Raw genomic sequence first — 56732 nt, forward strand, 5'->3', positions numbered from 1 at the left:
CGTCCAGCCGGACCAGCCGGACCAGCGGGACCAGCCGGACCAGCCGGACCAGCCGGACCAGCCGGACCAGCCGGACCAGCCGGACCAGCCGGACCAGCCGGACCAGCCGGACCAGCTGGACCAGCTGGACCAGCTGGACAGGCCGGACCCCGTACCCGTCAGATCCAGGGGTTGAGGCGGAACGGCAGGGTGCTGGTGGTGCGCAGCGGAGCGACAGCGCCCCGGCGCAGCAGGCGGCCGCCGAAGCGGAACCAGTCGACGGCGCCGTCGCGGCCTCGGACGAAGCTGACGCGCTGGGTGCTGGGGGTGCCGTCCGGGAGGTGCACGACCGCGTAATCCCTGCGGTAGAAGCCGAGCCGCATCTCCTCGGAGCCGTCGATGCGGACGCTGAGCTGGCCGGCGTCGGCGACGATCTCCAGCACGAGGGAGACGAGCTCGCCGTCGAAGCCGATCTGCTGGAGGGTGTACTGACCCTCGTACGCGGAGAGGTCAGCGACGGGGCGGACGACGGCCGGCAGGTTGTGCACGCCGGCGAAGCGGCTCAGCGCCCAGTCCCCGACGAAGAGGTCGTCGAGCAGCACCGGACCGGTGTCCGAGTTGGTCAGCACGGTGAGCGCGAAGTCGCGCTCCGGCACCATCAGGAAACCGGAGTGCTGGCCGTCCCAGTCGCCGCCGTGCTGCACCACGGTCGGTCCCTCGGCGGTCGGGCGCAGCATCCAGGTGACGCCGACGCCGTCGAGTTCCACGAAGAGCGTCCCGCCGGGTCCGGGGTTCGACCGCATGGCGTGCAGCGAGCGGCGGCTGAGCAGCCGGCCGCCGTCACCGAGGTGGAACCGCGCCCAGCGCAGCTGATCACGGGCGCTGGAGATCAGGCCGCCGGCCGGGTGGAGACTGCGGGGCAGGGCCCATCGCTCCGGTTGCGCGACGATGTTCCCGGCCTCGTCGAAGACGTGGGGTACGGCCATCCGCGCACCCGGGATCCGGGTGATGTCGAATCCACTGCGCCGCAGCCCGAGCGGGTCCAGCAGCAGCTCCTGGACGGCCTGTTCGTAGGTCGACCCGGTGGCGACCTCGATCAGCCGGCCACCCACGGAGAGCGCCGCGTTGTTGTAGGAGAACAGCGCGCCGGGCGGGGTGAGCTGCGGCACCCGGTGCATCTCGTCGACGTACCGGGCGAGGGCCGCGTCGTCGCTGCCGGTGTCGAGGAAGTAGTCGCCGAGCCAGCCGGCGCTGTGATTGAGCATGTGGCGGACGGTCACCCGCGCCGACGCGGCCGGGTCGCTGGTGCGGAAGCCCGGCAGGTAGTCGCGCACCCGGCGGTCCAGGCCGAGCCGGCCGCGTTCGACGAGGCGCATCGCGGCGGTGCCGGTGAAGGTCTTGGTGGTGGAGGCGACCCGGAAGACGGTGGTGTCGCCGTCGACCGGGGACGGGTCGGTCAGGCTCGTCACGCCGAAGCCGCGGACGTACTCCCGGCCCCGGTAACGGAGGCCGAATGCTACGCCGGGGACGGCGTAGAGCTCCATCGCTTCGCGGATCTTGTCTTCGAGCTCGCGGACCGCGGACGGAACCCGGGGAGCCGCGGTGGCCGGCGCGGACGTCAGAGCCGGCGCGGCCAGGGTGGCGGCGGTGGCGGTCAGCAGCGTACGGCGGGTCATCTGCTCGGTCATCGAACCTTCTCCCTGTCGTCGTCGTGCACGCCCGAGTCACTGTATGCACGGCGGTCAATGCGCACGCTTTATAGCGATATTTCCGAATTAGCGGGAAACGTCATATCGCAGTGACAGTGCTCACTTAACCCGTTCTGCCCCCGGGCCGAACAGAACGGTAGGAGGTGGTGCATCGGATGTTTCCGGAACAGATCGGCGCCTGGGTGCTGCACGAACTGCCCCGCCTGAACCGAGCGATCCTGCAAGACCACGCCCCGACCGAGCTGCTGCTCGACGACCTGCACGAACACGTGCTGAACCATCTGCCCGACGTCGCCCAGCTGACCCCGCACCAGGCACAGCAGCTCCTGGTGAACCTGGGTTTCGTCGGCGCCTCGGTGGCCCGCCACTGGCAGGAGCACATCGCGGGCGGGATCCGGCACCCCGAGGACGCCTTCGAGGGCGTGGTGGCCGGCGCCGAGCGAATCCCGTTCCGCGCGTACTTCGCGGCCCTGGCCGAGCACACCGGGACCGGGCACTACGAGCGGGACAGCTTCGCCTCGCTGGTGCGCTGGAACGTCGGAACGATCAAGGTGCGTCTGGGCGACGAGACGCTCGCCGCCCTGCCCGGCGTCTTCGACGACGGCCGGATCCGCAGCTACACCGGCTCGCCCGGCGAGGAGCGGTTCTTCCTCCTGGTCAAGCAGGGTGAAGCGGTCGAGCTGGCGGTGAACGAGCTGCTCTGCCCGCTGACCGCGGACCGGGCCAGCCTGATCTGCGAGGACGCCCGCCATCGGGTACGCCTCGCAACGGTCCTGCTGGACACCCTGCGCCGCCTCATGGTCGACTTCGCGGCGCTCCCGCCCGAGCAGACCATGCCGGCCGAGCATTTCATGGACGTGTTCCGCCAGTTCGCCGCGCACTGGACGCTGGGCGACATCCCGCCCAGCGGCGCGCTGGACCCGGAGGCGCTGAAGCGGGACTTTCTGCTCGGCATCGCGGTGGACGACTACGACCAGCAGGCCCGGCGGCTCTTCCCGGCGCTGCTCGCCGGCGAGCGTGCCGAGCTCGCCGAGCTGATGGACGGTCCGACGCTGCCGCAGCGGCTGCTCGCCGCGCTGGGAACCGACGCGCGGCACCTGCGACTGGCCGACGACGGCGATCTGCGCCGCCTGGTCGCGCACCACCCGGCGCTCGTCGACTGGTACCGGCTGCTGGTGATGCACGCCCGTGCCGCCGGCGCGCACCTGATGCTGAGCAAGAAGTTCCTGTTCAAGCCGCAGCGGGTGCGTGACCGGGCCGGGCTCGGCGACAAGGAGCTGGTGTCGAACCGGGCCGGCACGACCGGGATGACGGAAACGTTCCTGGAACGCCTCACCCGGGCCCGGCAGGATCACATCCTCGCCGCCTTGCGTCCCGTGATAACCGCCGAAAAAGCGGAAATCGGACCAATTTCGGAGGTACGGTCCGCTCGGGGAGCGGTCCGGCGCGTCGTGGTCGAACTGACCGGTTGAGCGGGGGCATGGTGAGGCCAAGTGTGAGGGCGCCGCTGGCGGAGATCGGCCGTGACCAGCTCATGGCGCTGATCGACCACACCTCCGCGGTGATCTACATGCGCGACGCCGACGGCCGGTATCTGCTGGTCAACCGGGAGTACGAGCGCCTGTTCGGCCTGCACCGTGAGGACATCATGGGGCTCACCGACCATGATCTCTTTCCCCGGGACATCGCGGACAAGTTCCGGCAGAACGACCTCGAGGCGCTGGCCGGCGGCGTGCCGGTGCAGATGGAGGAGGAGGCGCCGGGGGAGGACGGCCCGCGCACCTACATCACCGCGAAGTTCCCGCTGATCGACGCGGACGGGCGGGCGTACGCGGTGGCCGGCATCTCCACCGACATCACCAAACGAAGCCGGGCCGAGGCGGCGCTGCGGGACAGCGAGGAACGGTTCCGGCTGCTCGCCGAGCACGCTCAGGACATCATCTTCCGGTACCGGCTGGAACCCGAGCCGGGCATGGAGTACCTGAGCCGGGCCGTGGAGTCGATCACGGGGCGGCCGGCCGAGGAGTTCTACGCGCGGCCCGACCTGATCCTGGACTGTGTGCTGCCCGAGGACCGGCCGCTCTTCGAGCAGTCCTGGCAGGCGCCGCGGACCCGTACCATCACGTTCCGGCTCTGCCGGGCGGACGGCGGGATGGTCTTCATCGAGCAGCGGGCCAGCACCGTCACCGACGACGCCGGCCGGGTCATCGCGGTCGAGGGCATCATGCGGGACGTCACCGAGCGGATCGCCGCCGAGCGGGAACGCACCGAGCTGGAACAGCAGCTGCGCCAGGCGGAACGGCTCGACTCGCTGGGCCAGCTGGCCGGCGGGATCGCGCACGACTTCAACAACATCCTGGCGGTGATCTCCGGGTACGCCGACATGCTCACCGAGGAGCTGGGCGAGGACCATCCCGGGCACGCCGACGCGGCCGGGATCAAGCAGGCCGCGAACCGGGGCAGCGCGCTCACCCGGCAGCTGCTCATCTTCAGCCGTTCCGAGCCGTCCCGGCCGGAGACCCTGGACCTGAACACGGTCGCCGAGGACCTGCAGCGGATGCTGGGCCGCACCCTCGGTGAGGACATCGAGTTCACCACCGAGCTGGCGCCCGGCCTGCCCCCGATCGTGATGGACCGCAGCAAGCTGGAGCAGGTGCTGATGAACGCGGTGCTGAACTCGCGCGCCGCGATGCCGGACGGCGGCCGGCTCACCATCGCCACGTCGCTGGAGCGGGCCGGCGACGGCGCGGCACAGGTCTGCCTCGAGGTCGTCGACACCGGCTGCGGGATGACGCCGGAGGTGCTGGCCCGGGCGTTCGAGCCGTTCTTCACGACCCGGGGGCGGGGCAGTGGCACCGGGCTGGGGCTGGCCACGGCGTACGGGGTGGTGACCGACGCGGGCGGCACGATCAGCCTGGAGTCGCAGCTGGGCCGGGGCACCACGTTACGGGTCCGGCTGCCGGCCGGCGTCGCGGTGACGCCCGGGACCGGTCCGGCGGAGCCGCCCGCCCCGGTCCGCCCGGGTCACGGCCGGCGGGTGTTCGTGGTCGAGGACGAGGAGGCGGTCCGTGACATCGTCTGCCGCCTGCTGCGCAAGGCCGGGTACGAGGTCGCGGCCGCCGCGAACCCGGCGGAGGCGCTGCGGATGTGCCGCGAGGACGACCTGCGCTTCGACATGCTGCTCAGCGACGTGATCATGCCGGGGATGTCGGGCACGCAGCTCGCCGCCGAGTTGCGGGCGGAGCGGCCGGACCTGCCGGTGCTGTTCATGTCCGGGTACACCAGCGGGCCGGCGCCGGGCGGTCAGGCCATGCCACCGGACGCCCCGCTGATCCACAAGCCGTTCGACTCGAAGACCCTGCTGAACGAGGTGCACCAGCTGCTGGCCGAGCGAATCCATTGACATGAATTTAGTTGCCGTCCTACCGTGCGCTGCTGGGAAAGCCCTTTCCCGCAGATGACGCCGGAGGTCGAGGATGCGTAGAAGGATGTTCCTGGCGATTCCCGCCGCAGCGGCGATTCCGGCTCCCCGCCGGCTGCGGCTGACCGTGGCGGCGGACGGCACCGGCGACCACACCAGCGTGCAGGCCGCGATCGACGCGGTTCCGGCCGGTCAGCCCGCGATCATCGGGGTGCGGCCCGGGACGTACCGGAGTCAGGTGATCATCCCGGCTGGCAAGCCGCTGATCGAGCTGCGCGGGCTCGGCCGGTCACCCGCCGACGTGGTGATCGCCGACGACCGGGCCAACGGCACCCCGAAACCGGACGGCGGCACCTGGGGGACCTCGGGCAGCGCCTCGGTCACCGTGGACGGCGCCGGCCTGCGGGTCACCGGCCTGACGTTCGCGAACCTCTTCGACGAGGCCGCCCACCCGGAGATCACCAACCGGCAGGCGGTCGCGGTGCTGACCCGCGCGGACCGGCTGGTCTTCGACCGGGTCCGGTTCCTCGGCAACCAGGACACCCTCTACGTGAACAGCTCGGCGGCCGGGGTGATCGCGCGGGCGTACTTCAGGGACTGCTACGTCGAGGGCGACGTCGACTTCATCTTCGGCCGGGCCACCGCCGTCTTCGACCGCTGCCACATCCACTCGCTGAACCGCGACAGCACGCCGGCCGGCTACGTGACAGCACCCAGCACCGACCGGACGAACCCGTACGGCCTGCTCTTCCACCGGTCCCGCTTCACCTCGGACGCCCCGCCCGGAACCGTCTTCCTGGGCCGGCCGTGGCATCCCAGCCAGGACCCGGAGGCGATCGGGCAGACGATCATCCGGGAGTCCTGGATCGGCGCGCACATCCCCGCCGCGCCGTGGACCGACTTCGGCACGTGGCCGTGGGAGGAGGCCCGGTTCGCCGAGTACCGCAACGCCGGGCCGGGCGCGGCGATCACCCCCGACCGGCCGCAGCTGACCCGCGAGCAAGCGGCCGGCTACACGGTGGCGGCCGCGCTGCGCGGCAGCGACGGCTGGAACCCGTGCGGGTGAGCTGCCGTCTCAGCCGGCTCGCCGGCTCCGGTCGGGCCCGATCGTCAGGTGCGGGATGAGCTCCTGATCACCGATCCGAAGAGGCGCTGCGCCTGCTCGGCCCGCAGCGCCACGAACAGCCCGGTCGCGGTGACCAGGGGCTCGTCCGGCGCCTCGGCGGTCGCGATGGCGCCGGTGGCGGTCACCCGCCGGCCGTCGACCTGCGAGACCTCGGCGGTCAGGCGCAGCGGGGTCAGCAGCGGGACGGGCTTCCGGTACGACGTGTCGAGCCGCACCGTCATCCCCGGGTTCCCCGACGTCGTCACCGCGTGACCGAGCATCTGATCGAGGAGCATCGCGCTGACGCCGCCGTGCGCGTACGTCGGCGGGCCCTCGTAGGCCAGGCCGAGCGTGCAGGTGCCGGTCGCGACCCCGCCGGCCGCCTCGATGTGCACCGGCGGGGCGATCGCGCTGCCGGCGCCGATCACCGGGTTGTACATCCGCACGCCGCCGAGCAGGTCGTCGGCGGCGGCGGGCTGGCTGCGCTCGCGGACCCGCTCGCCGAGCGGCGCGGCGGCCTGCCGGACCAGCTCGGCGGCCCGGATCAGCTCCTCGTCCGGCGCCTCGGTGGCGGTCGCGTGCTCGATCAGCTGGCGTAGCGCGTCGCCGAGATCGGCGATCGCTGCCCGCCGGGCCAGCAGCCGGTCGACGGATTGAAGCTGGTCGGTCACATCGTCTCCTCGGGCACCGGGCGGCGGTTGCCGAACAGAATCAGGTTCTACCAGCGATGGGGCCGCCCGCACGCTCGTACCTAGTGAATCTTCTCACACTGCTATAACCTGTTCTAGTTATTGCGGACCGGTGAGGGGGTGCCCGTGGAATTCGACGTGGTCGTTGTCGGCGCCGGCGCGGCAGGCATGACGGCCGCGCTCACCACCGCCCGCAGTGGACTCAGCACCGTCGTGCTGGAGAAGGCCGCGGTCTTCGGCGGCTCGGCGGCCCGGTCCGGCGCCGGCATCTGGGTCCCGGCCAACGACGTGCTGCTGAGGGCGGGAGTGCCGGACTCGGTCGCGAAGGCGGACACGTACCTGGCGGCCGTGGTCGGCCCGGAGGTGCCGGCGGCCAAGCGGCGCGCGTTCCTCGCCGCCGGCCCGCCGGCGATCGCGTTCGTCCAGCAGTGGTCGCCGCTGCGGTTCCGCTGGATGGAGGGCTACTCCGACTACTATCCGGAGCTGCCCGGCGGGATGCCGGCCGGCCGCTCGATCGAGCCGGACGCCCTGGACGCGAACATCCTCGGCGACGAGCTGTCCCGGCTGAACCCGGCCTACCTGGCGACACCGCCCGGCACTGTCGTCTACGACATCGACTACCGCTGGCTCGCCCTGGTCGCCCGGCACCCGCGCGGCCTCGCCGTGGCCACCGAGATCGTCTGGCGGTACCTGGAGCTCTCCGCGCGGGGCAAGCAGCCGATCACCATGGGTCAGGCGCTCGCCGGTGGCCTGCGCGCCGGGCTGCTCGCCGCCGACGTGCCGGTGCTGCTCGAGACCCCGCTCGTCGACCTGCACGTGGAGAACGGACGGGTGGCCGGCGTGATCGCGCTCCGCGACAACCAGGAGGTGCTGATCCGGGCCCGGCGCGGCGTGATGATCGGCAGCGGCGGGTTCGAGCACAACGAGCGGATGCGCAAGCAGTTCCAGCAGGAGCCGATCGGGGTGGACTGGACGGTCGGCGCGGCGTCCAACACCGGCGACGGCATCGAGGCGGGCGAGCGGGCCGGCGCCGGGCTGGCCCTGATGGACGACGCCTGGTGGGGTCCGATGATTCCGCTGCCCGAGGGGCCGTACTTCTGCCTCTCCGAGCGGACGCTGCCGGGCACCATCTTCGTCGACGGCACCGGCAAGCGATTCGTCAACGAGGCCGCGCCGTACAGCGACGTGGTCCACGTGATGTACGACGGCGATCACTTCCCGGCCTGGATGATCACCGACCAGGAGTACCGGAACCGGTATCTCTTCAAGGAGACCGCGCCGCTGCTTCCGTACCCGCAGGCGTGGTACGACAGCGGCGCCCTGGTCAAGGACTGGACGCTCGCCGGGCTGGCCGCCAAGATCGGCGTGCCGGCGGCCGCGCTGCGCGCCACTGTCGACCGGTTCAACGCGCAGGCCCGCGCCGGCCGCGACACCGACTACCACCGGGGCGACAGCGCCTACGACGCGTACTTCGCGGACCCCACCAACTCGCCCAGCCCGTGCCTGGCCCCGATCTGGCTGCCGCCGTTCTACGCGTTCACGATCGTCCCCGGCGACCTGGGCACCAAGGGCGGCCTGACCACCGACGCCCGGTCCCGGGTGGTGCGGCCGGACGGCTCGGTGATCCCCGGCCTCTACGCCGCCGGCAACGCCAGCGCGGCGGTGATGGGACGCAGCTACGCCGGCGCCGGCTCGACTCTCGGCCCCGCGATGACCTTCGGATACGTGGCCGGAAAAGACCTGGCGAGCGGTTCCTAACCAAGGAGGAAGAGAATGCCCAAGGTCAGTGTGTCGACCGTGACGAAGGCCAGCCCCGAGCAGATCTGGCAGGTGCTGACGGATCCGGGCCGGACACCCGAGTGGAACGCGATGCATCAGGGGTTCACCGGCGACGTGCCGGCCACCCTCACCGAGGGCGTGCGGTACAAGCAGAAGGTGAAGCTGATGGGCATGCCCGCGGACATGGCGTGGAAGGTGGTCACCGCGGACGGGACGACGCTGGAGCAGGCCGGCGACGGCCCGATGGGCGTCAAGGCGAAGAACCGTTTCCGGCTGGAGCGGGCCGAGGGCGGCACCCAGATCACCTACGACATGGAGTTCCTCGGGCCGGCGCTGACCGGCCCGATGGCGGCCATGCTGGAGAAACAGGCCGGGCCCGCCGCGAAGCAGGCCCTGGACAAACTGACCGGCCTAGTGGAGTAACAGGCGGGTAGCCAGCTCGAGGTGGTTGACCACGTCGTTCGCCGACGCGCGGCGGGTCACCCAGGCCACCAGGTTGGACAGCCAGACGTCACCGATCACCCGGGCCTTGGCGCGATCGTCAGCGGTCGGCTCGCCGTCGTGCATGGCCCGGGTGAACATCTCCTCCATGAGCCGGGCCACCGCGTTGACCTCGGCGCTGGCCGACGGGTCGGCGAACATGAAGGCCCGGGTCATCGCCTCGGCGAGCATCGGGTCGCGCTGCAGGGCGCCGGTCACCCGGTTGAGCACGTAGAGCGTGCGGTCGTACGCCGTGTCACCGGGGATCGGCTTGCGGCTCAGCTTGTCCTGGATCGCCTCGAGCTCCAGCGCCAGCGCGGAGACGAGCAAGTGGATCTTGGAGGGGAAGTAGCGATAGAGGGTGCCGAGCGCGACCTCGGCCCGCTCCGCCACCGTGCGCATCTGGACGGCGTCGTAGCCGCCTTTGGACGCCAGCGCCAGCGTGGCCTCCAGGATCCGCCGCCGTCGATCACGCTGAGCAGCCGATCCCTGCTCGGCATCAGTGGTACTCGTTCTCGCTGTCGCCATCTCTCCCCCTTGCCGGTGAATCAAGCCTAGCAACGGCGCGTTGCGGACCCGTGTCACCCATCGGTGGCGCGTTCAAACTGAAACGTGTTCTAATCCGGCTATGGATTTCCGCCTGGACGAGACGCAGCAGGCGATCAGCCGGCTCGCCGCCGAGGTGGTGGCCGGCGCGGACCGCCCGGAGCGGCTCTGGAAAGGCCTGGGCCAGGCCGGTCTGCTCACGCTCGGCGCGCCGGAGCGAGAGGGCGGCGCCGGGCTGGGCGTCCTGGAGACCGCCCTGGTCCTCGTCGAGATCGGCCGGGGGGCGGCGGCCCTTCCCGCCCTCCGGATCGACCGGACCGCCCTGATCATCGAGGACCCCAAAGATCAACTGCCCGACTGGGTACGGTGGGACGCCGCGTCCCGCCCCGACCCGCACCCCCTGGCCGTCGCCGCGGCCTGCGCACTGGGCGACGGCGCCCTGGCCGGAGCGCTCGACCTGACCGCGCGGCACATCCGCACCCGCGAGCAGTTCGGCCGCCCGCTCGCCACGTTCCAGGCCGTCGCCCAGCAGATCGCCGACGTCTACATCGCGAGCCGCACCCTGCACCTGGCCGTCCTCTCCGCGTGCTGGCGGCTGGACGCTAGCCGGCCGGGCGCGGCCGCCGGACCCGGCTGGTCCGGCAGCGCCACCGCCGGCGGACGGGCCTGGTCCGGCAGCGCCGGCGACGACCTCGCCGTCGCGGCCCAGTGGCTCACCGCCGAGGCGCCACCCGCGGTCCGCACCTGCCATCACCTGCACGGCGGGCTCGGCCTGATGATCGATTACCCGCTGCACCGGCACACCACGTTGATCCGCGACCTGGTCCGGTTCCTCGGCGGCGCGGAGCACGCCTTGTCCACATTGGGGGAGCGCTGTGTTCCTCGACCTGACTGACGAGCAGCGCGCGCTGCGGGACGAGCTCCGCGCGTACCTCGGCAAGCTCTTGACAGTGGATCAGCGCGCAGCGCTGGCCCGGGAACGGCACGGGCGCGCCCATCGCGACCTGGTGTCCCGCCTGGGCCGCGACGGGTGGCTCGGGCTGGGCTTCCCGGTCGAGTTCGGCGGGCGCGGGCTGGGGCCGGTCGCGCAGCAGATCCTGGTGAACGAGGCGGCCCGCGCGGACGTGCCGCTGCCCGCTGTCACGCTGCAGACCGTGGCGCCCACGCTGCTGGCGCACGGCAGCGCGGAGCAGCGACGACGTTTCCTGCCGCCGATCCTGGCCGGGGAGCTGCACTTCGCGATCGGCTACACCGAGCCGGACGCCGGCACCGACCTCGCGTCGCTGCGCACCCGTGCCGTCCGGGACGGCGGGTTCTACCGGGTCACCGGCGCGAAGACGTTCACCACCGGCGCGCACGACGCGGACTTCCTGTGGCTGGCCTGCCGGACCGACCCGGACGCGCCGAAGCACCGCGGGCTCTCCATCCTGATCGTCGACACGGCGGACCCCGGATATTCCTGGACGCCGCTGATCACCTGCGACGGCGCGCACCACGTCAACGCGGTGCACCTCGACGACGTTCGGGTGCCGGTGGCGATGCGGGTCGGCGCGGAGAACGAGGGCTGGCGGCTGATCACCGCCCAGCTCAACCACGAGCGGGTCATGCTCGGTCCGGCCGGGCGTCTGGGCGCGCTCTTCGACCGGGTACGGGACTGGGCGTACTCGACCGGCGCCGTGACAGACCCGGAGGTCCGCCGCGCGCTCGGCAGGTGTTTCGCCGCGCTCCGCGTCAACGAGCTGCTCAACGCGCAGATCGCCGGCGGCGAGCCGAACCCGGCCGACGCGTCCGCCACCAAGGTCTTCGCGTCCGAGAGGCTGCTGCGGCTCGGCGCCGAGATGGCCGAGCTGGTGGCCCGGTTCGGCGGCGACCCGGACCTGCTGGAGTGGCTGGACCTGCAGAATCAGCGGAACCTCGTGCTGACCTTCGGCGGCGGGGTGAACGAGGTGCAGCGGGAGATCATCGCCAGCGCGGGCCTCGGCCTGCCCCGAGTGCCCAGGTGAGCGGGATGGACACGGTGAAATCGATGGACGAGCTGGTTTCCCGGCTGCTGGCGGCGGGCGAGACCGCACCCCGTCGTGGCCGTGACCCGGTCAACCTGCCGATGATCCGCAACTGGCTGGAGGCGCTGGGTGACGCGTCACCGCGTTACGAGCGTGATCTGGTCGCGCCGCCCGCGATGATCCAGGTCTGGACGATGCGAGGGCTGTCGGCCGGGGAGCCCGATCCGTTGCAGACGATGTCGGTGGCGCTCGACGAGGCCGGCTTCCCGAACGTGGTGGCGACCGATTCCGAGCAGGTCTATCACCGTCCGCTGCGGGTCGGCGAGGAGGTCTCGGTGCGGAGCCGGCTGGAGTCGGTGGCCGGGCCCAAGCGGACCGCCCTGGGCGAGGGCTGGTTCGTGACCACGTCGAGCAGATGGTTCAGCGGGGCGGAGCCGGTCGCGTCGATGCGGTTCCGGATCCTGAAATATCGAGAGACGCCGGTTTCCCCGGCTCCGGGTGCTGACCCCCTTCGACCCGTGATCACCGCGGACAACGCCGTCTTCTGGGATGGCGTCGACGCCGGTGAGCTGCGCGTCCAGCGCTGTGGTGAGTGCGGCGCCCTGCGGCATCCGCCCGGCCCGGCCTGTCCGCGCTGCGGCGGGTTCAAGCAGGAACACACGGTGGCCGCAGGCTTCGGTACCGTGCACAGCTTCGTGGTCCACCACCATCCGCCGGTGCCGGGCCGCCGGGCGCCGTTCACGGTCGGCCTGATCGACCTGCCGGAAGGCGTCCGGATGGTCGGCGAGGTGCGCGGACCCCGACCGGTGGCGATCGGCGACAGGGTGCGGGTCTTCTTCGACGACGGCCTGCCGGTCTGGCGGCCCGACCTGCCGGCGCTGGACCCGTGGGAGCTGGCGGTCACCCCGACGCTGATCATCAGCGCGGCGCTGGCCACCCGCGACTTCCAGGACGTCCACCACGACCGGGACGCCGCGGTCCGCCGGGGCGGGAAGGACATCTTCCTCAACATCCTGACCACCACCGGGCTGGTCCAGCGCTATGTCACCGACCGTCTGCCGGACGCCGACGTGCGGGGCATCTCGATCCGGCTCGGCACACCGTGCTTCGCCGGGGACACGCTGACCTTCACCGGCACGCTCACCGAACCGGGCCGGATCGCGGTGACCGGGCGGACCGCGGCCGGCGCGCACGTCACCGGAACGGTCACGGTGGCGTCGTGATCCCCTCCTCCTGCGCGATCGCCGGCATCGGTGCCACCGAGTTTTCCAAGGACTCCGGCCGCAGCGAACTGCGCCTCGCGGTCGAGGCGGTGCGCGCCGCGCTCGACGACGCCGGCCTGCGGCCCGGCGACGTCTCCGGCCTGGTCACCTTCGGCATGGACAACAACCCCGAGATCGCCGTCGCGCGCGAGCTGGGGATCGGCGAGCTGCGCTTCCTGAGCCGGATCGGGTACGGGGGAGGCGCCGCCTGTGCCGTCGTCCAGCAGGCCGTCCTCGCGGTCGACGCCGGGCTCGCCGACGTGGTGGTCTGCTACCGCGCCCTCAACGAGCGGTCCGGCCGCCGGTTCGGGCGGCCCGTCACCGCACCGGACCCCGACGCGGGCTGGCACTACCCGATGGGCCTCGCCACCCCGGCCGCGATGGTCGCCATGGTGGCCCGGCGCTACCTGCACGAGTACGGCGCCACGACCGACGACTTCGGCCGGGTCGCCGTGGCGATGCGGCGGCACGCGGCCACCAACCCGTACGCGTGGTTCTCCGGCCGGCCGATCACCCTCGACGAGCACCGCGCCTCCCGGTGGATCGCCGAGCCGCTGCGGCTGCTCGACTGCTGCCAGGAGAGCGACGGCGCGGTGGCACTGGTCGTGACGTCGCTGGCGCGCGCACGTGACCTGTCCGCCCGGCCCGCGGTGATCGCCGCGGCGGCGCAGGGGAGCGGCCCCGACCAGTTCGTGATGACCAGTTACTACCGCTCGAACGTGGCGGCTCTACCGGAGATGGGCGTGGTGGGGCGGCAGCTCTGGGAGCAGAGCGGGTTCGCCCCGGGGGACGTGCGGGCCGCTGTGCTCTATGACCACTTCACCCCGTACGTGATGATGCAGTTGGAAGAATTGGGTTTTTGCGGTCGTGGCGAGGCGCGGCACTTCCTCGCGGACGGCGGGATCGAGCTGGACGGCCGGCTGCCGGTGAACCCGCACGGCGGGCAGCTGGGCGAGGCCTACATCCACGGCATGAACGGCATCACCGAGGCGGTCCGCCAGATCCGCGGCACGGCGGCGAACCAGATCCCCGGCGACGGCCCGGTCCTGGTCACCGCCGGAACCGGCGTCCCCACCAGCGGCCTGATCCTCACCACCCGGTAGCCGTCGATTCAGTCGTTTTGGCCGAGTGTCACGGGCGGTGGCCGGTAACCGTGGGAGCGCTGTGGGTCTGCGTCATTCTGCAGGGCCTGGGGCATCCGCAGGTTTCCATGAAGCGCGGGGTTTACCGCGGATGCCGGCACGCGGGGTGACAACGGTTAGCGCTGACGACCAGCTGGACCAGCTGGACCAGCTGGCCGTCAGTGCACTCGGCCGCGGCAATGTTCCCGAGGTGCGTCATCACTGCTGCAGGGCCACCAGGGCCGGACCGCCCGTCAACACGAACCGTTGTCACCCAGCGTGCCGACAACCGCGGTCAACGCGGCGCTGCACGGAAGTCCGCGGACGCCCCAGGCCCCACAGAATGACGAGAACCCCCAGCGCTCCACGGTCAGCGGCGACCGACTGTGACGCGCGGCCGCATCGGCGCACTACCGGGCGGCGGGCATCCGCCAGCAGGGTCAGTGCTGTCTCGGAGGGTCGGCGAGAACGCTGACATCCAGCCGGGCACGACGAGTTGGTCGCCAGTGCTGACCTTGCTGGCTGATCGACGAGCCGTCGACTCGTCGGATGTGAGATGGGTGCCGCCGGTTGTCGATGGTGGAGCGGTGCGGGCGGGCTGGCGCTCAGTGCTCTCGAGACAGGTATCCGGCAGCACTGGTGACCAGCTCGTCGTGCCCGGCTGGCGCTCAGTGTTCTCGCCGGCAGGCCGGGGCAGCGCTGAGCGCCAGCCGGGCCACGCCTTTCCATGATCCACGCCAGCCGAGGACAGCACTCACGACCAGCTGGTCCGGCAGGTGGTCAGTGCTCCCGGACGCGGCAACGTTCCCCCGGGGGCGGGGTCATCGCCGCTGCGGGGGCCAGCCGACGACCAGAGTCGGGCCGCCGCATCAGCGCCAACCGTTGTCACCCAGCGTGCCGGCATCCGCGGTCAACGTCGCGCTTTACGGAAACCCGCGGACGCCCCAGGCCCCGCAGGATGACGCAGACCCCATAGCGCTCCACCGAAACCGGCAACCGACCGTGACACACGGCCGGATCGACGCACTACCGGGCGGCGTCGCCAAGCGCCGCCGAGCGTGATGCATCTTGCGCAGTGGGTAGAAATCGCTCGTCAGGGGATCAAGGCTCGGCTAGGTTCGCGGCCATGCGACAACTCGACGAGAAGGAGATCAGGGACTCCTTCATCAACTGCAGCAAGGGCGAGGCCGGCCGGATCAAGTTGCCTGCCGGGTTCGCCGACGGGGCCGTGCCCTGGGCCGACATCGACTTCCTCGGCTGGACCGATCCGGGCGCGCCGCAGCGTGCGCTGCTGGTGGTGCCGGGCGGAGCAGGCACCGGCCGGGACGGTGCGGCCGGGATCGTGCTCCGGCGACCGGAAGCGATCAAAGTGTCGGCGATGCGGTCCAGCATGTGCCGGATCTGCCTGACCGACCACGCGTCGTCCGGGGTGGGGCTGTTCGTGGCGCCGCTCGCCGGTCCGGCCGGGCGGCGGGGCAACACCGTCGGCGAGTACATCTGCTCGGATCTGGCCTGCTCGCTCTACCTGCGCGGCAAGCGGCAGCCGAAGATGCGGCTGGTCTGCCGGGAGGAGACGCTCACCCTGCCGGAGCGGATCGACCGGGCGATGACCAACCTGGCCGCGTTCACCGACCGGATCGCGGCGGGCTGAGAAGTCGCGGCCGGCTGAGAAGCCGCGGCCGGCTGAGAAGTCGCCCGCCGGCTGAGAAAGTCGCCTACGGCTGAGGACAGGAGACCGGAAATGGACACGCCCCGCACAAGACTCGGCCCCGCTCACGCGGGGCCGTCGACGTACCTTCAGGAAGTCTCCACCCCGATCTGGACCCGGCGATGCGCCGGCCGTTCTATCTCGTCGAGCACGGCGACCGCGAAGTCCGGGTACGAGATCCGGCTCCCCGCGTCGGCCGGCGCGATCCGATAACGCCCGCTCCGCCCACCAGCATGATCGAAATCGCCCGCCGGACTGACGATCAACCAGTCCGCGCCGGAGCCGCGCAGCACCTCCGCCCCGGCCGCGTGCCCCAGATAGAACTCGCGGTACTCCTGCGGATATCCGGGCGTGTCCATCAGCAGCGTGCCGTCCGCCGTCGCCAGCACCGACGCGAGGCCCACCACGACGAGTCGGCGGGCGCCGATCCCGAGCAGCGCCTCGGCCGCCGCCGTGTAGAACTTCCGGGGTTCGGCCGACGGGTCGAAGACGGCGCTGATCACGGCGTCGTGTCCGGCCGCGACCGCACCGGGATCCGTCACATCCCCGGCTACCGCGGGGACCGGTCCGGCGTACCCTCGTGGGTCTCGCACCACCGGGGTCACCCGGTGACCGCGCCGCAGCGCCTCGTCGGTCAATGCTCGCCCGGCTCGCCCGCCGGCCCCGAAGATCGCGATCTCGCTCATGGCCGGACCGTATCCGGGGGCCCGGTTTCCGATCGGATACCGATTACCGTGACAGTCATGGATCCCGACATGTTCGATCCGGTCTGCCCGTCGGCCCTGTCCCCGATCCGGGTCGGCGACAAGTGGTCCGGCATGGTGATCCGCTGCCTGGAGCAGGGCCCGCGCCGCTTCTCCGAGCTGCGCGTCCCGCTCCGCGGCGTCACCGCGAAGGCGCTGACCAAGTCGCTGCGCCTGCTGGAACGTGACGGCCTGGTCGAGCGGGTCACCGCGCCGGCGCCGGCCTATCAGCTGACCGCGCTGGGCCGCAGCATCCTCGGCCCGCTGAACGCCGCGTGCGCGTGGGCCGAGGACCATTGGGACGAGCTGCTGGACGCCCGGGAGTCAGCCCGCTGATCCGGCGGCCAGCTCACGGGCGATGCCGATGAGCTGGTCCTCCTGTCCACCGACCAGGCGCCGCTCGCCGGCCCGCACCAGGATCTCCGCGCCGGAGACCCGGTAGCGGTCCGCCAGCGCGTACGCGTGGAGCAGGAAACTCGAGTAGACCCCGGCATACCCCATGATCAGGGCCATCCGGTCGAGTCTGCACTCGTCCGGCATCGCCGGGCGGACCACGTCCTCGGCGGCGTCGACGATCCTGAAGAAGTCGACTCCGGTGTGGATGCCGAGCTTGTCGCAGACACCGACCAGCGCCTCCACCGGGGTGTTCCCGGCGCCCGCCCCGAAACGGCGGGTGCTCCCGTCGATCTGCCGGGCGCCGGCCCGCACGGCCAGGATCGAGTTCGCCACACCGAGGCCGAGGTTCTCGTGGCCGTGGAAGCCGACCTGCGCGTCGCCGCCGAGCTCCGCGACCAGCGCCGACACCCGGTCGCTGACCTGGTCCAGGACGAGCGCGCCGGCCGAGTCCACCACGTAGACGCACTGGCAGCCGGCGTCCGCCATGATCCGCGCCTGCCGGGCCAGGGCCGCGGGCTCCGTCGAGTGGGCCATCATCAGGAAGCCGACGGTCTCCAGGCCCAGGTCACGGGCGAGACCGAAGTGCTGGACGGCGATGTCGGCCTCGGTGCAGTGCGTGGCGATCCGGCAGACGCTCGCGCCGTTGCCGGCGGCCGCCCGGATGTCGTCGATCACGCCGACGCCGGGCAGCATCAGGAAAGCGATCCTCGCGCGTGTCGCGGCGCCGACCGCCACCCTGATCAGCTCCTGTTCCGGGGTGTGGCTGAGGCCGTAGGTGAAGGACGAGCCGCCCAGTCCGTCGCCGTGGGCCACCTCGATCACCGGGATCCCGGCGGCGTCCAGGGCGGTCACGATGTCGCGCACCTCGACCGCCGTGAACTGGTGCCGTTTGGCGTGTGAGCCGTCGCGCAGCGTCGAATCGGTGATCCTGATCCCGGCCGTCATCTCGCCATCTCCTCGGCGACGCGCGTGGCGGCGGCGGTCATGATGTCCAGGTTCCCGGCGTATGCCGGCAGGTAGTCGCCGCTGCCCTCGATCTCCAGAAAGACGCCGACGCGGAGAACGTCGCCGGCCATGTCGAACTGCGGCTCGTCCAGCAGCCGATATCCCGGCACGGATCGGGCCACGTCGGCGACCATGTCCGCGACCGAGGTGACGATCGCGTCCCGGTCCGCGTCCGGTGCGACGGCGCAGAACACGGTGTCCCGCATCATCAGCGGCGGCTCGGCCGGATTCAGCACGATGATGGCCTTTCCGCGGGCCGCGCCGCCGATCGTCGCCAGCCCGCGACCGGTGGTCCGGGTGAATTCGTCGATGTTCGCCCGGGTGCCGGGACCCGCCGATCTCGACGCCACCGAGGCGACGATCTCGGCGTAGGAAACCGGTGTCACCCGGGACACCGCGGCGACGATCGGAATCGTTGCCTGCCCGCCGCAGGTGGTCAGATTGAGATTCGCGGCGTCCCGGTGCGCGCCGAGATTCACCGACGGGACGACGGCCGGGCCGACGGCGGCCGGTGTCAGATCGATCGCCCGGATTCCGGCTGCCGCATAGAGCGGGGCATTCGCCGTGTGCACGGACGCCGACGTCGCCTCGAACACCACGTCCGGCAGCGGATCGCGGGCGAGCAGCCATTCCGCGCCACCGGTTCCGGTCTCCAATCCGTTGTCGGCCGCTCGTTTCAGGCCGGGACTCGACGGATCGACGCCGGCCATCCACTGTGGCGCCACGACCGGGGATCGCAGCAGTTTGTACATCAGGTCGGTGCCGATGTTCCCGGATCCGACGATCGCGGCGGTCAGCATCAGTTCTCCTCGCGGAATGCCAGCCGGACCGAACCGAGCCCGGTGAAACCGGCGACGAAACGGTCACCGGGCCGCACGTCGACGGCCCGCGCACAGGCGCCCGGCAGAATCAGGTGGCCGGCCCGCAGGCGTACCCCGAAACGCGCCACCGTCCGCGCCAGCCAGGCCACTGCCGTCACCGGATTCCCGAGAACGGCATCGGAGCGCCCGGCCGCGACGACGTCCCCGTTGCGGGTGAGCTGGGCGTCGATCGCCCGCGGATCAAGAGCTTTCGGCGGTACGCGTTCCGCGCCCACCACGAATCCGGCGGACGAGGCGTTGTCCGCGATCGTGTCGGCGAGCCCGATCCGCCAATCCTCGATCCGGCTGTCGATGAGTTCGATCGAGGGCGCGAACGCCTCGGTCGCCTCCAGCACGTCCTCTTCCGTGCAATTCTGCCCGGGCAGATCCGCGCCGAGCAGAAAGGCGACCTCGATCTCGGCACGCGGATAGCAGTACCGGCGGGCGTCGGCCGGTTCGTCCTCCCGCAGCCGCATGCCGGCCAGCAGATGGCCGTAATCCGGCTCGTCGACGCCCATCATCTCCTGCATCGCCGCCGACGAGAGACCGACCTTGTGCCCGACGATCGGTTCCGCGCGCCGACTGATGTTGAAGAGCTGGATCCGGTACGCATCGTCAGCCGTCAGATCCGGCCGTTCCCGGGTGATCGGTGGAATCGGCGCGCGATCCCGTTCCGCCGCCCACAATCGGCCGGCGATTCGCGCGCAGTCATCGTCGCTGAGCATCGGCACCTCCGCGTGCGTGAGCGGCCGAGTGACGCCCGGCCCGCCGTCCCGAGAAGACACAGTCGGCGAGCGACAGCCCGCTCACATAGGCGCCCGAGCAGATGCCCGCCGCGTTCCGCCCCGCCGCATAGACAGCGCCGTTCCTCGCATTTCCGGCGAGCTCGCCGGTCTCCTCGTTCACCGCGAGCCCGCCGAGCGTCAGCATCGGCGCCGGCAGCCCGCGCGCGCCGATCGAGACGTCGATCAGGGACCAGGGCCCCCGCCCGCCGCGACCGGCAGCGCTCACGGTCGCCGCCAGCCCGGCCGGGTCCACGCCGGCCTTGCGGGCCACGGCCGCCACGGTCGGCGCGCTCACCCGGCCCATCCCCGGCCCGGCCGGCCCCAGCATCCACCAGGCCTGCCACCGCTGGAACCACAGCGTCTCGCGCCGCACCTGCCGCCGCGCCGCGGCCAGCACCGCCGCGTCCACCAGCAGCCACGCCCGCCCGCCGGGACCGCGCAGCACCGCGTCCCCGATGGCCGCGCCGTACCGCCACTCGTCGCAGACCCGCCGCCCGTCGCGGTCCACCAGCAGACCGCCGGTGAGGGCCGAGGGCGGGGTGAGGAACCGCCACACGGTGACCCGGTCCAGGTGCGCGGTGACCCCGCCAGCCTCGACGCCGAGCAGGATCCCCGAACCGTCGTCGCCGGGTGTGCCGAGCCGCAGGCCGCCGCGATAGGCCGGGGCGTGCTCGCGCATCATCTCCCGGTTGAAGACGAAACCGCCGGCGGCGAGCACCACGGCGCGGGCCGGGATCGTCTCTGCCGTGGCGTGACGATCCTCGATGCGGGTGACCTGCCGGTGCAGGGCACGGCCGAGTCCCGGCAGGTAGAGGCCGGGTTTCACGGACAGGCGGTGCAGCAGCCGGTGTGCGAGCCGCGGCCAGCCGGTCAGCGTGCGGCACTCGACGACGCCGCCGTCCAGGCGGATCGCGCGGGTCTGGGTGCGAACCTCGGCGCCCGCTGCGCGAGCCGCCTCGGCCAGGGCCCGGTGCAGCGCATGCCCGGAGGTGCCTCGCGCGCGGGTGCGATGACCACGGGGTACGGGTGGATCCTCGCTCCCGGAGACGTAGAGGTGATGGCGGTTCGTCGGATACGACGTCTTGACCGGGCAGACCGACGAGCCGAACGGGACACCGTGGCCGGTCAGCCAGTCGAGCATCTCCGCACTCTGCTCGCAGAATCGCCGCAGGGTCGCCGGCGAGACGGCGTCGCGGGTCTCGGTGCGCAGATACTCGTACATCAGCCGGGGGTTGTCCTTGATCTTGGCGGCCCGCTGGAAGCGGGTCCCGCCGCCGGCGTAGACCACCCCGCCGGAGATCGCTGTCGCGCCGCCGCCGCCGAACCTGTCGATCACCAGGACCCGGGCGCCGGCCTCGGCGGCCTCGATCGCGGCGCATGCCCCGGCCGCGCCGAAGCCCACCACCACGACGTCCCACACGGTCCGCTCCTGAAACAGGTATCAGTCTGGTCTGCTCCGCTACATGGCGCTCGGGAGCTCGATAACTATAACCTGTTCTAGTGGAAGAATTCGATGTCGTCGTGGTCGGCAGCGGCGCCGCCGGGATGACCGCGGCGCTCACCGCGGCCCGGCACGGACTGTCCGCGACAGTGGTGGAGAAGGCGCCGGTCTTCGGCGGCTCGACAGCCCGGTCCGGTGGCGGCCTGTGGCTGCCCGGCAACGCGGTGCTGGGCGGTCACGCGGTGCTGGGCGGTCACGACGACGCCGGGCCGTACCTCGCGTACGTGGCCGGTCCCGAGGTGCCGGTGGCGCGACAGAAGGCGTTCCTCACGCGCGGGCCGGAGATGCTGGCGTTCGTCCGTTCCTGCACACCACTGGAGTTCGCCTGGGTGCCCGGTTACCCCGACTACCATCCGGAGGCCCCGGGTGGCCTCGCGCGGGGTCGTACCATCGAACCGCGTCCGCTGGACGCCCGCGAAGCCGGACCCGATCTCGCCGATCTCGCACCGCCCTACCTCGCGGCCCCGAACGGCATGGCCATCACCGCCGTCGATTTCCGCTGGCTCTCGCTGGGGCTGCGGCATCCGCGCTCGATCTCCACCGCCGGGCGGCTCGCCGTGGTCACCGCCGCCGACCGGCTTCGGAGACGCCGCTGGCTCACCATGGGCCAGGCGCTCGCCGCCGGCCTGCGGGCCGGCCTGCGCGAGAGCGGCGTCGGGGTGCGGCTGGGCACGCCGATGACAGCGCTGCTGACCGACAACGATCGGGTGGTGGGGGTGCGCTGCGGCGACCTCGAACTGCGGGCCCGGCGCGGCGTGGTCCTGGCCAGCGGGGGATTCGAGCAGAACGAGCGGATGCGCCGGCAGTTCCAGGGACTCGGCACCGCGTGGACGGTCGGCGCGACCGGCAACACCGGCGACGGCATCGAAGCGGGACAGCGGCTCGGCGCCGCGCTCGACCTGATGGACGAGGCGTGGTGGGGGCCGTCGCTGCCGCTGACCCGGGGACCGTACTTCTGCCTCGCCGAACGCAACCTGCCCGGCAGCCTGATCGTCGACGGCGGCGGCAGCCGTTTCGTCAACGAGTCCGCGCCGTACGTCGACGCCGTCCACGCGATGCTCGGCCCGCCGTCCCACCTGCCGTCCTGGCTGATCACCGACCAGCGCTACCGCGACCGGTACGTCTTCGCTGGCCGTGCCCCGCGCACCCCGCTGCCCCGCCGCTGGTTCGACGCCGGCGTCGCCCACCGCGCCGGCTCGCTGGAGGCTCTGGCCGGCGGCATCGGTGTGCCGCCGGAGGCGCTGCGGTCCACCGTGGAGCGCTTCAACGGCTTCGCGGCGCGGGGCCGGGACGCGGATTTCGGCCGGGGCGAGTCGGCCTACGACAGGTACTACGGCGATCCCCGCCAGCGCCCCAACCCGTGCCTGGGCGCGCTGCGCAAACCGCCGTTCTACGCGTTCTCCCTGGTGCCGGGCGATCTGGGTACGAAGGGAGGCCTGCGCACCGACGAGCGGGCCCGGGTGCTGCGGGGCGACGGCGAGCCGATCCCGGGCCTGTACGCGGCCGGCAACACGTCGGCGACGGTGATGGGGCGGGGTTATGCGGGCGCCGGTGCGACATTGGGTCCGGCGATGACGTTCGGGTATGTGGCAGCCCGCGACATGACCGACGACCCGCCGGCTGGTCCGGCTGGTCCGGCTGGTCCGGCTGGTCCGGCTGGTCCGGCTGGTCCGGCTGGTCCGGCTGGTCCGGCTGGCGCGTAGCGTTCACAGATCGGGCACCCGGCGACACTGGCAGCCAGCCGGACCAGCGGGCTGCCATCCGCCAAAGCGTGTCGACTTCGGGCTCGCTGCGCGCCCCAACTCCACACGCCGGCCGGTCTCCCCTTGGGCGTGTTGAGTTTGGGTGCGCTGTGCACCTCAATTCCGCACGTGGAGTGGGTTTCTCTCGGGTGTGTTGAGTTTGGGTGCGCTGTGCACCTCAATTCCACACGTGGAGTGGGTTTCTCTTGGGCGTGTTGAGTTTGGGTGCGGTGGGTGCCTGAACTCCACACGGGACGGATTGGGGTTTGAGGGTGAGTGGGCAGCGGTAGCGAAAGGCGCCGGACGGCCGTGCGCCGGCAGATGGCCGCGCTGACTCCCGGGAACGGCATGAGTGCTTTTGGGGACGGCGTCCCTCGTACCCTCAGAAATAGGTTATGGAAATGGAGTTGGTCCGCGGAATGGCCTGGCACGCCAGGATGTAGCCCTCGGCGAAATCCTCCTCATCGAGGATCTCGTTGTTGAGCAGGTCCACTTCGCCGCTTGTCATGCGGACCGCGCAGGCGCCGCACTGGCCCTGCCGGCAGGAGTACGGCGGGTTGAGCCCGGCGTCGATGATGACGTCGAGGAGGCGTTTCCCGGCGGGCCATGGAATGACGTGGGTCCGGCCGTCGATGGAAACCTCGGCGACGGCGTCAATCGTCGAAACAGGCCCGTTCGTCGAAACAGGCTCGGCCGTCGGAGCAGGCTCGGCCGTAGGAGCAGGCTCGGCCGTCGGAACGGCATCGGTCGTGGGAACGGCATCGTTCGTCGGCGCGGGATCGGTTTCGAAACGCTCGATCCGGATCCGGGAGTCGGGGACGCCGGCCGCTTGCAGCGCTTTCTCGGCGACCGCGACGAACGGTTCGGGGCCGCAGACGAACGCCTCACGATCCCGGTATTCCGCGATGAGCGCCGCCAATCCGTCGGCGGTGGGAAGGCCGCGCTCGTCATCGAGCCAGTGGGTGACGGGGACCAGGCCGTCCAGCTCATTCCTGAAGATGATCGAGTCGGCGTCCCGATTCGCGTAGAACAGGACGGCGTCGCCGCGCAGAGCCGCGATGATGCCCATGATCGGGGTGATGCCGGAGCCGCCGGCGAGCAGCAGCAGGTCGTCGTCGAGGGAGGCCGGGGTGAAAGTGCCGGCCGGTCCGGCGCAGTCCAGCTGGTCACCGGGGCGGACGTGGTCGCAGATCCAGTTCGACACCGCCCCGCCCCGAACCCGTTTAACCACAATTTTTGGCATTTTTCCGGAAAAGGGCGAGGTGGCCAGCGAGTAACAGCGCGCGCCGACCGGTGTGCGCACCGTCAGATACTGCCCGGGCAGGTAACGGAACGACGCGTCGCATTCCAGCGAAAGGGAAACAGCATCCGCGGTCTCCTGGACGACATCGCGCACCACGAGCCGAGAGAAAAGCATCAACTCACCTCCAGCCGCCCGTCCCGCACCGCCCGCTCGATGCTGTCGCGCAGGTCGGGGCAGGTCGGCACGAGCGCGGTCGGCCGCTCACCGGCGATCCCGGCCAGAAATGCGCAGCCGCTTCCGGGCCATTGCACGCTGGTCTGCGACGCGCTCCGTTTTCCGGCCCGGACAACCGCGCCGCACCGATCGCAGCCGATCTCGGAGAGCCCGCCCCCCAGATAGGAGTCCCGCTCGGAGAGGGCGCTCATGAGGCCTGTGCGGCCCGGGCCTGATTGGCGGCCACCTCGGTTTCCCACGTCTCGACGGCCCGGGTGGTGTCCACCTCGAATTCGTAACGCGCCGTCATGTCGTCGGTGATGTCCTCGACGTCGACGTAGAACTGCTCGTACCACCGGCGCAACTGATAGACCGGCCCGTCCTCCGCGCAGAGCAGGGGATTGTCGATCCGCGTCTTGTTCTGCCAGATCTCGACGTCCTGCAGGAAACCGACCCCGATGCTCTTGGAAAATTTGGCGGCGGCTTTCGCGGCCTGCTCGGTGGTGAGGCCGGGCAGGCTTTTCATGATGACGCCCCACTGCAGCACGAACGACGTCGGCGTGACCGGGTAGTGGCAGTTGATCAGCACCGATTCCACCTCGATGCCCTGCCAGTTGTTGTAGAGGTAGTCGATCATGTAGGACGGCCCGTAGTAGGCGGCCTCGGACCGCAGCGTCGACTCTCCCGTCTGGCTGGCCGCGGTCGGCACGTCGGGCCGCGGCCGGGTGTTCAGGAACTGCGCCGCCACGTGGCCCTCCAGGACGTTCTTGAAGAACGTCGGGAAGGCGAAGTGGATGTAGAAGAAGTGCGCCATGTCGACCACGTTGTCGATGACCTCGCGGCAGTTCGCGCCGTCGATCCGCACCGAGTCCCACGTCCACGAGCTCCACTCGTCGGAGAACGCGCCCTCGATGCGCGGGATGGCCACCTCGGGCGGCGGCGGATTGCCCTGCGGATCGTTCCAGACGAAGAGCTGACGGTTCTGCTCGCAGGTGGTCCACGACCGGGTCCGGGCGCGCAGCGGCACCCGGTGCGCGTAGGGGACCGCGTCGCAGCGCCCGTCGCCGCGCCACCGCCAGTCATGGAACGGGCAGGCGATCGTGTCGCCCTTGATCGTCCCCATCGTGAGGTCGCCGCCCATGTGCCGGCAGTAACCGTCGAGCACGTTCAGCTTGCCGCCGGAATCGGCGAAGACCACGAGCTTCGTGCCGAAGGCGTGGACCGCGTGCGGCCGCCCGTCACGGAAGGTGTCGGCCAGGCCCAGGCAGTGCCAGCCCCGCGCGAACCTGGCCGGCGGGCTTCCCACATCGATCAGCCGAGGTTGCATCGCGTCGACCTCCGAGTGACGAGAAAGGTAGAACGTGTTCTACTATAGGCACCGCGCGGAAAGAGAACCAAACACCTGGAGGGATCTCATGGACGCGGTCCTCGACAGAGTGCGTGAACTGTTACCGGTTCTGCGGGAGCGAGCGCAGGAGACCGAGGACCGTCGCGCCCTCGATCCCGAGATCGTGAAATCGCTCGCCGAGACCGGCCTGTTCCGCCTCCTGCAACCGTCCCGCTTCGATGGCATCGAGGCGCACCCGCTCACCTTCCTCACCGCGATCCGGGAGATCGCCTCCGCGTGCGGTTCGACCGGCTGGGTCGCCTCGGTGATCGGCGTGCACAACTGGCAGCTCGGGCTCTTCCCGGACCGCGCGCAGCAGGACGTCTGGGCGCAGGACCCGAGCGTCCGGATGTCGTCCTCCTACGCGCCCACCGGCCGGATCACGGCGGTCGAGGGCGGCTTCCGGGTGAGCGGCCGCTGGAGCTTCTCGTCCGGTTGTGATCACGCGACCTGGGTGCTGCTCGGCGGCATCGTCCCGCCCGGCGACGACGGCACGCCCGCCGACTTCCGCACGTTCCTGCTGCCGATCAGCGACTACACGATCGAGGACGTCTGGCACACGGTCGGCCTGCGCGGCACCGGCAGCAACGACATCGTGGTCGACGGCGCGTTCGTCCCGGAGCATCGATCACTGAGCTTCAACGACACCTCGCGCTGCCGCTGTCCCGGCCAGGAGCAGAACCCCGGCCCGCTCTACAAGATCCCTTACGCGTCGCTCTTCTCCTACGCGATCACCACACCGTTGATCGGGATGGCGACCGGTGCGTACCAGGCGCACGTCGACTACACCCGCGAGCGCGTCCGTGCCTCCTATGTCGGCGTCCGCGCCGCCGAGGATCCGCACTCCCAGGTCCGGGTCGCGGAGGCGTCGAGCGACATCGACTCCGCCTGGCTGGCCCTGCAAAACAACATGCGCGAGCTGATGGATCTGGTCACCGCCGGGACGCGACTTCCGATGCCGTTGCGCTTGCGCATCCGGCGCGATCAGGTACGCGGCACCGAGCTCGCCATCCGCGCGGTCGACCGCCTCTTCGAGAACTCCGGCGGCCGGGCGCTCGCGGTCGGCACCCCGATCCAGCGGTTCTGGCGCGACGCGCACGCCGGCCGGGTGCACGCGATCAACGACCCGGAGCGGGCGCTGTCCATGTTCGGTCGCGGCGAGTTCGGCCTGCCGCTCAACGACGCGATGGTGTGAGATGACGCTGGCCTTTCACCGAGCGGGGTCGGGACCCCCGGTGGTCCTTCTGCACGGCGGCGGTCCCGGCGCGTCCGCCAAGAGCAATTTCTCCGGTACGGTCGAGGCCCTCGCCCCGCACTTCGACGTGCTCGCTGTCGACCAGCCGGGTTACGGCGGCTCGGTCGACGAGCCGATCACCGGGCAATACTTCACAGTCGCCGCGCAGGGACTGGCGGACCTGCTGGACAAGCTGGGCATCGAGCGGGTCGACCTGGTCGGCAACTCGCTCGGCGGCGGCACCGCCGTCCGCTTCGCCCTGAACTTCCCCGGCCGTGCCCGGCGCCTGCTGCTGATGGGGCCCGGCGGCCTGAGCCTCAACGTCTTCGCCGCCGATCCCACCGAGGGCGTGAAACGGCTGGGCGCTTTCGGCCGCGATCCCAGCCGCGAGCGGATCGCCGCGTTCCTGCGCACGCTCGTCTACGACCCCTCGCTGATCACGCCGGAGCTGGTCGAGGAGCGCTACCGGGCGGCGGCCGCGCCGGCCGCGCTCAGCGCCATGCGGTCGATGGGCGCCTCGTTCGCGGACCCCGCCACCTTCGAGGAGGGGCTGCTCTGGCGGGAGGCGCACCGGCTGCGGCACGAGGTGCTGCTGGTCTGGGGCCGGGAGGACCGGGTCAACCCGCTCGACGGCGCGCTCGTCGCGCTGAAGCTGCTGCGCAACGCCCGGCTGCACGTCTTCGGCGGCTGCGGTCACTGGGCGCATCTGGAGAAGTCCGACGAGTTCCACCGGCTGGCCATCGACTTCCTCACCAGGGAGGCTTCGTGAGTCTCATCAGATCTCTCGGTTATCTGCGGGTCGAGGCCACCGACGTGCCCGCGTGGCAGGAGTTCGGCACCAGGGTGCTCGGCATGGCGCTGGGGCGGGGTCCCGCCGAAGAGTCCGTCTACCTGCGGATGGACGACCTGCCGGCGCGCATCGTGGTGACGCCGGGCGCCCGGGACCGGCTGGTGTCGTCCGGCTGGGAGGTGGCCGATCCGGCGGCTCTGGATCGGCTGGGCGCGATCCTGGAAGACGCCGGGATCCCGGTACGGAAGGATCTCGATCTTGGTGATCGCCGGGTGGACCGCATGCTCAGCGTCGACGACCCGGCCGGGAACCGGCTGGAGTTCTTCTGCGGCGCCGCCCTGGACACCCGCCCGTACTCCGGGCCGGCCCGGTTCGTCACCGGCGACCAGGGGATGGGCCACGTCGTGCTGCCGGCCACCGACGACGCGGCCGCGCTGCGGTTCTACACCGAGGTGCTCGGGTTCCGGCTGCGCGACTCGATGCGGCTGCACCCCGAGATGATCGGCCTGCCGCCCGGCGGCGAGCCGCTCTGGATGCGCTTCCTCGGCTGCGGCCCGCGCCACCACAGCGTCGCCCTCGCGCCGATCCCGGCGCCGAGCGGCATGATCCACCTGATGGTCGAGACGGAGTCCATCGACGACGTCGGGCGGGCGATCGACCGCTGCGGAAAGCACAAGGCCCCGATGATCTCCAGTCTGGGCCGGCACGCCAACGACCGGATGGTCTCGTTCTACGTGCGCACGCCCAGCGGATTCGACATCGAGTACGGGACCGGAGGCTTGACGGTCGACGACCGTACCTGGGTGGCCCGGCAGACCACCGCGCACAGCGTCTGGGGTCACCGCTTCTTCGGCGGCGGCGGGCATTGACTGTCGACTCGCGCCGCTTCCGCCGCGTCTTCGGCCACTTCTGCACCGGCGTCACCGTCGTCACGACGGCCGACGACGACGGCGCGGCGGGGTTCGCCTGCCAGTCGTTCGCGCCGCTCTCCCTGGACCCGCCCCTGGTCCTGTTCTGCGTCCGTTCCTCCTCGGCGACGGGCCGGCGCATCCAGAAGGCGGGCTTCTTCGCCGTCAACGTCCTGGCCCACGACCAGCGCGAGGTGTCCCGCCTGTTCGGCGTCTCCGCCGCCGACCGCTTCGCCGCTCTCTCCTGGGCGCCGGCCCCGTCCGGCGCGCCGCTGCTGACCGGCGCGCTGACCTGGGCGGACTGCCGGATCGACGCGGTGCACCCGGGCGGCGACCACGACATCGTGGTGGGCGAGGTGACAGCCCTGGGCGCCTGCCGGGACGCCGCTCCGCTGCTCTTCCACCAGGGCCGCTACACGGCGACGGTGGCGGTCTCCCCGCACGAGCCGCCGGAGGTGGTCGACACCCTGCTCGCCTGGCCCCGCCACAACGACTGGATCTGACCGATCCGGGATTCGGGTAAGCTTCCGGGTGACCGAATTGCCCTCCGGAAAGGGTAGGTTTCATGAGCGCCGAATTGGCCGATACATGGCACCGACCTCCCCCCGAGGGCTATTTCGCTGATGATCTCGATCGGATCCCCGATCTTCCGCCGCACACCGAACTCATCGACGGAAGCCTTGTCGTCGTGAGTCCGCAGAAACGCTTTCACATGATGGCTCTGCGCCTCCTGGAGAACGCGTTGATCCGGCTCGCGCCGGGGGATCGGTTCGTGGTCAGCCGGGAGATGTCCGTGGTGCTGGGCGAACGCCAGCGGCCGGAGCCGGACCTGCTGCTCGTGCACGCGGACGCGGAGATCGGCCTGGATGCCACGTGGTACCCGGCGGACGCGGTGGTTCTGGCCGTCGAGGTGGTTTCGCCCGATTCGGAAGAGCGTGATCGTAAGCGGAAGCCGTCGCTCTACGCTGAGGCGGGCATCAGGTATTTCTGGCGTGTGGAAGATGCTGAAGGGCGAATGGTCATCTATGCGTACGAGCTCGATCCGGCCACGAGTAAATATGTCCCGGTGGGAATCTTCCACGATCGGATGAATCTGGCCCATCCGTTCGAGATCGATATCGACCTCACCGTGATCGATCAGAAAGGTCCGCTCCGCGGCTGACCTCACGGCAGGAGAGCGCCGGCCAGCCGGTCGAGGTGTTCCTGCGGCGAGCCGAAGAGCTGGGCCGAGGACCAGGCCCGGCGCAGGTACAGGTGGGCGTCGTGCTCCCAGGTGATCGCGATCCCGCCGTGCACCTGCACCATCTCGGCGGTGACCGCGCGGACGGTCTCCGAGCACCAGACCTTGGCGACGGCGGCGAGCCGGCCGGCGTCCGGTGAGCCGGTCACCAGGGCTTCGGCAGCGGTCCAGCAGGCGGAGCGGGCGGCCTCCACGCGGACGTGTGCCTCGGCCATCCGGTGCTGCAGGGCCTGGAACGCCCCGATCGGCCGTCCGAACTGGACCCGGTTCTTCGCATGGTCGACGGTCAGCTCCAGGGCGCGGGCGGCGGTTCCCACCTGTTCGGCGCTCAGCGCGACGCACGCGAGGTCGTGCAGGGGGCGCGCCGGGCCGATCTCCGACATTTCGGAAATGTCTATTGGGCTGATCTCGCTCAGCTTCCTCGTCAGGTCCAGCGATGCCGCGGGCCGCATCGACACCGCCGCCGGATCCACCGAGTACAGCCGATCCTCGGAGACCACCAGCAGCAGATCAGCGATCGAGGCGTCGATCACCACTCCGTCCCAGGTCACGGCCACGACCAGGGCACCGGCGCAGATCGGGGGCAGCAACCGGGCACACGCGTGCTCGTTGCCGGTCGCCAACAGTGCTTGCGTTCCCAGCAGCGTCCCGAGCATCGGCGCCGGTGCCAGCGCCCGTCCCAGCTCCTCCAGCACGACGATCGACTCGTGCGGTGTCGCGCCGGCCCCGCCGTACTCCGGCGGCACCGCCAGCCCGGCCACGCCGATCTCCGTGCAGAGCCGCCGCCAGAGTCCGGCGTCGTACCCGTCCCGCGCCGAGTACCCGGAGACCAGCCCGCGGACCGCCGAGCGCAACGCCTCACGTTCCTCGTTCATCGCACCCCTTCGCCAGTTCCGTCATCACCCGGGCGCGATGCTGCGAGGCGGTGCCCCAGCTCAGGGTCAGCACCCGCGTCATGGCCAGCCACCGCCGCAGCCCGTGCTCCCACGTGTAGCCCACCGCCCCGTGCACCTGCAGCGCCGCCCGGGCCGCCCGATGCGCCGCCTCCGCACAGGCCACCTTCGCCGCCGACACATCCCGGGCCGGGTTGAGCCCGGCCGCGTCCGAGGCCGGGTTGAGCTCGGCCGCGTCCAAGACGTCGCGGGGATGGTCGAGCGCCGCCGCGCCCGCGTACAGCAGTGGCCGTGCGAACTCCAGCGCCACCGCCACGTCAGCGAGCCGGTGCTGGACCGCCTGGAACCGCCCGATCGGCCCGCCGAACTGCTGGCGCGCCCGCGCGTACTCCACCGATGCCTCCAGCATCGCCCGCCCCAGCCCGAGCAGCTGAGCCGCGCAGACGAGCGCCCCGAGATTCAGCGCGCGCTCCACCACGGGTGCCAGTGCCGGGCCTTCGGCCACGACTGGTGCCGACGCCGGGCCTTCGGCCACGACGGATGCCGACGCCGAGTCCTCGGCCACGACGCTGCCGGGGGAGATCCGGCCACCGGACACCCGCACCACATCCGGTCCCGCCCACACCAGGACTCCGGCCGTCTCGGCATGCGCGGCAAGCGGCAGCCAGGGCGGGGCCGTGAGAGTGGCGACGAGACGGCCGGAGGCGAGTCCGGGCAGCCAGGTCGCGGCGATCCGCTCGTCCCCGCAGCCGGCGAGCAGCGCCGGAACCGCCGCGAGCGACTCCGCGACCGGCCCCGGAACAGCGTGGTGTCCGAGCTCCTCCGCCGCTACGACGAGGGCCGACGCCGGCGCCCCGGCCCCACCGAACCGCTCCGGCACCGCCAGCCCGGTGACGCCGAGCGCCCCGAGCCGCCCCCACGCGGAAAGCACTCCGGAATCCGGCCCGGAAACCGCCCCGGAAAGCTCCCCGGCACGCGGCCGGTACACCGCCCCGGAATCCGGCCCGGAGAACGCCCCCGCAGCATGAAGCGCCCCGTGCAGCGACGCCGCGAAATCGGCCTCTTCCGCCGACGGCGCGAGTCTCATCCCGTACCCATGTCCCGGGGAAGGCCGAGCCCTCGCTGCGCGAGAATGCCGCGCTGGATCTCGTTGGTCCCGGCATAGATCGAGCCCGCCAGGGCGAAGAGATAGCCGGCCGTCCAGTCCGCGTCCGCCTCGGCCCGCGCCCCGAGCACCTCGAGCGCTGTCTCATGCAGCGCGATGTCCGTCTCCGACCAGAAGATCTTGGTAGCGCTGGGTGGGATGGCGCGATCGAGCGACAGGTAGGCGGCCATCCGATACGCCCGCGCCGCGATCCACGAGTCGGCCACCCGGTCCCGCAGCGCGGTGTCCGAGCCCTCCGCGAGCCAGAGCCGCACGAGCCGGGAAGCGGTCGCGGTGAACCGCCCGGGACCACGCAGCGTGAGCCCACGCTCGTGACCCGCCGTGCTCATCGCCACCCGCCACCCGTCCCCGGGCGCGCCGATCACATCGTGGTCCGGCACGAAGACGTCGTCCAGGAAGATCTCGGCGAACCCGGCATGGCCGTCCAGCTGCCGGATCGGCCGCACCGTGACACCGGCCGCCCGCAGGTCGAACATCAGGTAGGTGAGACCGCGATGGGGCTCGGCGGAACTGCGGAACAGCCCGAACGCCCGGTCCGCGACGGCCGCCCGGGAGCTCCACGTCTTCTGCCCGGACAGCGACCAGCCGCCGGCGACCCGGACCGCGCGCGACCGGATCGCCGCGAGATCGCTGCCCGCCTCCGGCTCGGACCACGCCTGCGCCCACACCGTCGCACCGCGTGCCATCGGCGGCAGAACCCGGGCGCACTGCTCGGACGTGCCGTGCGCGAGCAGCGTGGGCGCGAGGAGGAACAGCCCGTTCTGACCGATCCGGATCGGAGCGGAAGCCCCGTGGTACTCCTCGTCGAAAAGCACCGCGTGCAGGGGCGGAGCCGCCCGCCCGCCGTATTCCGACGGCCAGGAGACCGCGGCGAGCCCGGCGTCGGAAAGCCGCCGCTCCCATTCCCGGTGTGCCGCGGCGCCCGCCGGGGTGTCCACGCCCGGCAACGGCTCGGCCGGCACGTTCCGGGCCAGCCAGTCCCGTGCCTCGTCGCGGAAAGCGGCGGCCGCGGGAGCCAGTTCCAGATTCACCGGGCGGCCTTCTTCATGGCCGCCGCGTCCATGCCGGCGAGGGGATCGTCGCTGGTCTCCGCGTTGTGCGCGTGGGCGAGGTGGTGCAGTCCGAAGACCGAGTCCATGCCGCTGCGCATCCCCATCTGGTCCTCGCAGAGATTGATCGCCCGTTTCGCGAGCGCCAGCCCGAACGGCGGCATCTGCGCGATCCGCCCGGCCAGCGCGAACGTCTCCGTCTCCAGCTCCTCGCGGGGCACCACCCGGTTGACCATGCCGACCTCGTAGGCGCGCCGTGCCCCGAAACGATCACCCGTGAAGAGCACCTCGCGGGCCATCCGGGCGCCGAGCGTCCAGGGATGCGCGAAGTACTCCACCCCGGGGATGCCCATCCGCAGCACCGGGTCGGCGAAGAACGCGTCCTCGGCCGCCACGATCAGGTCGCAGACCCAGGCCAGCATCAGCCCGCCGGCCACGCAGGCGCCCTGCACCATCGCGATCGACGGTTTCGGCATCTCCCGCCAGCGCCGGCACATGCCCAGGTAGACCTCCATCTCCCGGGCGAATCGGCGGTCCGCGCCGGCCTTGTCGGTGTGGTCCCACCAGGGCACCGCGCGGCGCGGGAACTCGGTGTCGGCGTCGCGCTCCGGAGTGCCGATGTCGTGGCCGGCGGAGAAGTGGTCGCCCGCCCCGGCCAGCACGATCACCGCCACGTCGCTGTCGTTCACGGCCCGGGTGAACGCGTCGTCGAGCGCGTAGGTCATCGCCGAGTTCTGCGCGTTCCGATACCGAGGGCGATTCATCGTCACCAATGCGACGGGCCCGCGCGTCTCGTAGCGAACCGTCACGGCGCCTCCCGCAGCTGGAATTTGAGAACCTTGCCGGAAGCGTTGTGCGGCAGCTCCGCCCGCAGTTCCACACGCCGCGGCACCTTGTACCCGGCGAGCCGGCTCCGGCAGAAAGTGATCACTTCGGCCGGATCCAGATCAAACCCCGGCCTGGGTACGACGAAAGCCCGTCCCACCTCACCGAGCCGCTCGTCCGGCACCCCGACGACAGCCGCCTCGGCGACCGAGGGCATCTCGGCGAGGACCCGTTCGACCTCGGCCGGGTACACGTTGAACCCGCCACTGATGAACATGTCCTTGACCCGGTCGGTGATCGTCAGATAGCCCCGATCGTCGAGCCGCCCGACGTCCCCGGTGTGCAGCCAGCCATCGGCGTCGATCGCCTCCGCTGTGGCCGCCGGGTCGTCGAGGTAGCCGAGCATCACGTTCGGCCCGCGCAGCAGGATCTCGCCGTCCTTGTCGCCGATCCGTACCTCCATCCCGGCCGCGGCCCGCCCCGACGTGGTGGACACCGTCCGGTCGTCGTCACCCGGCCGGCACATCGTCGCCACCACCGCCTCGGTCAGCCCGTACGCCGTGAGCACCGTGCCGGCGCCCAGCTCGGTGCGGATCCGCGCGATGAGCGCCGGCGGCACGGGGGCGGCGCCGGTGACCACGAGCCGCAGGCTCGACAGGTCGTGGGCCGCGCGTGACGGATGGTCGAGCAGGCCGATGTAGAGGGTGGGCGCGCCGGGCAGCACGGTGATCCGTTCCCGGGCGATCAGCTCGCACGCGCGGGACACGTCGAAGACCGCCTGCGGCACGATCGTCGCGCCGGTGAGCAGGCAGGCGAGGATCCCGGCCTTCCAGCCGAAGCTGTGGAAGAACGGGTTGATCACCAGATAGTTGTCGTCGCTGGTGAGCCCGGCGATCTCCGCCCACGCGGCGGCCGCCCCGAGGGCTTGGCGGTGTGCGCTCATGGCGCCCTTGCTGCGGCCCGTCGTGCCGGAGGTGAAGAGGATGTCACTGAGGTCGTCCGGGCGTACCCCCGCTGCTCGTGCCTCGGCGGCCGCAAGCGGGACGCCGGGCGCGCGCCGCAGGAAGCTCGCCCAGTCCGGCAGGGGAACCACCAGCGGAGGCAGCGCGGCGCCCGTCGCCCGCAGGTCGGCGAGCCGGTCGGCGCCCAGGAACGGGCCGGAGACGACCAGGGCCCGGGCCTCGCTGCGATGCAGCACGTCGGCGGCCTCGACCGCCGGGTAGCGCGTGTTGACCGGCACCAGCGTCGCCCCCGCGTAACTCGCGCCGAGGGCGGCGAGAACCCAGTGCGCGGTGTTCGGCGCCCAGATCGCCACCCGGTCACCGGCCTCGATCCCCGAGGCGGCGAACGCGCGGGCCGCGGTGCGGGCCTCGTCGCGCAGCTCCGCGAAGGTCCACCGGCCGGCGTCCGCGTCGGCGAGCGCCGGAGCCGTCCCGAAATCGCGCGCCGCCCGGTCCATCGCCGCCGGGATGGTGTCGTCCATCCGGCCTCCCGTGCGTGCCATCCGCTCACCGAGTTTCCTTACCAAGCAAGTGCTTGGTCGCCTAGGGTGTGAAGCCTACGCGCGCTCCGGGAGGTGACGCCAGTGGCCGGCGACGAGGCGTTCCGCCACGAGATCAGGGATTGGCTCGCCGCCAACCTCGCCGGCGAGCTGCGCGGCGCGGGCGGTCCCGGCCGGGAGAACGAGGCGTTCCCGGAGCGCCTCGCGTTCGCCCGGCGGCTCGCCGCGGCCGGCTGGACCACGCTCGCCTGGCCGGTGGAGCACGGCGGGCGCGGCGCGTCCCTCGCCCAGCAGGTGATCTTCCACGAGGAGTACGCGCGGAGCGGCGCGCCGAGCCGGGTCGACCACATCGGCACCACGATGGTCGGGCCGACCCTGATGGAGCTCGGCACACCCGGGCAGCAGCGCCGGTTCCTGCCCGCGCTGGCCGCGGTCGAGGAGCTGTGGTGCCAGGGTTACTCCGAGCCCGGCGCCGGTTCCGACCTCGCCGGTGTCACCACGCGGGCCCGGCTCGACGGCGACGAGTGGGTGCTCACCGGGCAGAAGGTGTGGACCTCGCTGGCCCACGTGGCCGACTGGTGTTTCGTGCTGGCCCGGACGGCTCCGCCGGACGACGGCGCCCCCCGGCATCGCGGTCTGTCCTATCTCCTCGTGCCGATGCGCCAGCCCGGCGTGACGGTCCGCCCGATCCGGCAGCTCACCGGCGACAGCGAGTTCAACGAGGTGTTCTTCGACGACGCCCGCACACCAGGTGACCTGGTCGTGGGCAAGCCCGGCGAGGGGTGGAGGGTGGCCATGGCGACCCTCGCCCACGAGCGTGGGGCGGCCACGGTCGGCCAGCAGATCGGCTTCCAGCGCGACCTGGACGACCTGGTCGCACTGGCGCGTGGCAACGGCGCTGCGGCCGACCCCTTCCTGCGCTCCCGGCTGGCCCGGGCGTCGGTCGACCTCACCGTGCTGCGGGCGCACACGCTGCGCACGCTCGCCCTGGCCACGCCGCCGCCCGCGAACCCGTCGGTGGTGAAGCTGCTGTGGACCCGCTGGCGGCAGGGCCTCGGCGAGCTGGCGATGGACGTGCTGGCCCGCGGCGCGTCCGAGGCGGACACCGAGCGTTGGCAGCGGTTGTTCCTGTTCAGCCGGGCCGACACGATCTACGGCGGGTCCGACGAGATCCAGCGGGGGATCGTGGCCGAGCGGGTGCTCGGCCTGCCGCGCGGAGACCGCCGATGATGCCTCCAACCGGGCGCGGCCTCCCGAGTCCTCCCGCCGGGCGCGGCATTCCGGGGCCGCCCGCCGGGCGCGGCCTCCTCGAGGACAAGGTCGTGGTCGTCACGGCGGCCGCCGGCGCCGGCATCGGTTCGGCCGTCGCCGAGCGCTGCCTCGACGAGGGCGCGCGGGTGGTGCTGAGCGACAGCCATGCCCGCCGCCTCGGTGCGGCCTTCGAGCGATTCGACGGGAGCCGTCCGGGACGGGTGTGGCAGGTGCCCTGCGACGTCACCGACGAGGCCGCGGTGCGGGAGCTGATCGAGGCGGCGGCGGGCCGGTTCGGGCGGATCGACGTGCTGGTCAACAACGCCGGGCTGGGCGGCAACCGGCCGGTCGCCGAGATGACCGACGAGGAGTGGGCGCGGGTTCTCGACGTGACGCTCACCGGCACGTTCCGCTGCACCCGGGCTGCCCTGCGCCGGATGATCGAGCAGGGGAGCGGCGGTGTGGTCGTCAACAACGCGTCGGTGCTCGGCTGGCGGGCGCAGGCCGGCCAGGCGCACTACGCGGCGGCCAAGGCCGGGGTCATGGCGTTCACCCGGTGCGTGGCGCTGGAGGCGGCCGCGCACGGGATCCGGGTCAACGCGGTGGCGCCGAGCCTCGCCGAGCACCCGTTCCTGGAGCGCGTGATGAGCCGACGTGAGCTGGACGAACTGGCCGGGCGGGAGGCGTTCGGGCGGGCCGCGCTGCCCTGGGAGGTGGCGACGGTGGTGGCCTTTCTGGCCAGTGACTACGCGTCGTACCTCACCGGCGAGGTCATCTCGGTGAGCAGCCAGCATCCGTAGGGTTCCGCTTTAAGTTACGGAGCAGTAGATTGTAACGCGTTCTACTTTCAGGGAGGACGCGATGACGCGGCGACTCACCGGTGTGACACTGTTCGGGCTCGGGGTTCTCTGCCTGCTCCTGGCCGGCGGCCTCGCCTGGATCATCGTCCCCTCGCAGAAGAAGGTCCCGCTCGACCTGATCCCACCGGACGTGGTGGTGGCCGATGACAGCGCCACCTTCGCCCAGGCGAAAGACGGTCAGGTCACCGTGGAGCAGGCCGGTCTGCGGTCGCGGACCGGGATCACGCCGGACTTCCAGGCGGCCGCCGATCTCACCGGCGACCTCGCCGACGAGACCCTGATCTGGAATGCGTTCCACGCGACCGACCGGGCCGACACGGGCGAGGCGATCAACCGGTCGGAGAGCCGGATCGCGCTCGACCGGGCGTCCGGCGCGGCGGTCGACTGGGAGGGCCAGTGCCACAGCGAGAACCCGGGTGTCGCCTGCCTGGCCGGCAACGTCGACTTCGAGGGTCAGCTCTACCTCTTCCCGTTCGGCACGGAGAAGAAGACGTATCAGTACTGGGACTCGGCGCTGCACCGGGCGCTGCCGATGGAGTACCGGGCGGAGGAGGACTTCAACGGCCTGCCGACGTACCGGTTCGAGCAGCAGATCCCGCAGCAGCCGGTGGAGATGGACCCGCAGTCGCTCGCCGGCCTGGTCGCCTTCCTCGCGCCCGGCGCCACCACCGGGACGGTCGACTACCGCGCCGCCCGCACGCTCTGGGTGGAGCCGCAGACCGGCGCGATCGTCGGCTATCGCGAGCTGCAGCACCGCGAACTGGTGCCGGACACCGGCACGCCGATCGTCATCTTCGACGCGGATCTGCAGTACGACCAGGAGACGCTCGCCGTTCTGCACGAGCAGGCGGCCGATGGCCGTACCCAATTGAGGCTCCTGGGTTTCTGGGTTCCGATCATCCTGGTGCTGATCGGGGTGGGGCTGCTGATCGGCGGTTTCCTCCTGGCGCGCGGCGCGCCGGGGACCGGCAAGCGGACCCCGGCGCACGTGGCGCCGCCGGAACCGGCCCCGGCTCAGCGGACCCCGTAGAAGTCCGGCGGCGCCAGCGGGTCGATCTGGGACGCGACCTCGCCGGCACTCGGGTTGACCGCGGCGACGACCGCGGCCACGCCGGCCACCCCCAGCACGACGGCCGCCACCGCGGCCACCAACAGATTCACCAACATCCGACTCTCCTCACAGCCGCTCGAGAATGCTCGCTGTCGACATCGCGCCGCCCGCGCACATCGTGATCAGTGCGGTGCGGCCCCCCGAACGCTCCAGTTCGTGCAGGGCGGTGGTGATCAGCCGGGCGCCGGTGCTGCCGACCGGATGGCCCAGCGCGATCGCGCCGCCGTTGACGTTGACCCGGTCCTCGTCCGCGCGGTGCACCGCGAGCCAGGAGAGCACCACGCTGGCGAACGCCTCGTTCACCTCGAACAGGTCGACGTCGTCGATCTTCATCCCGGCCCGGGACAGCACCCGCTCGGTGGCGGCGACCGGCCCGTCCAGGTGGTAGTACGGCTCCGCGCCGACGAGGCACTGCGCGACGATCCGCGCCCGCGGCCGGAGACCCAGCTCACGGGCGCGGTCGGCGTCCATGAGCAGGACGGCCGCCGCGCCGTCCGAGATCTGCGAGCTCGTGCCGGCCGTGTGCCGGCCGTCCGGCAGCACCGGCGTGAGGCCGCTCAGGCCCGCCATCGTGGTCTCCCGGAGGCCCTGGTCACGCTCGACGCCGGCCACCGGGATCACCTCGCGGTCGAACCGGCCGGCGGCCCAGGCGCGGGCCGCGTTCGCCTGTGAGCGCACGCCGAACCGGTCCAGGTCGGCCCGGGTGAGCCCGCGGCGGTCGGCGATCCGCTCGGCCGCCACGTACTGGTTGGGGAGGTCGATGTCCCAGCTCGCCGGGCGCGGCAGGCCGGCGTCGCCGAGGTTGGCGCGCAGCGGCACCCGGCTCATCGACTCCACGCCGCAGGCGATGCCGGCCGTGATCGCGTCGGCGGCGATCAGGCCGGCGACGAGGTGGGCAGCCTGCTGGGCGGAGCCGCACTGGGCGTCGATCGTGGTGCAGCCGGTGTCGTGCGGCAGGCCGGCGTGCAGCCACGCGGTCCGGGTGATGTTGTTCGACTGCTCGCCGCCCTGGGTGACGCAGCCGCCGATGATTTGTTCGATTTTCTCCGGACATCTGTCGTGGAGGGATTTCTGCACCGCCCCCAGCAGCTCGGCCGCGTGCACCCCGGCCAGCCAGCCGCCCCGGCGGCCGATCGGGGTGCGAACGGCATCGACAATCACCGGTACGCCCACACTGACCTCCGTATAGAACGTGTTCTCGTGTGGAACCTACCATCCAGTACGGCGATCGTGTTTGAATCGGGTAGAACCTGTTGCTGTCCCTTTGGTTGGACGGAGTAGCCGTGGCTGAGCCGCGTACCCGCATCGACTTCACCGACCCGGACATCTACGTCCACGGCATCCCGCAGGAGGAGTTCGCCGAGGCCCGCGCGCACGCACCGGTCTGCTGGGTGCCGCAGGAGCGGGGGACCGCCGGGTTCGACGACGACGGCTACTGGGCGGTGACCCGGCACGCCGACGTGATGACCGTGTCCCGGGACAGCGACACGTATTCCAGCTGGGAGAAGACCGCGATCGTCCGGTTCGGCGCGGACATGACCCAGGACCGCCTGGAGATGCAGCGCTACATCCTGCTCAACATGGACCCGCCGCAGCACACCCAGCACCGCGCGATCGTGTCCCGGGGTTTCACGCCGCGGGCCGTCACCAGCCTGCGCGCCGCCCTGCAGGAGCGCGCCGCCCAGATCGTCAGCTCCGCCTCGGACGCCGGTGACTTCGTCAACGAGATCGCCTGCGAGCTGCCGCTGCAGGCGATCGCCGAGCTGCTCGGGGTGCCGCAGGAGGACCGGCACGACGTCTTCAACTGGTCCAACGCGATGATCGGGCAGGACGACCCGGAGTTCAGCGACGGCTCCGACCCGATCGAGCCGGCCATGTCCCTGCTCGGCTACGCGATGACGATGGCCGAGGATCGCAAGGCCTGCCCCCGCGACGACATCGTGACGACGCTCGTCAACGCGGAGATCGGCGGCGAGCACCTCTCCAGCGACGAGTTCGGCTTCTTCGTGCTGATGCTCGCGGTGGCCGGCAACGAGACCACCCGCAACGCCATCTCCCACGGCATGCTGGCGTTCATGGAGCATCCGGAGCAGTGGGAGCTCTACCGCTCGACCCGCCCGCGCACCGCCGTCGACGAGGTGGTCCGCTGGGGCAGCCCGATCAACGCCTTCCAGCGCACCGCCAAACACGACACGGTGCTGAACGGCCAGCCGATCCGGGCGGGCCAGCGGGTGGCGATGTTCTACGGCTCGGCGAACTACGACGAGGACGTCTTCACCGACCCGCACACCTTCGACATCACCCGCAGCCCCAACCCGCACCTCGGGTTCGGCGGCAGCGGCGCACACTTCTGCCTCGGCGCCAACCTGGCCCGCCTGGAGATCGATCTCATCTTCAACGCGATCGCCGACCAGATGCCGGGCATCACGCCGGCCGGCTCACCGGCCCGGCTGCGGTCCGGCTGGATCAACGGCATCAAGCACCTGCCGGTCCGGTACCGCTGAGGACCGGTGTCCCTCGCGTCCGCCCCGATTCGGCCCATGAAGAAGGCCCGCCCTTCGAACAGGGCGGGCCTTCTCAGGTGTGGATCAGCGCTTCCAGGTACGCGCGGCAGTCGTCCTGGTGTTGCCGACCTTGTCGACGGCACGCACCTTCACCGTCAGCTTCTTGCCGTACTTCTTGACCTTGATCTTGAAGGAGTAACCGGCCTTGTAGTCCTTCGCGACCACCTTGCCGTTGATGATCAGCTCGACCCGGGCGATGCCGCTGGCGTCGCCGGCCGAGGCCTTGAGGGTCACCGTGCCCTTGACCTTCTTGCCGTTCTTCGGCGCACTGGTGATCTTCGCGGCCGGCGCCGTGTTGTCGGCGATGACGCGGCGGTTGTAGACGCCGTAATTGCCGGCCTTGTCGTACACCCGCCACTGCAGGTTGACGTTGCCGGTGAACTTGCCGCTGCTGTACCGCAGCGCGTACGGCGCCGTGTTGTCCCGGCCGACGTACTTGCCGTTGGCGTAGAGCAGCGCGTGCGACAGGCCCGAACCGCTGTCGGCCACCCCGGTCGCGGTGACCGTGACAGCGCCGCGGAACCGCTTGTTCTGCGCCGGGCTCGTCCCGGTGACCCGCGGCGCGGACGTGTCGACGCTCGTCACGGCCCGTCCGGCGCGGATCTCGCCGTACTGAGTGATCTTGTACAGCGTGCTCTGCCGGGCGGTACGGGTCAGGCTGTAGGTCAGCGCCGCGTTGCTGGCCTTCGGGTGCTTCGACTTCTGCAGTGCGACGACCCCGCTGACCAGCGGCGCGGACGCCGAGGTGCCACAGAAGTAGTCGTAGTCGTCGGCGGTGCCGGCGGTGCTCAATCCGTCCAGGTCGGCTGCCCACGTGCAGAACGGCGCCGCGACGTCCACCCAGCTCGCGCCGTAGTTGGACCCGACGATCTTGCCGTCTTCGTCCTCGTACACCGCCCACTCGCCGTCCGGTGCCGTGCCGCCGATGCTGAGCACGCCGGGGTAGGCGGCCGGGTACTGCGGCGTGGAGATCGCGTTGTTGCCCGCCGACGAGACGACCAGGGCGCCCTTGCGCTGCGCGTACGCCACGGCGTCCCGCAGGACGGTGACGTCGCCGGGGCCGCCGAGTGAGAGGTTGATGATCTTCGCGCCGCGGTCGGCCGCGTACATCACACCGGAGGCCACCGTGCTCTGGTAGCCCCCGCCATCGGCGCCGAGCACCTTGACCGGCAGGATCTTGCAGGACCAGCAGACGCCGGCCGTGCCCTGCCCGTTGTTGCCCTTCCCGGCGATCAGCGAGGCGACAGCGGTGCCGTGGCCGTCGTCGTCGATCGGCTTGTCGTCGCCGTTGACGAAGTCCCAGCCGGAGAGCAGCCGGCCGGAGATGTCGCCGAAGGGCGTGACGCCGCTGTCGATCACCGCGACCGTGATGCCGGAGCCGGTCGTGCTGCTCCACGCGTCCGGCACGCCGATCTGCCGCAGCTCGGGCTGCTTGGAGTAGAGCGGGTCGTTCGGCGTGACAGCGTCCGCCGTGACGATCGCGTCCTCCTCGACGTACTTGACGCCGGGTGTGGCCCGCAGCTTCGCGGCAGCCGCGGCGGCCTCCGCCCGGGGCACGCTGACGGTGCGCACCCCCAGCTTGGCGAGGGAGGAGTTGCCGCGGGCGCGGAACCCGCTGACCTTGTTCGCGGTGACGCCGTCGCCGGTCAGGCCGACGACGAGGTCCACCGTGGAGCTCGCGGGTGCGGTGCTGTGCCGGGCAGCCCCCGCAGCCGCCGGGAGCGGAATCGTACCGGCTGCCGCGGCCTTCTTGCGTGCCGCGATGCCGTCGTCAGCGGCGTGTGCCGCCGGCGCGCCGATCGCCGTGGCGACGAGCGCGGCCGGCAGCACGAGCCCAGCCGTGACGCGTCGGGTCAATGTGCCCAATCTGAAACCCCCGAGTCTTAGATCATGGATCGCCACGATGCTAGGTAAAGGGGGTGGGAAACGGACCTGGCCCAACGGTCAATTCAGTGATCGTTCTTTACAGCGTGACCCGGTTTCCACCGAGCGTCACGATCAGGGTGCCGTCGGTGGCGTAGGACCAGCCCAGCGCCCCCGCGTACGCCGCGCACCGCGACCCGTTCGTCCCGGACCAGAACTGGTTCGAGCTGTCCGAGTTCCCGATGATCCGGTCGTTCGTCCCGCTGCCGCTGCGGCAGGACGTGTTGTTGCGGAACACCGAACTGCCGGCGTCGAAGTTGAAGTTGCGCTCGGCGTTGTCGATGCTCAGGTTGTTCGAGATCGTCATCGAGCCCGGGTTGCTGTTGTAGGTGAACCCGTGCTTGCCGTTCTCGAACGCGATGCTCCGCCGCACCACGTGGTTGACCCCGATGTCCTCACCGCCGAGCTTGTACCCGTTCCGGTCGCCGTTGCCGGCCTGCCCGCCGTTGCTCAGCGTGCCGTTGTCGTAGGCGAGCGAGTCCTCGATGGTGACCACGCCGATCGGGCCGGTGTCCGTCTTCGTGTAGAGGTCCCAGCCGTCGTCGATGTTGTTGTGCGCCACCGCGTACCGGAAGACGTTGCCCGATCCGACCGTCAGCTTCGCGGCGAAACCGTCCGCGTCCTCACCGTCGGAGTCGGCGTTGTCGTGCGACTCCGCGCTGAGGACCAGGTTGTTCGCCGGCCACTGGCTGTTCGGGGTGGTCGACAGCATCCGGGACAGTTGCAGGCCGGTGTCCCGGTTGAACCGCGTGATCGTGCGCTCGAAGATGTTGTTGCTGCCGCCGACGAAGATGCCGTTGTCACCGGCCCGCTCGACCACGATCCGCTGGACGCGCCAGTAGTTGCCGTTCACGGCGAGCCCGCGGTTCGCCGGGTCCTCGCTCTGCGCAGCGAAATTCAGGACCGGCACTTCCCCGGGGTACGCGGTGAGCGTCTTGAGCGCGCCAGAGGTGCCGTTGTTCCCGGCCGGGATGGTGACCGTCTGCGCGTAGGCGTAGGTCCCGCCCCGCAGGTAGATCGTGCCGCCGGCCGCGATCCGGCCGATCGCCGAGGTCAGCGTGGTGGGGCTGGCGATCGTCCCGGCCGCGCCGTCGGTGCCGTTCGGAGCGACGTAGAGGGCGTCGGACGCCGGCTGCGACGACGAGGCGGACGGGGACGGCGACGTGGACGGTGACGACGAGGCCGACGGGGACGGCGAGGCCGAGGCCGAGGATGTCGGGGACGACGACGGCGGGGTGACCGCGGCGTCGTCCACCACGATGTCGTCGAAGCGTCCGGCGGCATGCTCGGTGAGCAGGCCGATCCGTCCCGCCGCGATCGTGCTGTCCGAAACGGATCCCACACTCGTACCGTTGACGGTCCCGCTGATCGTGCTGCCGCTCACGGAGAGCCGCAGCGTGTAGTACGTGCTCGTCGAGATGCTCTGCGCGAGCGAGCCGAGCACGCTGACCGCGCTGCCGTTCATCGTCTCGAGGCGCACCTGGTTCGACCCGGTCAGCGCGAGCCGGTACATCTTCGTCGACCCGCTGGCCCGCGCGGTCAGCGCCACCACGCCGGCGGCGGACGCGAACGCGGTGGCCTTGACCCGGGCCTGCACCGAGTAGTTCGTCCAGCCGGTTGATCCGCCGAACTGCCGGGCCCGCTCGCTACCGGTGTCGCTCTGTTGCAGGACCTGCGAGCCGTCCGCGACGATCGACCAGGTGCCGCCCGATTTTGACCAGCCGGAGGTGCTGCCGGACTCGAAGTCGGCGCTGAACACGGTCGCCGCCTCGGCGGTGGCCACTGACGCCACCAGACCGGCGGTCACCGCGGCGGCGAGGCCGCCGGCCAGGAACAGCCGCCGAAAAGGATGGGATGGTGTCATTCTTTCTCCTGACCGAGAATGGACACCGCCGAACAATGGCGTCAAAGGATATCCGCAGGTGGGGATTGGCCCGGCGGTGAGAGGGGAACGACAGAAATCTCTCACCGCCGATATAAGGCAGTCAATGAATTCGATTTGCAGGTTTGTTGCAGAAATGCGTTAGGCGTGCGCGGCCAGGAACTGGTCGAGGCAGCGTTCCGCGTTCGCCGTGATGGTCAGCGCCGGGTTCGCGAGCGCCGCCGAGCCGGGGAGCAGGGCGCCGTCCACGCAGTACAGGTTCGGGTACCCGGCCACCCTGCCGCCGAAGTCGGTGGCCCGGCCCATGACCAGGCCGCCCAGCGGGTGATAGGTGTTCCGCGAGCCCAGTCCCATCCCGGTGTTGCGGTCGTAGGAGGGCAGCCCGGTCAGCAGGCTGCCCTTGCTGCCCTCGGTGGCCCACCACAGCCGGGTCGCGAGGTCCCGGCCGGCCCGGTCCGCCGCCGTCTCCATCTCCGCGTACGGCCAGTACACCTTGCCGCCGCCGGTCGCCGCGTCGTAGCGGATCTCGCCGCGCTCACCGACCAGGCTGGTGATCAGGTGTGCCGTGGTGTTCGGCAGCCAGGACGGGATCGGCGCGGCCTCCCACGCCATCGCGGCGGGCGCGTAGGGATTGGAATCGTCATAGAATTTGACGTTCCCCGGACCGCCCTGCGCGCTGCCGACCGGCTTGCGCAGGTTGAGCCGGGCCACCAGGAAATCGCCGTTGTTGCCCCAGCCCTTGCCGACCTCGGTGCTGGTCAGCCGGGGCAGCCCGCCGCGCGCCCGCGAGCCGAGCAACAGCGACGTCGTGTTCAGCGATCCGGCCGCGAGGAACAGGAAGTCACCGGAGAACGTCTTGGTGGCCAGCACCGCCCCGGTCTCGTCGATCTGCCGCGCGGTCACCTCGAGGCGATCAGAACCGGACACCTCGCGCAGGGATGTGACCTCGTGCAGCGGCAGCACGGAAACCCGGCCGGTCGCCTCGGCCCACCTCAGATAGTTGTGGTCCACGCTGTTCTTGGCGCCCGAGTTGCTGCCGAACGGGCCCTCGCCGATCGAGTGGCACTTGACCACGCGACCGGCCAGCTCGTCCCGGATGACGTCCCAGTTCACGCCGAAGGGCACCGGAACCGCGGTGCGGCCGAACTCCGACACGTAGTGCAGCCAGCTCCTCGCTCCCACGTACGCGGAATGCTGTTGAATGTCGGAAGGGATGGGCGCGGCGCCGAGACTCTGCCGGGCGCGGGGCCAGTAGGTGCTCTCGAACTCGGAGTACGGCAGTTCGGCGGGGTAGACCTTCACCCAGTCGGCGCGGCGCGGCTGTGGCAGGAACATGCCGATCACCAGTGAGCCGCCACCGACGCCGGCCCCGCACATCACCTGGATGCCGTCGCCGACGTGTTTCTGGATGAGGCCGGCCCGGCGTTCGATGGGCTTGCTGGTGTCCAGGCCGAGCGGCGGCCGGTCACCGAACCACGCGCACCGCCAGTCCGGGTCGCTGATCGTGCAGAAGGTCGTCCCGGAGCCGTCCACAGTCCACCGTCGTCCCCGTTCAAGAACGGTCACGATCATCCCGGCCTGAGCGAGCCGCCAGGCCGCCACCGCCCCGCCGAAGCCGCTGCCGATCACCAGCGCGGTCCTGCCCTGCAGGGCCGGGAGGACGGGCAGCGTGCCGGCCGCCGCGAGGGCGCCGATCCGCAGCACGGTACGACGATTGATCTTCACGGGTGCCTCCCGACTACCCACATGGAGAAGAACTGCGATCCGCCTCCGTACGCGTGACCGAGCGCCGTCGCCGCCCCGGCCACCTGATGCTCCCCGGCCCGGCCCATCACCTGCATGGCCGATTCGGCGAAACGCAGCAGGCCGGACGCGCCGATCGGGTTGGAGCAGAGCACACCGCCGGAGGGGTTGACGGGCAGCCGCCCGCCGATCCGGGTCTCGCCGGACTCGGTGAGCTTCCAGCCCTGGCCCGGCCCGGCGAAGCCCAGGTTCTCCAGCCACATCGGCTCGAACCAGGAGAACGGCACGTAGATCTCGGCGACGTCCACCTCGTCGAGCGGATCGGTGATCCCGGCCGCCGTCCACAGTGCTTGCGCGGCCAGGGCGCCGGCCTGCGGGTTCACGTGATCCTTGCCGGAGTAGAAGGTCGGCTCGGTGCGCATCGCGGTGGCCCTGATCCACGCGACCTGCCGGGGTGACGCCTCCGCCGCCTCCTGATCACCGATCACCACCGCGCACGCGCCGTCCGATGACGGACATGTCTCGTCATAACGGATCGGGTCCCAGAGCATCGGCGACGCCTGCACCGACTCCGGAGTGATGTCGGGTTGCCGCAGATGGGCGTAGGGGTTGAGCGCGCCGTTGCGCCGATCCTTGACGGCCACCATCGCTCCGACGTGCGCCGGCGCACCGAACCGCCGGATGTATGACCTGATGTGCGGCGCGAAGTACCCGCCCGCGCCGGCCCCGATCGGCGCGGTGAACGGCGGCTGGATCGACAGCGCCCACATCGCGTTCGACTCGGACTGCTTCTCGAACGCCACCGCGAGCACCCTCTTGTGCACGCCGGCCCGGATCAGGCTGGTCGCGACGAGCGCCGTCGCGCCGCCCACCGATCCGGCCGTGTGCACCCGGAGCAGCGGTTTCCCGGCCGCGCCGATCGCATCGGCGAGGAACAGCTCGGGCATCATCACGCCTTCGAACAGGTCGGGCGCCTTGCCGAGCACGACGGCGTCGATCTGCGGCCAGCCGGTGTCCGCGTCGGCGAGGGCGCGGTCGATCGCCTCCCGGCAGAGCCCGGCCATCGAGACGTCGGTGCGGCGGGTGCGGTGGTGGGTCTGCCCGGTGCCGAGCACGGCGGCGCGTCTCATGCGATCCCTCCGAGCTGGTTGCCTCCGGGCGGATTGCTTCCAGGCGGATTGCTTCCGGGCGGGTTGCTTCCGAGGACGCACACCAGGTTCTGTTGCAACGCCGGTCCGCTGGTGGCATGCGCCGCCGCCCGGTCCGCCCGGCCCGACATGATTTCCTCGGCTGCCGCGCCGATCCGGGAGAGTCCGGCCGAGAACATGGCGTCACCGTGCGTCCCGATGAACCGTGCGGTGTCGGCGATGTCGAGCGCGCGCCGCATCAGCAGCTCCTGATGCGTGAACGGCGTGTGCAGAGCGACCACGTCCACGTCGTGGTCCAGCCCCGCGTCGCGCGCCGCCGCGGCAGCCGACGGAACCTCGGTCAGATCCCGTTCGCCCAGCCCTTGCGCGTCGATCCGGTGTGCGATCCCGGTGATCCAAGCCGGTCTCTCCCGGTGCCGGCTCGCACGCTCGCCGCCGGCCAGCACGATCGCGGCGGCGCCGTCCGTCACTCGCGCCACGTCGTGGGCACGCAGCGGATTCGAGAGGTACGGGCGTCCGAGCAGCTCCTCGGCGTTTCCGCCACGATCACGCGCCGCCACCTCGGCCATGTCCCGTTCGGTGAACAGTCCGGCGTCGATCCCGATCCGGGCCTGCAACGCCGCCACACTCACCGCGTCCGGCCAGAGCGGCGCGACGGTGTACGGGTCCAGCTGGAGTGCCAGAACCCGGTGCAGGTCGCCGGCCGTGGCCTTGCCGAACCCGTACACCAGGGCGGTTTCCGCCTCCCCGGCCAGGATCTTCAGGTACGCCTCGTAGAGCGCCCACGCCGCGTCCATCTCCACATGCGACTCGGCGATCGGCGGCACCGCCCCGATCGCGTCCACCGCGTTGACGAACGAGAACGCCCGCCCGGCCAGATAGTCCGACGACCCGGAGCACCAGAAGTCGATCTCCCGGCGGCCGAGGCCGGCCCGGTCCAGGGCCTGTTCGAAGACCGGAACCAGGGTCTCCACCCCGCTCGTGGTGACCGACCGGTCCGAGGCGGCGAACCCGATGACAGCCACGTCGCTCATAGATGCTCCGCGTACGTCTCGTAGGGGGCGTCCGGCTCGCCGGCCGGCTCGAAGTGGGCGATGTTCTCCGGGGTGAACGCCCACTCGGAGCGGTCCCGCCAGACCGCGGCGACCCGCATCCCCATCCGCACGCCCGCGGCGTCGAGGCCTAGGACCAGGTGCGGGATCGGGATGTCCGCGCCGTCGAGGAGGACCTGGGCGACGACGTACGGCGGTTGCAGCCGCTGCCCCGCGAACGGCACGTTCACCACGCAGAACGTGGTGACGGTTCCCCGGTCGGCGACCGCGACGACCTCGCCGGGCACCACGCCGTCGGCCGGGCAGACGCGGGGCGGGACGTAGACCTTGCGGCAGGCCGGGCAGCGCTGGCCGATCAGGCGGCCGTCGGCGAGCGCCCGCAGGTAGGCGTCCTCCTCGTCGGAGGTGGTGTGCCGGTAGTGCAGCCGGATCGGCGTGGTCATGATCTCCACGGGCTCGGCAGACTCCGGCGCCGCCACGTTCTCGGCTGCCGTTTCGCCCGGCTCGAAGCACGCGATGTCGTTGATGTGGCCGACTCTCGTGGGCGCCCAGCGGACCCGTACCCTCGTGCCGGTTCGGATCGTGGAGGGTGAGCCGGCGTCCACCGCGTGCAGCAGGGCGGTGTCGGCGCCGTCGAGCCTGATCAGCGCCCAGGCGAAGGGGCGATCCAGAGGCTGTCCCTCGAGCGGGCGCGCGTTCCACGTCCAGCTGATCACCGTGCCGGTCGGCGCGACCGGGACCAGCTCGGTCACCGGCTCGTGCGTGATCGGATCGAACTCCAGCGGCGGCACGTGCACACGCCCGTCCGGCGTCCGGCCGCCCAGCACCCGGCCGTCGCGCAACCCCGCCATGAACCGGCCCAGGACCGGGCCCAGCGAACGGGTGTAATCGAAGGCGATCGTCATCGGCGCTTCCACGCCGTTGAGTGAAACACGTTCCAACTTTGTCCGGCAACCATGCTCCCCGGCGGCTTTTCGAGCGATGGAACGAGTTATAGAGTCGCGGCATGAGCGGGATCGGGATGTGGAACATCGCCGGGGAGTCGCCGGAGCTCGTGGCGATCGTGGATCCGAGCGGCCGTGCCATCAGTTACGGCGAACTGGCCGCCGAGGCCGACCGGATCGGGCGCGGCCTGCGCGACGCCGGTCTCGGCGCCGGCGACACGATCGCGCTGCTGCAGCCGAACGGCGCCGACATCCTGATCAGCTATTTCGCGGCGGTACAGATCGGGCTGCACGTCGTACCGCTGAATTGGCATCTCACCGCGCCCGAGCTGGCATACATCCTCCGCGACAGCGGAGCGAAAGCGTTCGTCGCGAGCTCGCGTTTCGCCGGCGCCGCGGTGGCGGCGGCCGACGAGGCCGGCCTCCCGGCCGCCGCCCGGTTCGCCACCGGCGACATCCCGGGCTTTCTGCCGCTCGGCGCGCTGGGTGCCGGCGGATCAGGAAGACCCGGCCCGCGTACGGTCGGAGCGCTCATGGTCTACACCTCCGGCACCTCCGGACGTCCGAAAGGGGTCAGACGCCCCCTGCCCGGTCTCGACCCGGACGACGTGTCGCCGGTCTCGCTCTGGTTCTTCGGGCTGTTCGGCCTGCGACCGTTCGACGGCCACGTGCATCTGTGCTGCTCACCGCTCTACCACACGGCGGTGATGAACTTCGCTGTCATCTCGGTGCAGCTCGGGCACACGGTCGTGGTGATGGACCACTGGGACGCCGCGGACTTCCTGCGTCTCGTGGCGGCGCACCGCGTCACGCACAGCCACATGGTGCCGACCCAGTTCCGCCGCCTGCTGGCCCTGCCCGGCCCGGTCCGTGCCGCAGCCGACGTCTCCTCGATGCGCGCGATGATCCACGGCGCCGCGCCGTGTCCGCAACCGGTCAAGCAGGCGATGCTCGACTGGTGGGGTCCCGTGGTGATCGAGTACTACGCGGCCTCGGAGGGCGGCGGCACCCTGATCACGGCGTCGGAGTGGCTGTCCCGGCCCGGATCAGTCGGCCGCGCCTGGCCCGGGTCACGGGTCCGGGTGCTCGACGACGACGGGAAGGACGCCGATCCCGGGACGCCCGGGCGGGTGTACCTGCAGATGGGCGACGCCACGTTCGAATACCACGGTGACGCGGAGAAGACCCGGGCCTCCTGGCGGGACCGCATGTTCACCGTCGGCGACATCGGATACCTCGACGAGGACGGTTACCTGTACCTCTGCGACCGCGCCAGCGACGTCATCATCACCGGCGGCGTGAACGTCTACCCCGCCGAGATCGAGAACGAGCTGTCCGTCCACCCGGCGGTGGCCGACGTGGCCGTCTTCGGCATCCCGCACGACGAGTGGGGCGAGGAGATCAAAGCCGTCGTGCAGCCGGTGGCGGGCGCCGAAACCGGGCCGTCCCTCACCGCCGAACTGCTCGACTTCCTGGCCGGCCGGCTGGCGCGCTTCAAGATTCCGCGGACCGTGGACTATGTGGACGCGCTGCCCCGCGATCCGAACGGCAAGCTGTACAAGCGTCTGCTCCGAGACCCGTACTGGGAAGGCCGCACCCGCCAAATCTGACCAGCACCCCACCCGCCGCCGGGTGGTCCGCTCGCGCGCGCCGGGAGGGGTCCCGCGTGGACTCCCGCGTGGACTCCCGCGTCGGCTCCCGCGTGGACTCCCGGGTCGGCTCCCGCGTCGGCTCCCGCGTCGGCTCCCGCGTCGGCTCCCGCGTGGACTCCCGCGTCGGCTCCGGCGTGGACTCCCGCGTCGGCTCCCGCGTGGACTCCGGCGTTGACCGAGCCGTAGCGCAGACAGGTATCGGCCGCCGGTCCGAAGGCGTAGCCAGCGGCTCGGCGTAGCGAGCCGTAGCCCAGGCAGGTTGTGGGGCGACTTATCCTGCGCCGGCTACGGCTGGCTTGGGCGAGCCGTAGTTCAGGCAGGTTGTGGAGCGGTTTTGGCTGCGCCGGCTACGGCTGGCTTGGGCGAGCCGTAGTCCAGGCAGGTTGTGGGGCGTGTTTGGCTGCGTGGGCTACGGCTCGGTCTTTGCGACGGGGCGACAAGTGCACGCGTTGATCACTCGCCCGCGCTCGCCGCTCCTCACGCGACCGACTTACCGGATTTGTCGGATTGTCGGACCCTGCGGCGTGGGCAGGCGGCACGCGACCGGCACCGTGTGGGAGATCGAGTCGCCCGGGGGAAGCGGTCAGCGGCGTGCCGGCGGCCGGCGGTGGCGGGCTTCGGGTTGGCTGTCAGGGCTTGCGCGCGGTCAGCAGCGTGAAACCGAGCAGTTCCCCAGCGTCCTTCTCCAGCATCGCGACCACCGGATCACTGGACGGATCACGCGACACCACCCGGCTCCACAACAGCCAATCCCGCCACCCGTCCTCCTGCCACCGCGCCGACGCGACCGAGACCAGCCCGGTGATCTCCCACTGGAAGCGCCACCACTGCGGCGTGTGCCAGGCGATCGCCTCCCAGCCGACGACCTCCTTGATGTGCGCCGGTATCTCCCCGAGCTCCCGGATCTCCCGCGCCATCCCCGGTGTGGCGACAGCGAGCTGACCACCCGGGCGCAAGAACCGCAGAAGGTACGGCAGGTAACTGTCCGCCGTCCCGAAATACTCAAAAGCGTCGATGCTGACGATCGCGTCGAACGACTCCTCGTCGAACGGCAGCTGATGTGCCTCGGCGTGCACGGCCGTCACCCGGTTCGCCACGCCGGCCGCTTCGAAGACCGCCGTCGCCTCCTCCGCCCCGACCCACCAGTCCGAGGCGACCACGTCGACGCCGTACTCCCGGGCCAGGAAGACCGAGGTGGCGCCCTTGCCGGAACCCAGGTCCAGCACCCGCATCCCGGGCCGCAGGTCGAGATCGCGGGCGAGGTCCTCGAGGAGCCAGAGCGGGTTCGGCCCCATGTCGAGCGCGACCAGCCAGGCAGGGTCGTACGTGGACGATCGGGGATAACGGTCCGGTCGGATGAGGGGATCCAAGTCGGTCACCGCATCACCCAACCGACACGTGGGGAAGCCGGCAACCGATTTATCGCCCGCGGAACTCGGGCGTGCGCTTCTCGATGAACGCCCGCGGCCCTTCGCGAGCGTCGTCGCTGGTGAAGACCTGCATCCCGATCTTCGACTCGATGGCGAACGCCTCGTTCTCGGGCAGCCCCTCGGTCTCCCGGACGGTGCGCAGGATCGCCTGCACGGCGAGCGGGCCGTTCGCCGCGATCGTGCCGGCGATCTCCAGCGCCTTGTCGAGGGCTGTCCCGTCCGGCACCACGTGCCCGATGAGGCCGGCGGCCAGCGCTTCGGCGGCGGTCAGGTGCCGGCCGGTGAGCAGCAGTTCCACCGCGATCGTGTACGGCAGTTGCCGCGGCAGCCGGACCGCGGAACCGCCCAGTGGAAACAGCCCCCAGCGCGCCTCGGACACCCCGAACCGGGCGCTCTCCCCGGCCACCCGCACGTCGGTGGCCTGCAGGATCTCGGTGCCGCCCGCGACGGCCGGCCCCTCCACGGCGGCGATCAGGGGCTTGCTGAGGCGCCGGCCCTTGAGCAGCGCGTCGATCCGGGAGAGGTCGCCGTTGCGCAGGTCGGGCGGCGACTCGGTCATCGCCCGCAGGTCGGCCCCGGCACAGAACGCGCCGCCGGCCCCGGTGAGGATCGCGACCCGGATCCCGGGGTCGGCGTCCACCCGGTCCCAGGCGTCGCGCATCACGGCCATCATCTCGGCGGAGAGCGCGTTGCGCACCTGCGGCCGGTTCATCGTGACGATCAGTATCGGTCCGCGCTGTTCGACTAGGGCGTCCACTCGCATCTCCTACCCGGCAACTTGGGCTTGCTGAGGAACGATAACAGGTTCTACTTTCTGGTGATGGCGGCTAATATAGCGGACCTGATCGAGCATGCGGTCGACGCCTTTCCCGATCGCATCGCGGTGGCCTGCGGCGAGCGTGAGATGTCCTACGCCGAGCTGGAGGCGACCGCCAACCGGATGGCCCATTTCCTGCTGCGTCAAGGAGTGGGCAAGGGCGCACACGTCGGTCTTTACGCGGGCAACTCGATCGAGGCCGTGGTGGCCATGGTCGCCGTGTACAAGCTCCGTGCCGTGGTCGTCAACGTCAACTACCGGTACGTCGAGAACGAGTTGCAATATCTCTTCGCGGACGCCGAGCTCACCGCGCTGATCCACGACCCGGAATATGCCGAGAGAGTGGCGAACGTTGATGCACCGGGCGTGATCGTCCAGCTGGGTGTCACCGACTACTCGCACGAGGATCCGAAGCGGGACTTCGGCGAGCGTTCCGGCGAGGACGTCTACCTGCTCTACACCGGCGGGACGACCGGGTACCCGAAAGGCGTGATCTGGCGTCACGAGGACGTCTGGCGGGTGCTCGGCGGCGGCATCGACTTCATGTCCGGCGTGCCGCTCGACGACGAATGGGCGCAGAGCAAGCGGGAAATGCCCCCGATGACCCGGCTCTGCCTGGCGCCGCTCATCCACGGCAATGCGCAGTGGGCCACCCTCGCCGCGCTCTTCTGCGGCGACACCGTGGTGGTCCTTCGGCACTTCGACCCCGACGAGGTGTGGCGCACCATCGAGAGCCGCCGGGTCAACGTCGTGGTGCTGATCGGCGACGCGATGGCCCGGCCAATCATCGAGGCGTACCTGAGCGGCAGCTACGACGGCTCGTCACTGGTCTCCATCTCGTCGAGCGCCGCGCTCTTCTCGCCGTCGGTGAAACGGCAGTACATGGAGACGTTCCCGAACGTCATGGTCACCGACGCGATCGGTTCCTCGGAGACCGGTTTCGCGGGCATCGGCATCGTCGCCGACGTCGACGGCGGTGCGGTCGACGGCCCCCGGGTGATGCCCGGACCGGACACCATCGTCATCGACGAGCACGGCCGCCAGGCGCCACCCGGCGTGATCGGCCGCCTCGCCCGCGGCGGGCACGTCCCGCTCGGCTACTACAAGGACCCGGAGAAGACGCGCGCGATGCTCACCGAGGTCGACGGCAAGCGCTACGCGATACCGGGCGACTTCGCGCGGATCGAGGAGGACGGCACCATCACGCTGCTCGGTCGGGGCAACACCTGCGTCAACACCGGCGGGGAGAAGGTCTTCCCGGAGGAGGTGGAGGGTGCTCTCAAGGCGCATCCGGGCGTCTTCGACGCCCTCGTCATCGGAGCTCCGGACGATCGGCTCGGCCAGCGGGTGGTCGCTCTGATTCAACCCCGCCCGGGGGTACGGGTGAAGCTCGACGAACTCGAGAGTCACGTCAGAAGCCGGATCGCCGGCTACAAGGTGCCCCGCGACGTGTGGCAGGTCGACCGGATCCAGCGCACGATCAGTGGCAAGGCCGACTACCGGTGGGCCCACGAGTACGCCCGGACGCACAGCGGGGAGCCGACTCGTGCGGACTGACCTCTGCGACCTCCTCGGCATCGACGTCCCGATCGTCGGCTTCAGCCCGTCCGAGCAGGTCGTCGCGGCGATCAGCCGGGCCGGCGGGCTCGGCGTGCTGGGCTGTGTCAGGTTCAACGACGGCGACGAGCTCGATCGTGTGCTGACCTGGCTCGACGCCGAACTGGACGGCCGTCCCTACGGCGTGGACGTCGTCATGCCGGGCCGGGTGCCGACCGAGGGCACCCCGGCCGACCTCGGGAAGCTCATCCCGGACGGGCATCGTGACTTCGTCGAGCGGACCCTGCTGCGCCTCGGCGTGCCACCGCTCGGCGTCGACGAGCCCCGGCGGGCGGGCGTCCTCGGGTGGCTGCACTCGGTGGCCCGTACCCATGTGGAGGTTGCCCTGACCCACCAGCCGCGCCTGATCGCGAACGCGCTGGGCCCGCCGCCGCCGGACGTGATCGCCCAGGCCCATGCGCACGGCCTGGCCGTGGCCGCCCTGGCCGGACGCGCCGATCACGCGCGCAACCACCTGGCCGGTGGGGTCGACATCGTGGTGGCCCAGGGGTACGAAGCCGGCGGGCACACCGGCGAGATAGCCAGCATGGTGCTGGTGCCCGAGGTCGTCGACGCGGTCGGCCCGGACGTGCCGGTGCTCGCGGCGGGTGGCATCGGCAGCGGCCGGCAGATCGCGGCGGCGCTCGCTCTCGGCGCCCGCGGCGTCTGGATGGGCTCGGTCTGGCTGGGCACCGCGGAGTACCGGACCAGTGGCGCGCTGCGGCAGGCGCTGCTGGACGCGCGGTCGAGTGACACCGTCCGGACCCGGATCTACACGGGCAAGCCGGCCCGGCTGCTCCGGAACCGCTGGACCGAGGCGTGGGCGGACGAGTCGGCCCCGACCCCGTTGCCGATGCCCCTGCAGAACCTGCTGGTCTCCGGGGCGCACGACCGCCTGATGGAGTCCGGCGACCCCACTGTCGTCCCGATGCCGGTCGGGCAGATCGTCGGCCGGATGAACGAGGTCCGCCCGGTCGCCGCGGTCGTCGCCGACCTGGTCACCGAGGCGGACGAGACTCTCGCCCGGCTCGGCAAGATGGCCTGAGGGCAAGATGGCCTGAGAAAAACAGGCGCCCGGGAAGCCCGGGCGCCTGTTCTCAAGCGTCTGAATCGTGCGCGCTCGTTACCGCTGCGCGGATCAGAGCGGGCGGATGTTCTCCGCCTGCAGTCCACGCTGGCCCTGGGTGACCTCGAACTCCACGCGCTGGTTCTCATCGAGGCTGCGGAAGCCGGACGCGTTGATCGCCGAGAAGTGGGCGAACACGTCGGGGCCGCCGCCGTCCTGCGCGATGAAGCCGAAACCCTTGTCACCGTTGAACCACTTGACGGTACCGGTAGCCATGAAATTCTCCCTGCCAGCTCGTGAGGAACCGCACCGTGCGAAACCTCGCGTCGCCTCATTGATGACCACGGTAAAGACGAAAAAAGCCTGACAGGGTCAGATACCCATCAGGCGTCAAGAACGTCAACGGAAATC

At 71.0% G+C, this 56732-nt stretch carries 49 protein-coding genes and 3 pseudogenes; 25 read left to right on the forward strand and 27 right to left on the reverse strand.

The genetic code is table 11. The features are described from left to right. Positions 1 to 158 precede the first annotated feature (158 nt). Entirely contained in the window at positions 159 to 1667 is a 1509-nt protein-coding gene (locus AB0F72_RS24390) for a serine hydrolase domain-containing protein (RefSeq protein ID WP_360435392.1), read from the reverse strand. Positions 1668 to 1843: 176 nt separating this feature from the next. Between AB0F72_RS24390 and AB0F72_RS24395 the strand changes: the two genes are divergently transcribed. From AB0F72_RS24395 to AB0F72_RS24405, 3 genes are all read left to right on the forward strand, one after another. After that, complete coding sequence (locus tag AB0F72_RS24395) at positions 1844 to 3160, forward strand: hypothetical protein (RefSeq protein WP_360435394.1); 1317 nt, start codon at positions 1844 to 1846, stop codon at positions 3158 to 3160. A 23-nt stretch (positions 3161 to 3183) separates the two neighbouring features. Continuing rightward, positions 3184 to 5091, forward strand: coding sequence for a PAS domain-containing protein (locus tag AB0F72_RS24400; protein ID WP_360435396.1), 1908 nt, complete (start codon positions 3184 to 3186; stop codon positions 5089 to 5091). 73 nt (positions 5092 to 5164) lie between these two features. Continuing rightward, the gene (locus AB0F72_RS24405; RefSeq protein WP_360435398.1) at positions 5165 to 6175 is read left to right on the forward strand and encodes a pectinesterase family protein; all 1011 of its coding nucleotides are present in this window, start codon (positions 5165 to 5167) and stop codon (positions 6173 to 6175) included. 44 nt (positions 6176 to 6219) lie between these two features. Here the strand turns inward: AB0F72_RS24405 and AB0F72_RS24410 are convergent, their stop codons facing one another. Next, the gene (locus AB0F72_RS24410; RefSeq protein ID WP_360435400.1) at positions 6220 to 6885 is read right to left on the reverse strand and encodes a PaaI family thioesterase; all 666 of its coding nucleotides are present in this window, start codon (positions 6883 to 6885) and stop codon (positions 6220 to 6222) included. A gap of 144 nt (positions 6886 to 7029) precedes the next feature. Between AB0F72_RS24410 and kstD (AB0F72_RS24415) the strand changes: the two genes are divergently transcribed. Beyond that, positions 7030 to 8661 (forward strand): 3-oxosteroid 1-dehydrogenase, encoded by a 1632-nt coding sequence (kstD, locus tag AB0F72_RS24415; RefSeq protein WP_360435402.1) that lies wholly within the window; start codon positions 7030 to 7032, stop codon positions 8659 to 8661. A 15-nt stretch (positions 8662 to 8676) separates the two neighbouring features. After that, entirely contained in the window at positions 8677 to 9105 is a 429-nt protein-coding gene (locus AB0F72_RS24420) for an SRPBCC family protein (protein ID WP_360435404.1), read from the forward strand. On the opposite strand, the gene kstR is transcribed toward AB0F72_RS24420, so the two are convergent. After that, positions 9094 to 9690 (reverse strand): cholesterol catabolism transcriptional regulator KstR, encoded by a 597-nt coding sequence (gene kstR, locus AB0F72_RS24425; protein WP_360435406.1) that lies wholly within the window; start codon positions 9688 to 9690, stop codon positions 9094 to 9096. The genes AB0F72_RS24420 and kstR overlap by 12 nt on opposite strands. Before the next feature lie 100 nt (positions 9691 to 9790). Between kstR and AB0F72_RS24430 the strand changes: the two genes are divergently transcribed. The 6 genes and pseudogenes from AB0F72_RS24430 (at position 9791) to AB0F72_RS24455 (ending at position 15745) form a co-directional block, all read left to right on the forward strand. Beyond that, a complete protein-coding gene (locus AB0F72_RS24430) occupies positions 9791 to 10603 on the forward strand; it encodes an acyl-CoA dehydrogenase family protein (RefSeq protein WP_360435410.1) in 813 nt (270 codons plus the stop codon). Further along, on the forward strand, positions 10584 to 11711 hold the full coding sequence (locus AB0F72_RS24435; protein ID WP_360435412.1) for an acyl-CoA dehydrogenase family protein: 1128 nt from the start codon (positions 10584 to 10586) through the stop codon (positions 11709 to 11711). The genes AB0F72_RS24430 and AB0F72_RS24435 overlap by 20 nt, the downstream gene beginning before the upstream one ends. Positions 11712 to 11734: 23 nt before the next feature. Then, a pseudogene (locus tag AB0F72_RS24440) lies at positions 11735 to 12586 on the forward strand (OB-fold domain-containing protein); the annotation flags it as partial. Continuing rightward, positions 12581 to 12934 (forward strand): MaoC/PaaZ C-terminal domain-containing protein, encoded by a 354-nt coding sequence (locus tag AB0F72_RS24445; protein WP_360435580.1) that lies wholly within the window; start codon positions 12581 to 12583, stop codon positions 12932 to 12934. The pseudogene AB0F72_RS24440 and the gene AB0F72_RS24445, both read left to right, overlap by 6 nt. Further along, complete coding sequence (locus AB0F72_RS24450) at positions 12931 to 14076, forward strand: lipid-transfer protein (protein WP_360435414.1); 1146 nt, start codon at positions 12931 to 12933, stop codon at positions 14074 to 14076. Before AB0F72_RS24445 ends, AB0F72_RS24450 begins: the two co-directional genes overlap by 4 nt. A 1144-nt stretch (positions 14077 to 15220) precedes the next feature. Continuing rightward, entirely contained in the window at positions 15221 to 15745 is a 525-nt protein-coding gene (locus AB0F72_RS24455) for an FBP domain-containing protein (RefSeq protein ID WP_360435416.1), read from the forward strand. Positions 15746 to 15891: 146 nt separating this feature from the next. Here AB0F72_RS24455 and AB0F72_RS24460 read toward each other — a convergent pair whose 3' ends face one another. Continuing rightward, positions 15892 to 16488, reverse strand: a complete 597-nt coding sequence (locus AB0F72_RS24460) for an NAD(P)H-binding protein (RefSeq protein WP_360435418.1) — start codon at positions 16486 to 16488, stop codon at positions 15892 to 15894. Positions 16489 to 16545: 57 nt separating this feature from the next. Here AB0F72_RS24460 and AB0F72_RS24465 point away from each other — a divergent pair, with 57 nt between their 5' ends. Then, a complete protein-coding gene (locus AB0F72_RS24465) occupies positions 16546 to 16881 on the forward strand; it encodes a helix-turn-helix domain-containing protein (protein WP_360435420.1) in 336 nt (111 codons plus the stop codon). On the opposite strand, the gene dmpG is transcribed toward AB0F72_RS24465, so the two are convergent. The 4 genes from dmpG to AB0F72_RS24485 are packed head-to-tail and all read right to left on the reverse strand — an operon-like array spanning position 16870 to position 21011. After that, positions 16870 to 17886, reverse strand: a complete 1017-nt coding sequence (gene dmpG, locus AB0F72_RS24470) for a 4-hydroxy-2-oxovalerate aldolase (RefSeq protein ID WP_360435422.1) — start codon at positions 17884 to 17886, stop codon at positions 16870 to 16872. The genes AB0F72_RS24465 and dmpG overlap by 12 nt on opposite strands. Continuing rightward, entirely contained in the window at positions 17883 to 18746 is an 864-nt protein-coding gene (locus AB0F72_RS24475; protein ID WP_360435424.1) for an acetaldehyde dehydrogenase (acetylating), read from the reverse strand. The genes dmpG and AB0F72_RS24475 overlap by 4 nt, the downstream gene beginning before the upstream one ends. Next, positions 18746 to 19531 (reverse strand): 2-keto-4-pentenoate hydratase, encoded by a 786-nt coding sequence (locus tag AB0F72_RS24480; protein WP_360435426.1) that lies wholly within the window; start codon positions 19529 to 19531, stop codon positions 18746 to 18748. The genes AB0F72_RS24475 and AB0F72_RS24480 overlap by 1 nt, the downstream gene beginning before the upstream one ends. Then, complete coding sequence (locus tag AB0F72_RS24485; protein ID WP_360435428.1) at positions 19515 to 21011, reverse strand: FAD-binding protein; 1497 nt, start codon at positions 21009 to 21011, stop codon at positions 19515 to 19517. Before AB0F72_RS24485 ends, AB0F72_RS24480 begins: the two co-directional genes overlap by 17 nt. Positions 21012 to 21091: 80 nt before the next feature. Here AB0F72_RS24485 and kstD (AB0F72_RS24490) point away from each other — a divergent pair. Beyond that, positions 21092 to 22696, forward strand: a pseudogene (gene kstD, locus AB0F72_RS24490) (3-oxosteroid 1-dehydrogenase); the annotation flags it as partial. Positions 22697 to 23216: 520 nt separating this feature from the next. Here the strand turns inward: kstD (AB0F72_RS24490) and AB0F72_RS24495 are convergent. Genes AB0F72_RS24495 through AB0F72_RS24505 form a run of 3 tightly spaced genes read right to left on the reverse strand, consistent with a single transcriptional unit; the run spans position 23217 to position 25617 of the window. Continuing rightward, the gene (locus AB0F72_RS24495; protein ID WP_360435430.1) at positions 23217 to 24251 is read right to left on the reverse strand and encodes a ferredoxin--NADP reductase; all 1035 of its coding nucleotides are present in this window, start codon (positions 24249 to 24251) and stop codon (positions 23217 to 23219) included. After that, on the reverse strand, positions 24251 to 24502 hold the full coding sequence (locus AB0F72_RS24500) for a hypothetical protein (RefSeq protein WP_360435432.1): 252 nt from the start codon (positions 24500 to 24502) through the stop codon (positions 24251 to 24253). The genes AB0F72_RS24495 and AB0F72_RS24500 overlap by 1 nt, the downstream gene beginning before the upstream one ends. After that, positions 24499 to 25617: a Rieske 2Fe-2S domain-containing protein gene (locus AB0F72_RS24505; RefSeq protein WP_360435434.1), complete on the reverse strand. Its 1119-nt coding sequence runs from the start codon at positions 25615 to 25617 to the stop codon at positions 24499 to 24501. Before AB0F72_RS24505 ends, AB0F72_RS24500 begins: the two co-directional genes overlap by 4 nt. A gap of 88 nt (positions 25618 to 25705) precedes the next feature. Here AB0F72_RS24505 and hsaA point away from each other — a divergent pair, with 88 nt between their 5' ends. From hsaA to AB0F72_RS24530, 5 genes are all read left to right on the forward strand, one after another. After that, positions 25706 to 26872, forward strand: coding sequence for a 3-hydroxy-9,10-secoandrosta-1,3,5(10)-triene-9,17-dione monooxygenase oxygenase subunit (hsaA, locus tag AB0F72_RS24510; protein WP_360435436.1), 1167 nt, complete (start codon positions 25706 to 25708; stop codon positions 26870 to 26872). A 1-nt stretch (position 26873) separates the two neighbouring features. Further along, positions 26874 to 27680 carry a 4,5:9,10-diseco-3-hydroxy-5,9,17-trioxoandrosta-1(10),2-diene-4-oate hydrolase gene (hsaD, locus tag AB0F72_RS24515; RefSeq protein WP_360435438.1) on the forward strand — a complete coding sequence of 269 codons (807 nt, stop codon included), beginning with the start codon at positions 26874 to 26876 and terminating at the stop codon, positions 27678 to 27680. Further along, on the forward strand, positions 27677 to 28570 hold the full coding sequence (hsaC, locus tag AB0F72_RS24520) for an iron-dependent extradiol dioxygenase HsaC (protein WP_360435440.1): 894 nt from the start codon (positions 27677 to 27679) through the stop codon (positions 28568 to 28570). Before hsaD ends, hsaC begins: the two co-directional genes overlap by 4 nt. After that, complete coding sequence (gene hsaB, locus AB0F72_RS24525; protein ID WP_360435442.1) at positions 28567 to 29112, forward strand: 3-hydroxy-9,10-secoandrosta-1,3,5(10)-triene-9,17-dione monooxygenase reductase subunit; 546 nt, start codon at positions 28567 to 28569, stop codon at positions 29110 to 29112. The genes hsaC and hsaB overlap by 4 nt, the downstream gene beginning before the upstream one ends. Positions 29113 to 29174: 62 nt before the next feature. After that, positions 29175 to 29771, forward strand: a complete 597-nt coding sequence (locus tag AB0F72_RS24530; protein WP_360435444.1) for a Uma2 family endonuclease — start codon at positions 29175 to 29177, stop codon at positions 29769 to 29771. Positions 29772 to 29773: 2 nt separating this feature from the next. On the opposite strand, the gene AB0F72_RS24535 is transcribed toward AB0F72_RS24530, so the two are convergent. From AB0F72_RS24535 to AB0F72_RS24555, 5 genes are read right to left on the reverse strand one after another with little or no spacing between them, the layout of a single operon-like run. Further along, positions 29774 to 30724, reverse strand: coding sequence for an acyl-CoA dehydrogenase family protein (locus AB0F72_RS24535; protein WP_360435446.1), 951 nt, complete (start codon positions 30722 to 30724; stop codon positions 29774 to 29776). Continuing rightward, entirely contained in the window at positions 30708 to 31829 is a 1122-nt protein-coding gene (locus AB0F72_RS24540; protein ID WP_360435448.1) for an acyl-CoA dehydrogenase family protein, read from the reverse strand. Before AB0F72_RS24540 ends, AB0F72_RS24535 begins: the two co-directional genes overlap by 17 nt. Then, on the reverse strand, positions 31826 to 32938 hold the full coding sequence (locus tag AB0F72_RS24545) for an acyl-CoA dehydrogenase family protein (RefSeq protein WP_360435449.1): 1113 nt from the start codon (positions 32936 to 32938) through the stop codon (positions 31826 to 31828). Before AB0F72_RS24545 ends, AB0F72_RS24540 begins: the two co-directional genes overlap by 4 nt. Next, a complete protein-coding gene (locus AB0F72_RS24550) occupies positions 32935 to 33765 on the reverse strand; it encodes an enoyl-CoA hydratase (RefSeq protein ID WP_360435451.1) in 831 nt (276 codons plus the stop codon). The genes AB0F72_RS24545 and AB0F72_RS24550 overlap by 4 nt, the downstream gene beginning before the upstream one ends. Further along, the gene (locus AB0F72_RS24555) at positions 33762 to 35264 is read right to left on the reverse strand and encodes a FadD3 family acyl-CoA ligase (protein WP_360435581.1); all 1503 of its coding nucleotides are present in this window, start codon (positions 35262 to 35264) and stop codon (positions 33762 to 33764) included. Before AB0F72_RS24555 ends, AB0F72_RS24550 begins: the two co-directional genes overlap by 4 nt. Before the next feature lie 102 nt (positions 35265 to 35366). On the opposite strand from AB0F72_RS24555, the gene AB0F72_RS24560 reads away from it, so the two are divergent. The 3 genes from AB0F72_RS24560 (at position 35367) to AB0F72_RS24570 (ending at position 38423) form a co-directional block, all read left to right on the forward strand. Then, entirely contained in the window at positions 35367 to 36512 is a 1146-nt protein-coding gene (locus AB0F72_RS24560; RefSeq protein ID WP_360435453.1) for an acyl-CoA dehydrogenase family protein, read from the forward strand. Continuing rightward, on the forward strand, positions 36512 to 37333 hold the full coding sequence (locus AB0F72_RS24565) for an SDR family oxidoreductase (protein ID WP_360435583.1): 822 nt from the start codon (positions 36512 to 36514) through the stop codon (positions 37331 to 37333). Before AB0F72_RS24560 ends, AB0F72_RS24565 begins: the two co-directional genes overlap by 1 nt. Positions 37334 to 37394: 61 nt before the next feature. Continuing rightward, on the forward strand, positions 37395 to 38423 hold the full coding sequence (locus AB0F72_RS24570) for a DUF3068 domain-containing protein (RefSeq protein WP_360435455.1): 1029 nt from the start codon (positions 37395 to 37397) through the stop codon (positions 38421 to 38423). On the opposite strand, the gene AB0F72_RS24575 is transcribed toward AB0F72_RS24570, so the two are convergent. Together AB0F72_RS24575 and AB0F72_RS24580 are read right to left on the reverse strand one after the other, a co-directional pair. Next, complete coding sequence (locus tag AB0F72_RS24575) at positions 38408 to 38560, reverse strand: hypothetical protein (protein ID WP_360435457.1); 153 nt, start codon at positions 38558 to 38560, stop codon at positions 38408 to 38410. The two genes, AB0F72_RS24570 and AB0F72_RS24575, sit on opposite strands and share 16 nt — an antisense overlap. 10 nt (positions 38561 to 38570) lie before the next feature. After that, positions 38571 to 39677, reverse strand: a complete 1107-nt coding sequence (locus AB0F72_RS24580; protein WP_360435459.1) for a steroid 3-ketoacyl-CoA thiolase — start codon at positions 39675 to 39677, stop codon at positions 38571 to 38573. A gap of 110 nt (positions 39678 to 39787) precedes the next feature. Here AB0F72_RS24580 and AB0F72_RS24585 point away from each other — a divergent pair, with 110 nt between their 5' ends. Further along, the gene (locus AB0F72_RS24585; RefSeq protein WP_360435461.1) at positions 39788 to 41008 is read left to right on the forward strand and encodes a cytochrome P450; all 1221 of its coding nucleotides are present in this window, start codon (positions 39788 to 39790) and stop codon (positions 41006 to 41008) included. A gap of 84 nt (positions 41009 to 41092) precedes the next feature. On the opposite strand, the gene AB0F72_RS24590 is transcribed toward AB0F72_RS24585, so the two are convergent. The 6 genes and pseudogenes from AB0F72_RS24590 to AB0F72_RS24615 all read right to left on the reverse strand — a co-directional run bounded on the left by AB0F72_RS24590 (position 41093) and on the right by AB0F72_RS24615 (position 49721). Continuing rightward, positions 41093 to 42925: a S8 family serine peptidase gene (locus tag AB0F72_RS24590; protein ID WP_360435463.1), complete on the reverse strand. Its 1833-nt coding sequence runs from the start codon at positions 42923 to 42925 to the stop codon at positions 41093 to 41095. 106 nt (positions 42926 to 43031) lie between these two features. Beyond that, entirely contained in the window at positions 43032 to 44855 is a 1824-nt protein-coding gene (locus tag AB0F72_RS24595; RefSeq protein ID WP_360435465.1) for a cellulose-binding protein, read from the reverse strand. Positions 44856 to 45014: 159 nt separating this feature from the next. Then, positions 45015 to 46592, reverse strand: a complete 1578-nt coding sequence (locus AB0F72_RS24600; protein ID WP_360435585.1) for a GMC oxidoreductase — start codon at positions 46590 to 46592, stop codon at positions 45015 to 45017. Between the two features lie 2 nt (positions 46593 to 46594). Further along, positions 46595 to 47746 (reverse strand): thiolase domain-containing protein, encoded by a 1152-nt coding sequence (locus AB0F72_RS24605; RefSeq protein WP_360435467.1) that lies wholly within the window; start codon positions 47744 to 47746, stop codon positions 46595 to 46597. Positions 47747 to 47817: 71 nt separating this feature from the next. Further along, a pseudogene (locus AB0F72_RS24610) lies at positions 47818 to 48798 on the reverse strand (lipid-transfer protein); the annotation flags it as partial. Continuing rightward, positions 48795 to 49721, reverse strand: a complete 927-nt coding sequence (locus tag AB0F72_RS24615; RefSeq protein ID WP_360435469.1) for an OB-fold domain-containing protein — start codon at positions 49719 to 49721, stop codon at positions 48795 to 48797. The gene AB0F72_RS24615 and the pseudogene AB0F72_RS24610, both read right to left, overlap by 4 nt. 101 nt (positions 49722 to 49822) lie before the next feature. Here AB0F72_RS24615 and AB0F72_RS24620 point away from each other — a divergent pair, with 101 nt between their 5' ends. Beyond that, the gene (locus tag AB0F72_RS24620; RefSeq protein ID WP_360435471.1) at positions 49823 to 51370 is read left to right on the forward strand and encodes an acyl-CoA synthetase; all 1548 of its coding nucleotides are present in this window, start codon (positions 49823 to 49825) and stop codon (positions 51368 to 51370) included. A 671-nt stretch (positions 51371 to 52041) separates the two neighbouring features. Here the strand turns inward: AB0F72_RS24620 and AB0F72_RS24625 are convergent. Both AB0F72_RS24625 and AB0F72_RS24630 read right to left on the reverse strand, forming a co-directional pair. After that, positions 52042 to 52791 carry a methyltransferase domain-containing protein gene (locus AB0F72_RS24625; RefSeq protein ID WP_360435473.1) on the reverse strand — a complete coding sequence of 250 codons (750 nt, stop codon included), beginning with the start codon at positions 52789 to 52791 and terminating at the stop codon, positions 52042 to 52044. A 40-nt stretch (positions 52792 to 52831) separates the two neighbouring features. Beyond that, the gene (locus AB0F72_RS24630; protein ID WP_360435475.1) at positions 52832 to 53599 is read right to left on the reverse strand and encodes a crotonase/enoyl-CoA hydratase family protein; all 768 of its coding nucleotides are present in this window, start codon (positions 53597 to 53599) and stop codon (positions 52832 to 52834) included. Positions 53600 to 53662: 63 nt separating this feature from the next. On the opposite strand from AB0F72_RS24630, the gene AB0F72_RS24635 reads away from it, so the two are divergent. Both AB0F72_RS24635 and AB0F72_RS24640 read left to right on the forward strand, forming a co-directional pair. Then, positions 53663 to 55216, forward strand: coding sequence for an acyl-CoA synthetase (locus AB0F72_RS24635; RefSeq protein WP_360435477.1), 1554 nt, complete (start codon positions 53663 to 53665; stop codon positions 55214 to 55216). Continuing rightward, a complete protein-coding gene (locus tag AB0F72_RS24640; RefSeq protein ID WP_360435479.1) occupies positions 55206 to 56300 on the forward strand; it encodes a nitronate monooxygenase family protein in 1095 nt (364 codons plus the stop codon). The genes AB0F72_RS24635 and AB0F72_RS24640 overlap by 11 nt, the downstream gene beginning before the upstream one ends. Positions 56301 to 56393: 93 nt before the next feature. On the opposite strand, the gene AB0F72_RS24645 is transcribed toward AB0F72_RS24640, so the two are convergent. Further along, positions 56394 to 56597, reverse strand: coding sequence for a cold-shock protein (locus tag AB0F72_RS24645; RefSeq protein WP_360435481.1), 204 nt, complete (start codon positions 56595 to 56597; stop codon positions 56394 to 56396). Positions 56598 to 56732: the final 135 nt, after the last annotated feature.

The sequence above is a fragment of the Actinoplanes sp. NPDC023936 genome, assembly GCF_040639325.1.
Classification (GTDB): Bacteria; Actinomycetota; Actinomycetes; order Mycobacteriales; family Micromonosporaceae; genus Actinoplanes.

What these genes read in the sequence shown, in the direction of transcription:
- AB0F72_RS24390 (WP_360435392.1), bottom strand. Translation starts at nt 1,667, where the DNA reads ATGACCGAGCAGATGACCCGCCGTACGCTGCTGACCGCCACCGCCGCC.
- AB0F72_RS24395 (WP_360435394.1), top strand. Translation starts at nt 1,844, where the DNA reads ATGTTTCCGGAACAGATCGGCGCCTGGGTGCTGCACGAACTGCCCCGC.
- AB0F72_RS24405 (WP_360435398.1), top strand. Translation starts at nt 5,165, where the DNA reads ATGCGTAGAAGGATGTTCCTGGCGATTCCCGCCGCAGCGGCGATTCCG.
- AB0F72_RS24420 (WP_360435404.1), top strand. Translation starts at nt 8,677, where the DNA reads ATGCCCAAGGTCAGTGTGTCGACCGTGACGAAGGCCAGCCCCGAGCAG.
- kstR (WP_360435406.1), bottom strand. Translation starts at nt 9,690, where the DNA reads ATGGCGACAGCGAGAACGAGTACCACTGATGCCGAGCAGGGATCGGCT.
- AB0F72_RS24430 (WP_360435410.1), top strand. Translation starts at nt 9,791, where the DNA reads ATGGATTTCCGCCTGGACGAGACGCAGCAGGCGATCAGCCGGCTCGCC.
- AB0F72_RS24455 (WP_360435416.1), top strand. Translation starts at nt 15,221, where the DNA reads ATGCGACAACTCGACGAGAAGGAGATCAGGGACTCCTTCATCAACTGC.
- AB0F72_RS24460 (WP_360435418.1), bottom strand. Translation starts at nt 16,488, where the DNA reads ATGAGCGAGATCGCGATCTTCGGGGCCGGCGGGCGAGCCGGGCGAGCA.
- AB0F72_RS24465 (WP_360435420.1), top strand. Translation starts at nt 16,546, where the DNA reads ATGGATCCCGACATGTTCGATCCGGTCTGCCCGTCGGCCCTGTCCCCG.
- dmpG (WP_360435422.1), bottom strand. Translation starts at nt 17,886, where the DNA reads ATGACGGCCGGGATCAGGATCACCGATTCGACGCTGCGCGACGGCTCA.
- AB0F72_RS24475 (WP_360435424.1), bottom strand. Translation starts at nt 18,746, where the DNA reads ATGCTGACCGCCGCGATCGTCGGATCCGGGAACATCGGCACCGACCTG.
- AB0F72_RS24480 (WP_360435426.1), bottom strand. Translation starts at nt 19,531, where the DNA reads ATGCTCAGCGACGATGACTGCGCGCGAATCGCCGGCCGATTGTGGGCG.
- AB0F72_RS24495 (WP_360435430.1), bottom strand. Translation starts at nt 24,251, where the DNA reads ATGCTTTTCTCTCGGCTCGTGGTGCGCGATGTCGTCCAGGAGACCGCG.
- AB0F72_RS24500 (WP_360435432.1), bottom strand. Translation starts at nt 24,502, where the DNA reads ATGAGCGCCCTCTCCGAGCGGGACTCCTATCTGGGGGGCGGGCTCTCC.
- AB0F72_RS24505 (WP_360435434.1), bottom strand. Translation starts at nt 25,617, where the DNA reads ATGCAACCTCGGCTGATCGATGTGGGAAGCCCGCCGGCCAGGTTCGCG.
- hsaA (WP_360435436.1), top strand. Translation starts at nt 25,706, where the DNA reads ATGGACGCGGTCCTCGACAGAGTGCGTGAACTGTTACCGGTTCTGCGG.
- hsaD (WP_360435438.1), top strand. Translation starts at nt 26,874, where the DNA reads ATGACGCTGGCCTTTCACCGAGCGGGGTCGGGACCCCCGGTGGTCCTT.
- AB0F72_RS24530 (WP_360435444.1), top strand. Translation starts at nt 29,175, where the DNA reads ATGAGCGCCGAATTGGCCGATACATGGCACCGACCTCCCCCCGAGGGC.
- AB0F72_RS24535 (WP_360435446.1), bottom strand. Translation starts at nt 30,724, where the DNA reads ATGAACGAGGAACGTGAGGCGTTGCGCTCGGCGGTCCGCGGGCTGGTC.
- AB0F72_RS24540 (WP_360435448.1), bottom strand. Translation starts at nt 31,829, where the DNA reads ATGAGACTCGCGCCGTCGGCGGAAGAGGCCGATTTCGCGGCGTCGCTG.
- AB0F72_RS24555 (WP_360435581.1), bottom strand. Translation starts at nt 35,264, where the DNA reads ATGGACGACACCATCCCGGCGGCGATGGACCGGGCGGCGCGCGATTTC.
- AB0F72_RS24565 (WP_360435583.1), top strand. Translation starts at nt 36,512, where the DNA reads ATGCCTCCAACCGGGCGCGGCCTCCCGAGTCCTCCCGCCGGGCGCGGC.
- AB0F72_RS24570 (WP_360435455.1), top strand. Translation starts at nt 37,395, where the DNA reads ATGACGCGGCGACTCACCGGTGTGACACTGTTCGGGCTCGGGGTTCTC.
- AB0F72_RS24575 (WP_360435457.1), bottom strand. Translation starts at nt 38,560, where the DNA reads ATGTTGGTGAATCTGTTGGTGGCCGCGGTGGCGGCCGTCGTGCTGGGG.
- AB0F72_RS24595 (WP_360435465.1), bottom strand. Translation starts at nt 44,855, where the DNA reads ATGACACCATCCCATCCTTTTCGGCGGCTGTTCCTGGCCGGCGGCCTC.
- AB0F72_RS24605 (WP_360435467.1), bottom strand. Translation starts at nt 47,746, where the DNA reads ATGAGACGCGCCGCCGTGCTCGGCACCGGGCAGACCCACCACCGCACC.
- AB0F72_RS24615 (WP_360435469.1), bottom strand. Translation starts at nt 49,721, where the DNA reads ATGACGATCGCCTTCGATTACACCCGTTCGCTGGGCCCGGTCCTGGGC.
- AB0F72_RS24620 (WP_360435471.1), top strand. Translation starts at nt 49,823, where the DNA reads ATGAGCGGGATCGGGATGTGGAACATCGCCGGGGAGTCGCCGGAGCTC.
- AB0F72_RS24635 (WP_360435477.1), top strand. Translation starts at nt 53,663, where the DNA reads ATGGCGGCTAATATAGCGGACCTGATCGAGCATGCGGTCGACGCCTTT.
- AB0F72_RS24645 (WP_360435481.1), bottom strand. Translation starts at nt 56,597, where the DNA reads ATGGCTACCGGTACCGTCAAGTGGTTCAACGGTGACAAGGGTTTCGGC.